The 48,993-nt window shown below is 69.1% G+C and carries 54 protein-coding genes (1 of these 54 cut by a window edge); 32 read left to right on the top strand and 22 right to left on the bottom strand.

All coding sequences use genetic code 11. The features are described from left to right. Positions 1–92: 92 nt before the first annotated feature. Entirely contained in the window at positions 93–1,898 is a 1,806-nt protein-coding gene (locus tag GVY64_RS05350; protein ID WP_159839360.1) for an acetyl/propionyl/methylcrotonyl-CoA carboxylase subunit alpha, read from the bottom strand. Positions 1,899–2,095: 197 nt separating this feature from the next. Further along, a complete protein-coding gene (locus tag GVY64_RS05345; protein ID WP_159839390.1) occupies positions 2,096–3,013 on the bottom strand; it encodes a sulfurtransferase in 918 nt (305 codons plus the stop codon). A gap of 168 nt (positions 3,014–3,181) precedes the next feature. Here GVY64_RS05345 and GVY64_RS05340 point away from each other — a divergent pair, with 168 nt between their 5' ends. Then, positions 3,182–3,958, top strand: coding sequence for a helix-turn-helix transcriptional regulator (locus GVY64_RS05340; RefSeq protein ID WP_159839358.1), 777 nt, complete (start codon positions 3,182–3,184; stop codon positions 3,956–3,958). On the opposite strand, the gene GVY64_RS05335 is transcribed toward GVY64_RS05340, so the two are convergent. From GVY64_RS05335 to GVY64_RS05325, 3 genes are all read right to left on the bottom strand, one after another. Then, on the bottom strand, positions 3,887–4,519 hold the full coding sequence (locus GVY64_RS05335) for a nucleoside triphosphate pyrophosphatase (RefSeq protein ID WP_159839356.1): 633 nt from the start codon (positions 4,517–4,519) through the stop codon (positions 3,887–3,889). The two genes, GVY64_RS05340 and GVY64_RS05335, sit on opposite strands and share 72 nt — an antisense overlap. Then, positions 4,516–4,842, bottom strand: coding sequence for an acyl-CoA carboxylase subunit epsilon (locus GVY64_RS05330; RefSeq protein ID WP_442939525.1), 327 nt, complete (start codon positions 4,840–4,842; stop codon positions 4,516–4,518). Before GVY64_RS05330 ends, GVY64_RS05335 begins: the two co-directional genes overlap by 4 nt. 201 nt (positions 4,843–5,043) lie before the next feature. Next, the gene (locus GVY64_RS05325) at positions 5,044–6,684 is read right to left on the bottom strand and encodes an acyl-CoA carboxylase subunit beta (RefSeq protein ID WP_159839352.1); all 1,641 of its coding nucleotides are present in this window, start codon (positions 6,682–6,684) and stop codon (positions 5,044–5,046) included. A gap of 205 nt (positions 6,685–6,889) precedes the next feature. Here GVY64_RS05325 and GVY64_RS05320 point away from each other — a divergent pair, with 205 nt between their 5' ends. Beyond that, positions 6,890–7,081, top strand: coding sequence for a hypothetical protein (locus GVY64_RS05320; RefSeq protein ID WP_159839350.1), 192 nt, complete (start codon positions 6,890–6,892; stop codon positions 7,079–7,081). A 27-nt stretch (positions 7,082–7,108) separates the two neighbouring features. Continuing rightward, complete coding sequence (locus GVY64_RS05315) at positions 7,109–7,909, top strand: biotin--[acetyl-CoA-carboxylase] ligase (protein WP_236566636.1); 801 nt, start codon at positions 7,109–7,111, stop codon at positions 7,907–7,909. Between the two features lie 28 nt (positions 7,910–7,937). On the opposite strand, the gene GVY64_RS05310 is transcribed toward GVY64_RS05315, so the two are convergent. Next, on the bottom strand, positions 7,938–8,891 hold the full coding sequence (locus tag GVY64_RS05310) for an acyl-ACP desaturase (protein WP_159839386.1): 954 nt from the start codon (positions 8,889–8,891) through the stop codon (positions 7,938–7,940). A gap of 158 nt (positions 8,892–9,049) precedes the next feature. Here GVY64_RS05310 and GVY64_RS05305 point away from each other — a divergent pair, with 158 nt between their 5' ends. Genes GVY64_RS05305 through GVY64_RS05295 form a run of 3 tightly spaced genes read left to right on the top strand, consistent with a single transcriptional unit; the run spans position 9,050 to position 11,596 of the window. Continuing rightward, positions 9,050–9,595 (top strand): PH domain-containing protein, encoded by a 546-nt coding sequence (locus GVY64_RS05305; RefSeq protein WP_159839348.1) that lies wholly within the window; start codon positions 9,050–9,052, stop codon positions 9,593–9,595. Positions 9,596–9,612: 17 nt separating this feature from the next. Continuing rightward, on the top strand, positions 9,613–10,290 hold the full coding sequence (locus GVY64_RS05300) for a response regulator transcription factor (protein WP_039796233.1): 678 nt from the start codon (positions 9,613–9,615) through the stop codon (positions 10,288–10,290). A gap of 1 nt (position 10,291) precedes the next feature. Continuing rightward, positions 10,292–11,596 (top strand): sensor histidine kinase, encoded by a 1,305-nt coding sequence (locus GVY64_RS05295; protein ID WP_159839346.1) that lies wholly within the window; start codon positions 10,292–10,294, stop codon positions 11,594–11,596. Position 11,597: 1 nt separating this feature from the next. On the opposite strand, the gene GVY64_RS05290 is transcribed toward GVY64_RS05295, so the two are convergent. Further along, complete coding sequence (locus GVY64_RS05290; protein ID WP_159839344.1) at positions 11,598–12,137, bottom strand: GtrA family protein; 540 nt, start codon at positions 12,135–12,137, stop codon at positions 11,598–11,600. Between the two features lie 39 nt (positions 12,138–12,176). Between GVY64_RS05290 and GVY64_RS05285 the strand changes: the two genes are divergently transcribed. Together GVY64_RS05285 and purE are read left to right on the top strand one after the other, a co-directional pair. Beyond that, positions 12,177–13,397, top strand: coding sequence for a 5-(carboxyamino)imidazole ribonucleotide synthase (locus GVY64_RS05285; protein WP_442939524.1), 1,221 nt, complete (start codon positions 12,177–12,179; stop codon positions 13,395–13,397). Then, positions 13,390–13,905, top strand: a complete 516-nt coding sequence (gene purE / locus GVY64_RS05280) for a 5-(carboxyamino)imidazole ribonucleotide mutase (protein WP_159839342.1) — start codon at positions 13,390–13,392, stop codon at positions 13,903–13,905. Before GVY64_RS05285 ends, purE begins: the two co-directional genes overlap by 8 nt. Positions 13,906–13,916: 11 nt before the next feature. Here the strand turns inward: purE and GVY64_RS05275 are convergent, their stop codons facing one another. Then, complete coding sequence (locus GVY64_RS05275) at positions 13,917–14,483, bottom strand: PIN domain-containing protein (protein WP_159839340.1); 567 nt, start codon at positions 14,481–14,483, stop codon at positions 13,917–13,919. A gap of 2 nt (positions 14,484–14,485) precedes the next feature. After that, complete coding sequence (locus GVY64_RS05270; RefSeq protein WP_236566635.1) at positions 14,486–14,953, bottom strand: excisionase family DNA-binding protein; 468 nt, start codon at positions 14,951–14,953, stop codon at positions 14,486–14,488. A 164-nt stretch (positions 14,954–15,117) separates the two neighbouring features. On the opposite strand from GVY64_RS05270, the gene GVY64_RS05265 reads away from it, so the two are divergent. The 5 genes from GVY64_RS05265 to GVY64_RS05245 all read left to right on the top strand — a co-directional run bounded on the left by GVY64_RS05265 (position 15,118) and on the right by GVY64_RS05245 (position 21,020). Next, a complete protein-coding gene (locus GVY64_RS05265) occupies positions 15,118–16,317 on the top strand; it encodes an NAD(P)/FAD-dependent oxidoreductase (RefSeq protein ID WP_159839338.1) in 1,200 nt (399 codons plus the stop codon). 142 nt (positions 16,318–16,459) lie between these two features. Then, a complete protein-coding gene (locus GVY64_RS05260; RefSeq protein WP_159839336.1) occupies positions 16,460–17,419 on the top strand; it encodes an RNA polymerase sigma-70 factor in 960 nt (319 codons plus the stop codon). 28 nt (positions 17,420–17,447) lie between these two features. Next, a complete protein-coding gene (locus GVY64_RS05255) occupies positions 17,448–18,488 on the top strand; it encodes a hypothetical protein (protein WP_159839334.1) in 1,041 nt (346 codons plus the stop codon). A 588-nt stretch (positions 18,489–19,076) separates the two neighbouring features. Beyond that, positions 19,077–19,697 (top strand): TetR family transcriptional regulator, encoded by a 621-nt coding sequence (locus tag GVY64_RS05250; protein ID WP_442939522.1) that lies wholly within the window; start codon positions 19,077–19,079, stop codon positions 19,695–19,697. A gap of 165 nt (positions 19,698–19,862) precedes the next feature. After that, positions 19,863–21,020, top strand: coding sequence for an acyl-CoA dehydrogenase (locus GVY64_RS05245; protein WP_159839330.1), 1,158 nt, complete (start codon positions 19,863–19,865; stop codon positions 21,018–21,020). Positions 21,021–21,659: 639 nt separating this feature from the next. On the opposite strand, the gene GVY64_RS05240 is transcribed toward GVY64_RS05245, so the two are convergent. After that, positions 21,660–22,070, bottom strand: a complete 411-nt coding sequence (locus GVY64_RS05240) for a DNA-directed RNA polymerase subunit beta (protein WP_236566634.1) — start codon at positions 22,068–22,070, stop codon at positions 21,660–21,662. A 229-nt stretch (positions 22,071–22,299) separates the two neighbouring features. On the opposite strand from GVY64_RS05240, the gene GVY64_RS05235 reads away from it, so the two are divergent. From GVY64_RS05235 to GVY64_RS05220, 4 genes are read left to right on the top strand one after another with little or no spacing between them, the layout of a single operon-like run. Then, entirely contained in the window at positions 22,300–23,298 is a 999-nt protein-coding gene (locus GVY64_RS05235) for a helix-turn-helix domain-containing protein (RefSeq protein ID WP_236566633.1), read from the top strand. Then, entirely contained in the window at positions 23,295–23,501 is a 207-nt protein-coding gene (locus GVY64_RS05230; protein WP_159839326.1) for a DUF397 domain-containing protein, read from the top strand. Before GVY64_RS05235 ends, GVY64_RS05230 begins: the two co-directional genes overlap by 4 nt. Positions 23,502–23,519: 18 nt before the next feature. Beyond that, on the top strand, positions 23,520–23,726 hold the full coding sequence (locus GVY64_RS05225) for a DUF397 domain-containing protein (protein WP_159839324.1): 207 nt from the start codon (positions 23,520–23,522) through the stop codon (positions 23,724–23,726). 14 nt (positions 23,727–23,740) lie between these two features. Further along, entirely contained in the window at positions 23,741–23,947 is a 207-nt protein-coding gene (locus GVY64_RS05220; protein WP_159839322.1) for a DUF397 domain-containing protein, read from the top strand. 129 nt (positions 23,948–24,076) lie between these two features. On the opposite strand, the gene GVY64_RS05215 is transcribed toward GVY64_RS05220, so the two are convergent. Further along, complete coding sequence (locus tag GVY64_RS05215; protein WP_159839320.1) at positions 24,077–24,361, bottom strand: GNAT family N-acetyltransferase; 285 nt, start codon at positions 24,359–24,361, stop codon at positions 24,077–24,079. A 40-nt stretch (positions 24,362–24,401) separates the two neighbouring features. Further along, positions 24,402–25,763 (bottom strand): FAD-binding oxidoreductase, encoded by a 1,362-nt coding sequence (locus tag GVY64_RS05210; RefSeq protein WP_159839318.1) that lies wholly within the window; start codon positions 25,761–25,763, stop codon positions 24,402–24,404. Positions 25,764–25,973: 210 nt separating this feature from the next. On the opposite strand from GVY64_RS05210, the gene GVY64_RS05205 reads away from it, so the two are divergent. Next, positions 25,974–26,303 (top strand): hypothetical protein, encoded by a 330-nt coding sequence (locus GVY64_RS05205; RefSeq protein ID WP_159839316.1) that lies wholly within the window; start codon positions 25,974–25,976, stop codon positions 26,301–26,303. Positions 26,304–26,363: 60 nt separating this feature from the next. Continuing rightward, a complete protein-coding gene (locus GVY64_RS05200; RefSeq protein ID WP_159839314.1) occupies positions 26,364–26,891 on the top strand; it encodes a GtrA family protein in 528 nt (175 codons plus the stop codon). 46 nt (positions 26,892–26,937) lie between these two features. Here GVY64_RS05200 and GVY64_RS05195 read toward each other — a convergent pair whose 3' ends face one another. Genes GVY64_RS05195 through GVY64_RS05185 form a run of 3 tightly spaced genes read right to left on the bottom strand, consistent with a single transcriptional unit; the run spans position 26,938 to position 28,889 of the window. Next, a complete protein-coding gene (locus GVY64_RS05195; RefSeq protein WP_159839312.1) occupies positions 26,938–27,588 on the bottom strand; it encodes a Type 1 glutamine amidotransferase-like domain-containing protein in 651 nt (216 codons plus the stop codon). Positions 27,589–27,594: 6 nt separating this feature from the next. Then, positions 27,595–28,431 carry a maleylpyruvate isomerase family mycothiol-dependent enzyme gene (locus GVY64_RS05190; RefSeq protein WP_159839310.1) on the bottom strand — a complete coding sequence of 279 codons (837 nt, stop codon included), beginning with the start codon at positions 28,429–28,431 and terminating at the stop codon, positions 27,595–27,597. Continuing rightward, positions 28,428–28,889, bottom strand: a complete 462-nt coding sequence (locus GVY64_RS05185; protein ID WP_201297911.1) for an HIT family protein — start codon at positions 28,887–28,889, stop codon at positions 28,428–28,430. Before GVY64_RS05185 ends, GVY64_RS05190 begins: the two co-directional genes overlap by 4 nt. 395 nt (positions 28,890–29,284) lie before the next feature. Here GVY64_RS05185 and GVY64_RS05180 point away from each other — a divergent pair, with 395 nt between their 5' ends. From GVY64_RS05180 to GVY64_RS05155, 6 genes are all read left to right on the top strand, one after another. Then, positions 29,285–30,484 carry a Re/Si-specific NAD(P)(+) transhydrogenase subunit alpha gene (locus tag GVY64_RS05180; RefSeq protein ID WP_236566632.1) on the top strand — a complete coding sequence of 400 codons (1,200 nt, stop codon included), beginning with the start codon at positions 29,285–29,287 and terminating at the stop codon, positions 30,482–30,484. Beyond that, positions 30,484–30,810 carry an NAD(P) transhydrogenase subunit alpha gene (locus GVY64_RS05175; protein WP_159839306.1) on the top strand — a complete coding sequence of 109 codons (327 nt, stop codon included), beginning with the start codon at positions 30,484–30,486 and terminating at the stop codon, positions 30,808–30,810. The genes GVY64_RS05180 and GVY64_RS05175 overlap by 1 nt, the downstream gene beginning before the upstream one ends. 4 nt (positions 30,811–30,814) lie before the next feature. Continuing rightward, on the top strand, positions 30,815–32,233 hold the full coding sequence (locus GVY64_RS05170) for an NAD(P)(+) transhydrogenase (Re/Si-specific) subunit beta (RefSeq protein WP_159839304.1): 1,419 nt from the start codon (positions 30,815–30,817) through the stop codon (positions 32,231–32,233). A 127-nt stretch (positions 32,234–32,360) separates the two neighbouring features. Continuing rightward, positions 32,361–33,482 carry a DUF5925 domain-containing protein gene (locus GVY64_RS05165; RefSeq protein ID WP_159839302.1) on the top strand — a complete coding sequence of 374 codons (1,122 nt, stop codon included), beginning with the start codon at positions 32,361–32,363 and terminating at the stop codon, positions 33,480–33,482. 178 nt (positions 33,483–33,660) lie between these two features. After that, positions 33,661–34,410 (top strand): LppU/SCO3897 family protein, encoded by a 750-nt coding sequence (locus tag GVY64_RS37155; RefSeq protein ID WP_201297910.1) that lies wholly within the window; start codon positions 33,661–33,663, stop codon positions 34,408–34,410. Between the two features lie 21 nt (positions 34,411–34,431). Next, positions 34,432–34,752: a nitroreductase family deazaflavin-dependent oxidoreductase gene (locus tag GVY64_RS05155; RefSeq protein WP_159839378.1), complete on the top strand. Its 321-nt coding sequence runs from the start codon at positions 34,432–34,434 to the stop codon at positions 34,750–34,752. A gap of 49 nt (positions 34,753–34,801) precedes the next feature. On the opposite strand, the gene GVY64_RS05150 is transcribed toward GVY64_RS05155, so the two are convergent. Then, positions 34,802–36,148: an MFS transporter gene (locus GVY64_RS05150; RefSeq protein ID WP_236566631.1), complete on the bottom strand. Its 1,347-nt coding sequence runs from the start codon at positions 36,146–36,148 to the stop codon at positions 34,802–34,804. 261 nt (positions 36,149–36,409) lie between these two features. Here GVY64_RS05150 and GVY64_RS05145 point away from each other — a divergent pair, with 261 nt between their 5' ends. Both GVY64_RS05145 and GVY64_RS05140 read left to right on the top strand, forming a co-directional pair. After that, positions 36,410–37,363: an AraC family transcriptional regulator gene (locus tag GVY64_RS05145; protein ID WP_159839298.1), complete on the top strand. Its 954-nt coding sequence runs from the start codon at positions 36,410–36,412 to the stop codon at positions 37,361–37,363. Then, positions 37,360–37,782, top strand: a complete 423-nt coding sequence (locus GVY64_RS05140; protein ID WP_236566630.1) for an acyl-CoA thioesterase — start codon at positions 37,360–37,362, stop codon at positions 37,780–37,782. Before GVY64_RS05145 ends, GVY64_RS05140 begins: the two co-directional genes overlap by 4 nt. Before the next feature lie 18 nt (positions 37,783–37,800). Here GVY64_RS05140 and GVY64_RS05135 read toward each other — a convergent pair whose 3' ends face one another. Genes GVY64_RS05135 through pdhA form a run of 3 tightly spaced genes read right to left on the bottom strand, consistent with a single transcriptional unit; the run spans position 37,801 to position 41,420 of the window. Then, on the bottom strand, positions 37,801–39,297 hold the full coding sequence (locus GVY64_RS05135; protein WP_159839296.1) for a dihydrolipoamide acetyltransferase family protein: 1,497 nt from the start codon (positions 39,295–39,297) through the stop codon (positions 37,801–37,803). 30 nt (positions 39,298–39,327) lie between these two features. Further along, positions 39,328–40,311, bottom strand: coding sequence for an alpha-ketoacid dehydrogenase subunit beta (locus GVY64_RS05130; protein ID WP_159839294.1), 984 nt, complete (start codon positions 40,309–40,311; stop codon positions 39,328–39,330). After that, positions 40,308–41,420: a pyruvate dehydrogenase (acetyl-transferring) E1 component subunit alpha gene (gene pdhA, locus GVY64_RS05125; RefSeq protein ID WP_159839292.1), complete on the bottom strand. Its 1,113-nt coding sequence runs from the start codon at positions 41,418–41,420 to the stop codon at positions 40,308–40,310. The genes GVY64_RS05130 and pdhA overlap by 4 nt, the downstream gene beginning before the upstream one ends. A 147-nt stretch (positions 41,421–41,567) precedes the next feature. Here pdhA and GVY64_RS05120 point away from each other — a divergent pair, with 147 nt between their 5' ends. The 3 genes from GVY64_RS05120 (at position 41,568) to GVY64_RS05105 (ending at position 43,679) form a co-directional block, all read left to right on the top strand. Next, entirely contained in the window at positions 41,568–42,059 is a 492-nt protein-coding gene (locus tag GVY64_RS05120) for an Lrp/AsnC family transcriptional regulator (protein ID WP_159839290.1), read from the top strand. A 103-nt stretch (positions 42,060–42,162) separates the two neighbouring features. Further along, a complete protein-coding gene (locus tag GVY64_RS05115) occupies positions 42,163–42,969 on the top strand; it encodes an SDR family oxidoreductase (RefSeq protein ID WP_159839288.1) in 807 nt (268 codons plus the stop codon). Between the two features lie 152 nt (positions 42,970–43,121). Continuing rightward, positions 43,122–43,679, top strand: a complete 558-nt coding sequence (locus tag GVY64_RS05105) for a hypothetical protein (protein ID WP_201297909.1) — start codon at positions 43,122–43,124, stop codon at positions 43,677–43,679. Between the two features lie 83 nt (positions 43,680–43,762). On the opposite strand, the gene GVY64_RS05100 is transcribed toward GVY64_RS05105, so the two are convergent. Together GVY64_RS05100 and GVY64_RS05095 are read right to left on the bottom strand one after the other, a co-directional pair. Continuing rightward, a complete protein-coding gene (locus GVY64_RS05100) occupies positions 43,763–44,233 on the bottom strand; it encodes a hypothetical protein (protein WP_159839286.1) in 471 nt (156 codons plus the stop codon). Positions 44,234–44,639: 406 nt separating this feature from the next. Next, a complete protein-coding gene (locus tag GVY64_RS05095; RefSeq protein WP_159839284.1) occupies positions 44,640–45,911 on the bottom strand; it encodes a benzoate/H(+) symporter BenE family transporter in 1,272 nt (423 codons plus the stop codon). Between the two features lie 187 nt (positions 45,912–46,098). On the opposite strand from GVY64_RS05095, the gene GVY64_RS05090 reads away from it, so the two are divergent. Beyond that, positions 46,099–46,905 (top strand): sulfurtransferase, encoded by an 807-nt coding sequence (locus tag GVY64_RS05090; protein WP_159839372.1) that lies wholly within the window; start codon positions 46,099–46,101, stop codon positions 46,903–46,905. Between the two features lie 15 nt (positions 46,906–46,920). Here GVY64_RS05090 and GVY64_RS05085 read toward each other — a convergent pair whose 3' ends face one another. Next, positions 46,921–47,283, bottom strand: coding sequence for a hypothetical protein (locus GVY64_RS05085; protein ID WP_159839282.1), 363 nt, complete (start codon positions 47,281–47,283; stop codon positions 46,921–46,923). 148 nt (positions 47,284–47,431) lie between these two features. Between GVY64_RS05085 and GVY64_RS05080 the strand changes: the two genes are divergently transcribed. Continuing rightward, positions 47,432–48,993, top strand: the 5' portion of a protein-coding gene (locus GVY64_RS05080) for a DEAD/DEAH box helicase (RefSeq protein WP_159839280.1). The gene runs 1,255 nt beyond the window's last position; 1,562 of the gene's 2,817 nt are visible here — the first part of the coding sequence; it begins with the start codon at positions 47,432–47,434; its stop codon lies beyond the right edge, outside the window.

The following is a 48,993-nucleotide window of genomic DNA, read 5'->3' as shown; positions in this document are numbered from 1 at the left end:
GGTCTCCTGGGTATTGCGGGGGTGGCCCCCGTGGTTACCAAAGCTGGCGGGGCGCCCCCCCCCGGCCCCCCCCCCGCTCCTGTATCCGGCTACTACTTGATCTCCGCCAGCACCGTGCCCTGCGTGATGGCCGCGCCTGCCTCGACGGACAGGCCGGTGACCACACCCGCCTTGTGCGCGTTGACCGGGTTCTCCATCTTCATGGCCTCGAGGACCACGATCAGATCGCCCGCCTCGACCGACTGGCCCTCTTCCACGGCGACCTTGACGACGGTGCCCTGCATCGGCGCGGTGACCGCGTCACCGGAGGCCGCGCCGCCGCCCGCGCCGCCCCGCTTGCGCGGCTTGGGCTTCTTGCGGATCACACCGGCGCCGTTGCCCGCCGCACCGGCCGCTCCCGCGCCGACGGTGAAGTTGCCCGGCAACGACACCTCGACCCGGCGGCCGCCGACCTCGACGACGACCTTCTGCCGCGGCTGCTCCTCGTCCTCCTCGGCCGGGGCGCCCGCGCCGGTGAACGGCTCGACGGTGTTGACCCACTCGGTCTCGATCCACTTGGTGTAGACGTCGAACTTCTCGCCGTCACCGATGAACGCCGGGTCCTCGACGATCGCCCGGTGGAACGGGATGACCGTGGCCAGGCCGTCGACCTCGAACTCGGCCAGCGCGCGCCGCGCCCGCTCCAGCGCCTGCGTGCGGTTCTCACCGGTGACGATCAGCTTGGCCAGCATCGAGTCGAACTGTCCGCCGATCACGCTGCCCTCCACCACGCCGGAGTCCACGCGCACACCGGGGCCCGACGGCTCCCGGTACACGGTGACCGGGCCGGGGGCGGGCAGGAAGCCGCGACCGGCGTCCTCGCCGTTGATGCGGAACTCGAAGGCGTGGCCGCGCGGGGTGGGGTCCTCGGTGATCTCCAGCTTCTCGCCGTTGGCGATGCGGAACTGCTGGCGCACCAGGTCGATGCCCGCGGTCTCCTCGGTGACCGGGTGTTCGACCTGCAGACGGGTGTTCACCTCGAGGAAGGAGACGGTCTCGCCCTGCACCAGGTACTCGACGGTGCCCGCGCCGTAGTAACCGGCTTCCTTGCAGATGGCCTTGGCCGAGGCGTGGATCTTCGCGCGCACTTCGTCGGACAGGAACGGCGCCGGGGCCTCCTCGACGAGCTTCTGGAAGCGCCGCTGCAGCGAGCAGTCACGGGTGCCCGCGACGATGACATTGCCGTGCTTGTCGGCGATGACCTGCGCCTCGACGTGGCGGGCCTTGTCCAGGTACTGCTCGACGAAGCACTCGCCGCGACCGAAGGCGGCGGTCGCCTCGCGGACGGCCGAGTCGTACAGCTCGGGGATCTCCTCGATGGAGTGCGCGACCTTCATGCCGCGGCCACCACCGCCGAAGGCGGCCTTGATGGCGACCGGAACGCCGTACTTCTTCGCGAACTCGACAACTTCGGTCGCGTCCTTGACCGGGTCCTTGGTGCCCGCGGCCATCGGCGCGTTCGCGCGCTCGGCGATGTGCCGGGCGGTGACCTTGTCACCCAGGTCGCGGATGGACTGCGGGGAGGGGCCGATCCAGATCAGCCCGGCGTCGATGACGGCCTGGGCGAAGTCGGCGTTCTCGGACAGGAAGCCGTAGCCGGGGTGGATGGCGTCGGCGCCGGACTTGGCCGCGGCGTCGAGGATCTTGTCGAACACCAGGTACGACTCTGCCGAGGTCTGCCCGCCCAGGGCGAAGGCCTCGTCGGCGAGCTTGACGAACGGAGCGTCGGCATCCGGCTCGGCGTAGACCGCGACGCTGCCGATACCGGCATCCTTGGCCGCCCGGATCACGCGCACGGCGATTTCGCCTCGGTTAGCTACGAGTACCTTTGTGATCCGCGCGCTGGCATGGCTGGGCACTGAGCCTCCTGTGTGCATTCTTCTGGTCGCTTCGCCGGGATGGGGTCGCTGCGCAGGCTCCGCTCCCATAGTCGACAAAATTACGTCTCGGGCGAGTGTAGGCAGTCTGCCAATAGACGCCGCACTCGGCTAGCCCTACTGATCAGTAGGTCCCGGATCACAACGTACGCGGTCTGTGTTTGGGACCGCGCCCTGCCCTACCTGCTCCTGGCGCGCCGCGAACCGCCTCGAGCGGGTACTTCACCGGGCTCGTCACCCCTGGCGATCGGCATCCGCACCGAGTTGCCCCACTCCGTCCAGGAGCCGTCGTAGTTGCGTACGCCGTCGCGTCCGAGCAGGTAGGTCAGGACGAACCAGGTGTGGCCGGATCGCGCGCCGACTCGACTGTAGACGATCACCTCGTCCTGGCCGGCCAACGCGCGGTAGACGTCGTCGAGTTCGGCGCGGGATCGGAAGCGCCCGTCCGGCGCGAGCGCCTCCGACCACGGGATGTTCGACGCGCTGGGAATGTGGCCGCCGCGCAGTGCGGCGTTCTCGGGATCGGCCGGTTCGCCCACGCGCGCGCCGGAGTACTCCTCGGCCGAGCGCACGTCGATCACCGGTTTGCCCAGGTGGGCGAGCACGTCTTCACGGAAGGCGCGGAAGGTGGCGTCGTTCCTGCGCACGGTGGGGTAGGCGCTGGGCACGGGGTAGTCGGGCTCGAATGTCGTGTCGCGTCCCTCGGAGATCCACGCCGCGCGCCCCCCGTCGAGCAGGCGCACGTCCTCGTGTCCGAACAGCGTGAACACCCACGCGGTGTGCGCCGCCTGCGTATTGCCGCGGTCCCCGTAGATCACAACCGTGTCGTCACGTTCTATCCCTTTGGCGCGCATCAGTTCGGTGAAGCGGGTTCCGTCGATATAGTCGCGCGTGACCGGATCGTTCAGATCGCTTCGCCAATCCAGCTTGGTGGCGCCCGGAACGTGCCCGATGTCGTAGAGCAGCGTGTCCTCGTTGGCCTCGATGATCTTGAGTCCGCGTGCGCCTATGTTTGCCGACAGCCACTCCGTGGTTACTAGTCGGTGAGGATATGCGTTGGAACCGAGTGAGGGATGAGGGTCCGGAGCGACGGGCACGGTGTTGGGTCCTTCACGCATGGGTGGACGGTGGTGGCAGCGGTTCGAGGCCTCACAGCGATCGTAGGTGTGAGGCGGCAGTGACTCTCGTTTCAGATCACAAATCGGATGAGGGCCGAATAAAGGGCACCTACATCCGATAAAGTCTCCCGGGAGGAGGGGTGAGCTATGTCCGATTCTTGGCCGCGGCGGCGACTGCTCGCGATCCTACGTGGCGCCAGCGAGCCTCTCGACGCCCAGGAACTGGCCAGAATCACCGGACAGCACGTCACCACGGTCCGGTTCCACCTCGATGTGCTCACCAGAGAGTCCCTCGTCCGGCAGTTCCAGCAGCCGCCCCGCGGGCGCGGGCGTCCGCGCATCGGATACAGCGCGGTGCAGCGATCGGTCGGCTACCAGGATCTGGCGCAGGTGCTCGCCGACCAGCTCGGCCCGGACTCGCGGCGCAGGTCGGAGGCCGCGGTCGCGGCCGGCCGCGCCTGGGGCGGCCGGCTCGACGTCGGCGACCACCGGGTGGAGTCGCTGGAGGACGCCAAGGACCTCACGATGACGTTGATGTCGGAACTGGGTTTCGCCCCGGAGCGCGACCCGTCGCCGGAGACCGAGGGCACGGCGCTGATCCGGCTGACGGCGTGCCCGTTGCGTGAACTCGCGCGGACGCACTCCGAAGTGGTCTGCGGCGTGCACCTCGGTCTGCTCGAGGAGCTGCTCGACCGGGGCGGCGCGCAGGGCTCGATCGACGTGCGGATGCATCCGTTCGTCGAGCCGGAGCTGTGCGTGGCCCGGCTGGAACTCATCGCGGCCAAGCGCGCCGAGGCCCAGCAGGCGGCGACGGTGCCCCCCGGTGGCGACGCCGAGGCGTTGACCGCCCCGTCAGGCCGTGTGGCCCCACAGTTGCGTAACGCCGATCCCAACATCGCCAAGCAGTCGGCGCAGCAGTGGTAGCCCGATCCCGATGACGCTGGACGGGTCGCCATCGATGCGATCGACGAACCAGCCGCCGAGCCCGTCGAGGGTGAACGCGCCCGCCACCTGGAGCGGCTCACCGGTCGCGATGTAGGCGTCCAGCTCGTCCGGCTCCGGTTTGGCGAAATGCACGGTGGTGCTGCTGCAGTCGACCGCCTCGGCGGAGATATGGCCATCCCGCATCCGCACCACGCAGTGACCGGTGACCAGGTCCGCGCTGCGTCCGGCCATGGCGCCCCATCGAGCGCGAGCCACCTCGGGTGTGTGCGGTTTGCCCTGCAGTTCGCCGTCCACGAGCAGCATCGAGTCGCAGGCCACCACAACGCAATCGGCGGCGAATTCCGGGATCGCGGCCGCCACGGCGGCGGCTTTGGCGCGTGCCAGCTCCACCACGACCACCTGGGGTGGCGTGCCCTCGGGGAGGGCGGCGGCGACCGCGTCCTCGTCCACGGCGGAGACCCGGACGATCGGGTCGATGCCCGCCGAGCGGAGAACCTCCCGGCGGGCCGGGGACGCGGAAGCCAGGATCAGCCGCGTCACCCGCGCAGGTGGGACAGCTGCGGGAAGGAGTAGGGGGAGAACGGCGAAGTGCCGCGGTGCATCAGCGTGGGATGGCCCCACAGGTCGGGGGGACCCGCGGGCCCGGCAGGCGCGGCGCTGTTCGCGGCCGCGGACAGCACGCACACCAGCGCGGCGAGTTCCTCATCGGTCGGCGAGCCCTTCACGACACGGAAGAACGGCTCCGGGGTGGCCTCGGTGGATTGCGCTGTCGCGGTCGAACCGGCGGACGCACCGGCCTCGTCAGCGATCGGGTCGACTGTGAGATCCAGCTCGACGGCGCTCAACACATCTTCTTCTGCCACGGTCGTCACAGTGCCAGGTCCTCTCTTCGCCCTTATCAGCGGAACTGATCAGGCTGTTCCCGTTTTCCGACAAGTTATTGATGAAGCAATCGTCCTCGGACACACTCATTGCTTCTCTGCAACAAGCCGGTACCCGCCAGAGTAAGTGTTACCGAGACCGATGCCACCCTTTGCGCGCGGCCTATCGAGGGTATCGCTCGATCACAGCGGGATGTTGCCGTGTTTCTTCGGCGGCAGGGTCACCATCTTGCGTTCGAGCAGCCGCAGCGCGGACACGATCTGGCCGCGGGTGTGCGACGGCGGAATGACCGCGTCCACATAGCCGCGCTCGGCGGCGACGTACGGGTTCACGAGCGTGTCCTCGTACTCGTTCTGGAGCTCGAGCCGCAGCGCATCGACGTCTCCGCCGTCCTTGGCGGCCTGCTGCAGTTGCTTGCGGTAGACGAATCCGACGGCGCCCGACGCGCCCATGACGGCGATCTGCGCGGTGGGCCACGCGAGGTTCACGTCGGCGCCCATGTGCTTGGAACCCATGACGTCATAGGCGCCGCCGTAGGCCTTGCGGGTGATGATGGTGATTTTGCCCACAGTGGCCTCGCCGTAGGCGTAGAGCAACTTGGCGCCGCGCCGGATGATGCCGTTGTATTCCTGGCCGGTGCCGGGCAGGAAGCCGGGCACGTCGACGAGGGTGATGATCGGGATGTTGAACGCGTCGCAGGTGCGTACGAAGCGCGCGGCCTTCTCCGAGGCGTCGATGTCCAGGCAGCCCGCGTACTGGGTGGGCTGGTTGGCCACGATGCCCACGCTGCGGCCGTCGATCCGGCCGAAGCCGACGATGATGTTCATCGCGCGCTCGGCCTGCACCTCGAGGAACTCGTCGTCGTCGAGCAGGCGACGGATCACCTCGTGCATGTCGTAGGGCTGGTTCGGCGAGTCCGGGATGATCGAATCCAGCTCGAGGTCCTCGTCGGTGAGCGAGTCCTCGATGGCGCCGTCGATCGGGTCGGTGGCCGGGAATCGCGGGGCCTCGGCGCGGTTGTTGCTCGGCAGGTAGGACAGCAGGTCCTTGACATAGTCCAAGGCGTCCTGCTCGCCAGAGGCGACGTAGTGCGCCACGCCGGACTTGGTCATGTGCGTGTGCGCGCCGCCCAAGTCCTCCATGGTGACGTCCTCGCCGGTGACCGTCTTGATGACATCCGGGCCGGTGACGAACATCTGGCTGGTGCCGTCGACCATCACGACGAAGTCGGTGAGCGCCGGGGAGTACACGTGACCGCCCGCGGCCGGGCCCATGATCAGCGAGATCTGCGGGATCACACCCGAGGCCTGGATGTTGCGGTGGAAGATCTCGCCGTAGAGACCGAGCGAGACCACGCCTTCCTGGATGCGGGCGCCCGCGCCCTCGTTGATGCCGATCAGCGGGCGGCCGGTCTTCAGGGCGAGGTCCATCACCTTGACGATCTTCTCGCCGTAGACCTCGCCGAGGCTGCCGCCGAACACCGTGACGTCCTGGCTGAAGATGCAGACGTCGCGGCCGTCGATGGTGCCGTAACCGGTCACCACGCCGTCACCGAGCGGCCGGTTGTTCTCCAGTCCGAAGTTGACGCTGCGGTGGCGGGCCAGTGCGTCGAGCTCGACGAAAGAGCCTTCGTCCAGCAGGGCGAGGATGCGCTCGCGGGCGGTCATCTTGCCCTTCGCGTGCACCTTGTCGACCGCGGCCTCACCCATCGGGTGCTTGGCCTCTTCCAGCCGATTCCGCAGGTCAGCCAGCTTCCCGGCGGTGGTGTGGATATCGGGGGAGCCCGCCGGACCTGATGCGGGCTGCTGCTGGACACTCGTCATGGCTTCGGAGTGTAACCAGTACCAGTGCTTCCTTCTAACCCAGACGGGGGCTACCGGTGAGTAAAAACCGCAGCTAGATCAATTTTCCCGGGCAAACTTCCTGGTCGGTAGCAGGGTCGGGAAGGCGAAAATGAGTATCGCCCGCCGACGGGGTCCGGATAGCCTGAGGGCGAATGATTTCCGGGCTCAGGGGGAGGAGCGCGTCATGTGGGAATGGGGTAGAACATTCGCCGAATACGCCGCCGCCGCGGCGTGGACGCGAACCGCCGAAACGGCGCCGAAGTACGGCGAACCGGAGTGCTGGGCCGAGACCGCCGAAGGCGAGCCGGAGGACGCCGACCGCATGGGCGCGGCGGCGCGCGACCCGATCCTCTCCGGCTACGACCTGGTCGGGTAGCGCCCGCACGGCGAGTAGCCTGCCGGTGTGCAGAGGCCACCGTTGGATGCAGAGCAGTTGCGGCGCAGTGCCGTCGACTCGCCCGAGCTGTCGTTCTTCTCACGGATCGATGTGGTCGAGTCGACCGGGTCCACGAACGCGGATCTGATCGCGCGAGCGGCGGATCCGGACGTCGACCGCGTGGTTCTGCTGGCGGAGACACAGGTGCAGGGCCGGGGCAGGCACGCGCGGCCCTGGGTCAGCCCGCCCCGGGCGCAACTGGCGATGTCGCTGCTGGTGCGGTTGCCGGGGATCGGGCCCGCCTCGCTGGCCTGGCTGGCTCTGCTGACCGGCGTCGCCGTGGTGGACGCGCTGCGGGCCACGGCGGGCGTGGCCGCGGAACTCAAATGGCCCAACGACGTGCTGATCGAGGGCCGCAAGGTGGCCGGCATCCTGGCCGAGGTCGCATCGAGCGGTGGCGCGCCCGCCGTAGTGATCGGGCTCGGGCTGAATGTGAGTCTCACCGAGGACGAACTGCCGGTGCCGCACGCCACGTCGCTGACCATCGCGGACGCGCGGGAGACCGATCGCACGGTGCTCGTGCGATCTCTGCTCGTCGAGTTCGTCCGTCGCTTCACCGCGTGGCGCGACGCGGACTGGGCGACCGACGAACTCGCCGCCGCCTACCGCGAGCGGTGCGCCACGATCGGCACCGAGGTCCGCGCCGAGCTACCCGGTGGCCGGACGCTGACCGGCGTCGCCGCGGGCGTCGACGACTACGGCCGCCTGCTCATCGGCGACCAGGCGGTTTCCGCGGGCGATGTCACGCATCTGCGCGCCCGGTACTGAGCCGGCGTGCTCGGCCGAGTCCGAGGTCTCAGACGGGCTCGGCCACGCCTCGCGCGGCCTCACGGGCCAGGGCCCGGTCGCGCTGCTCCTCGAACTTGATCACGTTCTTGCCGAGCTTCTCCACGAATTCGGCCAGTTCGTCGCGCGCCTGCTCGCCGCGCGGCCCGAAATCCGAGCGTTCGAAGACGTTCCACTGCTTGAGCACCGGATCGACGACCTCCTCCAGATGCTGGCGCAGGTCGTAGATGCCGTGCTTGGCCATCAGCACGCCGTAGCGGCGGAAGTTGGGCATCCCGGCGCCTGGCATCAGGAAATTCGTGATGATTCTGGTGATCGCGGGCATGGCCTGATCGGGCACCAGGTCCAGCGCGGCCCCGCACACCGAGCGATAGAAGATCATGTGCAGGTTCTCGTCGGCGGCGATGCGCTGGAGCAGGCGGTCGGCGACGGCGTCGTCGCACGCCTTGCCCGTATTGCGGTGCGAGACACGGGTGGCCAGCTCCTGGAAGGTGACATAGGCGACGCTCGCCAGGAACCCGCCCCACCCCTGCGGCGACTGGACGCCGGTGCTCATGTGGATCATCCGCGCCTCTTCCAAGGCGACCGGATCGACGGCCCGGGTGACGACCAGGTAGTCCCGCATGGCGATGCCGTGGCGGTTCTCCTCCGCGGTCCAGCGGTCGACCCAGGTGCCCCACGCGCCGTCCTCGGAGAAGTTCAGCGCGATCTCTCGATGGTAGGAGGGCAGGTTGTCCTCGGTGAGCAGGTTGGTGATCATGGCGACCCGGGCGACTTCGCTGAGGCGCGATTGCTCCGGCTCCCAGTCCACGCCGCCCAGGGCGGCGAAGTTGCGGCCTTGGCTCCACGGCACGTAATCGTGCGGATTCCAGTCTTTGGCCATGGCGAGGTGCCGGTGCACATTCTGCTCGGCGACGGGTTCGAGTTCGGTCAGGATCTGCAGCGGGGTCAGGTCTTTGGTCACGCGTTCCTCCACGGTCGGATCGGCGGTGATGGTGAGCCGGGCGTTGCGCGATACAGAGAGCCACTGCGCGGAATCGTCACACGCAGGCTGCCGATTGTGCAGCATGACGCGCTGCGGTGTCGGTCGTTCCGGGATCTTCACGCGGTAATGTTCCTGACATGGGTTATCCCGAGGATGTGCTGGCACCCGACGAACGGTTGCTGCTGCATCGCCACCCGCATTGGAAAATGCTCTTCTGGCCGATCGTGACACTCATCGTTGCCACGGCGCTCGCCGGTTTCACCGGGGGACTCGTTTCGCAGAAGGCCACCGGCACCACCGGTTCGGCGCTGCTCATCACAGTGCTCGTGGTGTATGCGGCGATTTTGCTATGGCGTTGTGTCGCACCGATTGTCAGCTGGAAATCGACCCATTTCATCGTCACCGACCGGCGGGTGCTGGTGCGGCAAGGCGTGCTCACCCACACCGGCATCGATATCCCGATGAGCCGGATCTCCAGTGTGCAGTTCCGGCACGGGCTGTTCGACCGGCTGCTCGGCACCGGCACGTTGATCATCGAGTCGTCCTCCTCGGAGCCGCTGGAGTACGACGACATCCCGTCGGTCCAGCAGGTGCACGCGCTGCTGTACCACCAGGTGTTCGAGGTCGAACGCCATCGCGACGGCTGGGACGAGCGCCGGGACGACCGTCCCAGCTACCGGTGAGCCCGTAACCTGGGCGTATGACCGCTGTACTGCTGGCCGAGGACGACGACGCCATCGCCGCCCCGCTGTCGCGCGCGCTCGGCCGCGAGGGCTACTCGGTCACCGTCGAGAGTTTCGGCCCCGCCGTGCTGCAGCGAGCCCTGGAAGGCGGCCACGACCTGCTCATTCTCGACCTCGGCCTGCCCGGCATGGACGGGCTGGAGGTGTGCCGCCAGGTGCGCGCCCGCGGGGCTGACCTGGCCGTGCTGATGCTGACCGCGCGCACCGACGAGGTGGATTTCGTGGTGGGGCTGGACGCGGGCGCCGACGACTACGTCGGCAAGCCGTTCCGGCTCGCCGAGCTGCTCGCCCGGGTGCGAGCGCTGTTGCGGCGCAGCGGGATCGGCGACGACACGGTGGAGGTGGGCGGCATCCGCCTGGAACCCGCCGCCCGGCGCGTGCTGGTCAACGGCGTCGAAATCGGTTTGGCCAACAAGGAATACGAGCTGCTCAAGGTGCTGATCGACCGAGCTGGTCAAGTGGTGCCGCGCGAGACCATCCTGCGCGAGGTCTGGGGCGACGCGGAGCTGCGCGGTTCCAAGACGCTGGACATGCACATGTCCTGGTTGCGCCGCAAGATCGGTGACGAGGGCCCCATGGCCGAACGGCGCATCGTCACCGTCCGCGGCGTCGGATTCCGGCTGAACACCGACTGACGTGCGCCGCCGGATCCTGCGTTCCATGCTCACCGTGCTGACCCTCACCACGGTGGTGCTCGGCGTGCCGCTCATCTATACGGCGTGGTTGTGGGTGGAGGACATCACGCGCAACGACCTGCAGAATCGGCTGGATCGGATCGCCACGGAGATCATCGCGCAGGAACGCGACGGCACGGTGTCCGGCGAGCTGGACATCCGCTCGGTCGCGCCGTTGGTGCCCGAGAACGGCAGGCTCACCATCGTTTACCCGTCGCAACAGGACAACGCCTCCCGGCGCGACGTCGGTGTGGCCGAGGTGCCCGACCCGCTGGTCGAGTCGCTGTCGATGGGCAAGTCCGCGTCGCTGCGCTTGGAGGTGCCCTCGGCGCCGATGCACGCCATGCAGCGCCAAGCCGTCGCGGTGGTCGCGCTGGCGGTGCTCGCCTCGCTCGGCGCGGCGGTGTCGGTCGCGGTGGTCACCGCCCGGCGGGTGGCCGATCCGCTGCGGGATGTCGCGGCGCGTGCGGCGCGGCTGGCGATGGGGGACTTCCGGGCCGATCCGCGCAGGCACGGCATCGCGGAGCTGGATCGCGTCTCCGACGTGCTCGACTCGGCGACCGTGGAGATCGCCGGACGACTCCAGCGCGAACACGCCCTGGTGGCGGACGTGTCGCATCAACTGCGCAGCAGGCTGACCGCCGTGCGGTTGCGGCTGGACGAGCTGTCCGCGCATCCCGACCCGGAGGTGGTGCACGAGGCAGAGGAGGCCATGGCCCAGGTCGACCGGCTCACCGACGCGATCGACGACCTGGTCCGGGCCTCCCGCGACGAGGACGCGGCCGATCGCGATCCGCTGCCCGTGATGGACGAGTTGCGCGGCGTGGTCGCCGAATGGACCCACCCGTTCACCGAGGCGGGCCGGACGCTGACGCTCACCGGCGACGAGTCGCTGCGCGCCCCGATCACGGGCTCGCGGCTGCGCGAGGCGGTGGCGGTGCTGGTGGACAACGCGCTGATGCACGGCGGCGGCACCTGCACGGTGTCGGTGCGTTCGGTGCGGCCGGGCGCCGATCGCGAGCCGCTGGTCTGTGTCGAGGTCGCCGACGAGGGGCACGGGGTGCGCGACGAGCTGGCCCCGCACATCTTCGACCGGGGCTTCTCCGCGGGCGGTTCCACCGGCGTCGGGCTCGCGCTGGCGCGGGCGCTGGTCGAAGCGGACGGAGGGCGACTGGAATTGCAGCGGCGCAGGCCGGCGCTGTTCGCGGTGTTCCTCGGGTCCTCGAAGGCCCGCCCGGCCAACACCGTGGCGCCAGAGCCGCGGTGACTCAGCCGCGGCCGAGTTCCTCTTCCACGAGATCCACGAATTCCGCTTCGAGTTCGCTCATTTCATCTGGGAAGACCCAGCGGCGCATCGCCCAGAAACGGAAGGCCATCTGCAGCAGATTGCCGATGATGAAGGCGCTGATGAAGTCGGCGATGTTCTCGACGGTGAAGCTCACATTGGGCTGACGCAGGTCGAAGACATAGCTGGAAATCCACAGCGGCGTGAACGCCAGCACGACGCCGACCCCGCTGACGCCGAAGAACAACAGCGCTTCGTGATGCCGTTCCCGTCCGCCGCGATTCTTGAACGACCATTCCCGGTTCAGGATGTAGGACGCGATCACGGCGATGACGCCGGAGATGATCTTGGCCGTCACCGGTTTCTCCGCGAGCACCGTCCACTTCAGCATGTAGAAGATGCCGCTGTCGATCACGAACGTGGTCGCGCCGACGATCGCGAACTTGATCAATTCCCGATGCCGGTACGCGACATCTTGCAGCGGCTTGGGGAGGACGCTGACCACGTCGTCGACGAATGACACAAGACCGGAGTGTACCGGTACCGATCATTCGCGCCGGACATGACAATATTGTCCGACGTGAGCGCACGTTCCTTCGATCCATCGGCCATGCCCACCGTCACCATGATCGGTGGCGGTCAATTGGCGCGCATGACCCATCAAGCGGCGATCGCGCTGGGCCAGCGGCTGCGCGTGCTCGCCGAGAACCCCGACGACCCGGCCGCGCAGGTCAGTCCCGAGGTGGTGCTCGGCAGCCACACCGACCTGACCGCGCTGCGCAAGGCGGCGGTCGGCTCGCACGCGCTGACCTTCGACCACGAGCACGTGCCGACCGAGCACCTGGAGGCACTGGTCGCCGAGGGCGTCAACGTGCAGCCGCCGCCGCAGGCGCTGGTCTACGCGCAGGACAAGCTGGCGATGCGCACCAAACTGAGCGCACTCGGGCTGCCCGTGCCCGCGTTCACCGCGGTGCACGCGGCCGACGACGCCGTGCGGTTCGGCGACGAGCACGGCTGGCGGATCGTGCTGAAGGCGGTGCGCGGCGGTTACGACGGGCGTGGCGTGTGGATGCCCGAGTCCGCCGACGCGGCGGCGACGATCGTCGCCGACCAGCTCGGGCGCGGCGTCCAGCTGCTGGCGGAAGCGAAGATCGACCTGCGGCGCGAACTGTCGGCGATGGTGGCCCGTTCGCCGTTCGGGCAGGCGGCGACTTGGCCGGTGGTGGAGACGGTGCAACGCAAGGGCCAATGCGCGGTGGTCGTCGCGCCCGCGCCCGGCCTGCCGGAGGACACGGCCGCCGCGGCGGAGACCATGGCGTTGCGGCTCGCCGAGGAACTCGGTGTGGTGGGCGTCATGGCGGTGGAGCTGTTCGAGACCACCGGCGGCGAGCTGCTGGTGAACGAGCTGGCCATGCGCCCGCACAACTCCGGGCACTGGGGAATGGACGGCGCACGCACCGGGCAGTTCGAACAGCATCTGCGCGCCGTGCTCGACTACCCGCTCGGTGACACCGCGCCGCTGGCCCCGGTGACCGTGATGGCGAACATCCTCGGCGCGCCGCAGGCCCCGGCGATGTCGATGGACGAGCGGCTGCACCACCTGTTCGCCCGGATCCCGGAGGCGAAGGTGCACCTGTACGGCAAGGGGGAACGACCCGACCGCAAGATCGGGCACGTCAACATCCTCGGCGACGACGTGGCCGAGGTCCGGGAGAAGGCCGAGCGGGCGGCGCACTGGATGTCGCACGCGATTTGGACCGACGGATGGGATCCGCATGAGTGAAGAACTGGCCATCGCCCCGGCTGTCGGCCTGATCATGGGCAGCGACTCCGACTGGCCGACGATGGAGGCGGCCGCCGAGGCTCTGGCAGAGTTCGGGATCCGCTTCGAGGTGGGCGTCGTCTCGGCGCACCGCACCCCGCAGCGCATGCTCGACTACGCGCGGTCGGCGGCGGATCGCGGATTGAAGGTCATCATCGCCGGCGCGGGCGGCGCCGCCCACCTGCCCGGTATGGTCGCCTCCGCGACGCCGCTGCCGGTGATCGGCGTGCCGGTGCCGCTGAAGTACCTCGACGGCATGGACTCGCTGCTGTCCATCGTCCAGATGCCCGCGGGCGTGCCGGTCGCCACCGTCTCCATCGGGGGCGCCCGCAACGCGGGCCTGCTCGCCGCCCGCATCCTCGCCGCCCACGACCCGGCCCTGCGCACCCGCATGGAACAGTTCCAGGCCGGTCTCGAGCAGATGGTCCTGGAAAAGGACGACGCCCTGCGCACCAAGCTCTTGGGCTGAGCGGTAGACGGTCAGCGGTCGCGTCTGCCTGCACGCAAGCTTGCGACCGCTTCCACTAATCCGGCGTTCTCCAAGGCGTCCAGCACGTCTTCAGTGGTCTCCGGTGGATTGGTCCGTGAATCAGCGATCTGCTGAATGCACGCCCAGACCACACGGTCGTCCAGATCGATCTGGTCGAGCAGGAAATCGTCGGGGCTCTTCGCCTCGAGGTGCCAGGGTTCCAGTGCATCGTCCGGGAAGTCCGCCAGGTTGGACGTCACGATGACTTGCGCCTTCGCCGCGATGGCTGCCGCGAGGATATGCCGATCATCCGGGTCCGGCAGCTTCACCGCTTCGATCAGAGACTCGTATCCGTAGACTCGGCAATCCGGCACGGCATCGTTCATCAACGTGCGCAGTCGAGCCAGCCGGTCCACCGGAATGTCCGGCCGTTTCGCCGACAGGTTGTTCAGCGCCTCGTCCAGGATGCGATCAGTCCACTTCGCCTGCACGGCACCCGCCCGCGCGAGGCGGATGAGTAGATCCCGCAGCGTATTGCCATACAGCACATTGGCGTCGTACACGACAACGAAGGCCATGGTCAGATGCCGAGGTCTTGGCCGAGTTGCGCCAATTCGTCCATCGCGGCTCGGCTCTTGACCTCGGATCGCCGCTGGTATTGCTTCAAATCGTCGTATCGGATCCGGCGATGACGCCCTACCCGGCGAAAGGGAATCTCGCCTGTTTCCAGCAGCGTTACGACGTAAGGGCGCGACACGTTCAGCATGTCCGCCGCCTGCTGCGTGGTGAGTTCGGCATGGGAAGGCACCACGGTGACACCGCGTCCCTCCGCGGCCTGCGCCAGGATGAATGCCAACATGCTGACGGCCTCTCGGGGCAACACCAAGGCGTCATCACCTGGATGCTCAGGGGCGACCTGAATGGTGTGCTCGCCGGGGTGCCGCATCAGATAGTCCTTGATCCGACGCATCGCGCGAGCTGCGACGTCTGCATCGATCGCTCCTGGTTCGGCGCGCTTTGCGTCTCGAATGTTCGCCACACCGATCACCTCCTTATCGCAGTATACGAAGCAAACGAAATATTCGAAACAGGCCCGTACGCACCGTTCGGCATTCTTTGATGCGACTCAGAAAGTGATCTGCATCACAGAGTGTCAGGAAGTTCGGAGACGCGGTGTCTTGTGCTCGAGCCTCTCGGAGCGAAGGAGACACCATGAGCGACAAGATCGATGTGGTTGTGATCGGCGGCGGATATGCCGGAGTGATGGCGGCCAATCGCCTGACACAGCGCGCGGACGTGCGGGTGACGGTGATCAATCCGCGCTCCGCGTTCGTTCCGCGGCTGCGGCTGCATCAGCTGGTGGGTGGGACGCACGACGCGGTGGTCGACTATCAGGAAGTTCTGGCCGAGGGAGTGCGGCTGGTCGTCGACAGCGTGACGCGGATCGACGCGGCGGAGCGCCGCGTGACGCTGGCCGACGGCGGCGCGGTCGGCTACGACTATCTGATCTACGCGGTGGGCAGCGGCAGCGCAGCCTCTCGGGTGCCGGGTGCGGATGAGTTCGCATACCCGGTAGCCACTTTGGAGGCGGCGCGGCGGCTGCGGTCGGTGCTCGACGACACGCCTCTGTCGGCTGCGGTGACGGTCGTCGGAGGTGGGCCCACCGGTATCGAGACTGCTGCGGAGCTGGCGGAACAGGGTCGCACCGTCACGTTGGTCTGCGGCGCGGTCGTCGGTCCGTACCTGCACCCCCGGGCCCGGCGTACCGCCCGCAAATACCTCGCCAAGCTGGGGGTCACCCTGGTGGAAGGCCCTGACGCGGCGGTCACGGCGGTGACACCGGAGGCCGTCGAGCTCGGTGACGGCCGCACGTTGGCGAGTCGGGTCACCATCTGGACGGCGGGCTTCGGTGTGCCCGATCTGGCCGTCCGCAGCGGGCTGCGCACCGACACCGCCGGCCGCCTGCTCACCGATGAGACGCTCACCAGCGTCGACGACGATCGCATCGTCGCGGCGGGCGATTCGGCGGCGCCCTCGGACCTGCCATTCCGGATGAGCGCCTACGCCGCGGGCTGCCTCGGGGCCCATGCCGCCGACACGGTGCTGAACCGGATCGCGGGTGCGCAGCCCGCGCCGGTCGACCTGTCGTTCCCCGCGATGTGCCTCAGCTTCGGCCGGGATGCCGGGATCTTCCAGCTCGGCCGCAAGGACGACACTGCGATGCCGCTGTACTTCAGCGGGCTCGCCGGCACGAAGCTCAAGGAGTTCGCCTGCGCCTCCAGCGTCAAGCATCTGGTGAACGAAGCGCACAAGCCCGGGTCGCACCACTGGCCGAAGGACGGCAAGCACCGGCCGCAGCTGTTGCAGGCGCAGCGCGGCGGCGCGCCGGTCGTCGCCGAACCGGCGACTTAGTTATCCCAGCGATCGCATCGACTGCGCAGGATGTGGCAGCGTCGTTCCGCCGTTGCCACACCGTCCGGGCGGGAGCGCATCCGGTGTGCGCTGGGTTTGTGCCTCCCCGAATCGGATCGAACGTCTACAGAAGAGGAACCTCATGGAACCAACCAGTGGCGCCGATGGACAACGGCCGGCCGACCGCGAGGCCGAGCGTCGCGACAGCGGCGACCATGCCACGGCCGGTGCGACCGAGACGTTCCTCGCCCATCGCAACCTTCTCTTCACAGTCGCTTACGAGATGCTCGGATCGGCGGCCGACGCCGACGACGTCTTGCAGGAAACCTGGTTGCGCTGGGTGGGAGTGGACGCGGCGCACGTCACCGAGCCGCGCGCCTACCTGGTCCGGATCGCCACCCGGCAAGCGCTCAACCGGCTGCGCTCGGTGAAGCGCCGCAGGGAGGCATACGTGGGCTCGTGGCTGCCGGAACCGCTGCTCACCACCCCGGACGTGGCCGCCGACGTCGAACTCGCCGAGAGCGTATCGATGGCGCTGATGCTCGTGCTCGAGACGTTGACCCCGACCGAACGGGCAGTGTTCGTGCTGCGCGAAGCCTTCGGATTCGGCTACGACGAGATCGCGGCCGCGGTCGACAAGACACCCGCTGCCGTCCATCAGATCGCGCACCGCGCCCGCCGCCACGTCGATGCCCGCCGCCCCCGCCGCTCGGTCACCGCGCGCCAGGCCGAGGCGGCTGCCGAGGCGTTCCGGCGCGCGCTCGAGACGCGGGATGTGCAGGGTCTGCTCGACGTGCTCGCCCCCGACGTCGTCGCCATCAGCGACGGCGGCGGCATCAAGCAGGCCACGCCACGGCCGGTCCTCGGCGCCGACAAGGTGGCCCGCTTCATCGTCGGCGGCCTCACCAAGAACGACGTCGCGCTCTCCGTCGAGTCGACCACGGTCAACGGCAGCCCCGCGCTGGCGCTGCACATGGACGGGGAACTCGACGGCGTCCTCGCGATGCGCGTCGAGGACACCCGCATCACCGGCATCTACTACGTGCGCAACCCGCAGAAACTGACCCACGTCGACTCCGAAACCCCGCTGACCTTGCGCTGAGTCGGCCCCCACTGCTCTAGGAGAGAACATGACCACGCGGGCGCCGCTCGCCGATCCGTTTCCGTCGCGCTGGCCGACGGTGGCCGGAGCAGTCGTGCTGCTCACGGCGCTCGTCAGCGTGCTGCTCATCGCCTTCGCCTGGCCTTCGGTGCGATCGTCGGTCCACGATGTGCCGATCGCGGTCGCGGGGCCGACCCCCGCGGTCGCGCAACTGCGCACCGCACTCGATCAACGCCTGCCCGGCGGTTTCGAGATCAGCGAGGTGGCCGACACCGCGGCGGCGGAGCAACTCATCCGCGACCGGAAGGTGTACGGAGCCATCGATCTCAGCTCCGGCGCCCCGCAGGTCGTCGTCGCCTCCGCCGCAGGCCCCGCGATCGCCCAGACCCTGCAGGGCGTCGCGACCGGCCTGGCGCAGGCGGGGCAGCCCGGCACGGCGGTTCGCGACCTCGTCGCTCTGCCCGCCGACGATCCGCGTGGCGCAGGCTTGTCCGCGGGCGCCTTGCCCCTGGTCATGGGTGGTCTGCTGGCCGCGGTGCTGCTGACCCGGCTGGTTCGCGGCACATTCCGCCGGGTCATCGGGGCGCTGGCCTTCGCGCTCACCGGCGGCCTGGCCGTGACCGCGATCCTGCAGTTCTGGCTCGGCTCGCTGAGCGGTTCCTACCTCGCCAACACCGGCGCCGTCGGCTTGTCCATCGCGGCCACCGCGCTGACCGTCCTCGGGCTGGAGGCACTGCTCGGCTACGCCGGGATCGGGATCGGCGCCGTGGTGATGATGCTCGTCGGCAACCCGCTCTCGGGCACGGCGACCGCACCCGAGATGCTGCCGGGCTGGTCCGGCGCGCTCGGCCAGGCGCTGCCGCCCGGCGCCGGTGGCCGGTTGCTGCGCTCCACCGCCTTCTTCGACGGACACGGGGCTACGCACGCCATCGCGGTCCTGCTGGCCTGGCTCACGCTCGGCATCGCATTGTGCTTGGTCAGCGGGCTGCGTACGCGTCGTATCGCCACCGGCGCGGCGGGGTTGCGCACATCACCGGCGGATGGCACCCCCGCAGCGCTCAGCAGCTGACGGGTGCCGAAGCCGAGGGCCGTCCGACCTATGCGGGTTGACGGCCCTGAGTGCGTCTACCGGACCCATCTCGGCATCGGTCGACCGGTCCGGCCTCGCCCGACTTCATCGGTGGGCGGCCCGGCGATCGCGCCGACCAGGCACGTCGGTGGGGACCGGCGGCTGCGCCGAGTCGCGAGCGCGACCTGCGGTGCGGGAAAGCGCGGCCGGGCGCGGACCGACAGGCGCGGATCGGTGCAGCAGACCTCGCCCTGCCCATGGCACCGGTCAGCGTCGCGCCGACGAGCTCGAGGAGATCAGTGGCGCCCGTGGGCAGCGTGCCCGGTCCGCGCAGCGCGGAGCAGAGGTCACCTGCTTCCAACAGATGTCCGGGTGCCCCGTCCGGCCGCCGCGACCGGCGTGTCTTCGGTGTGCGGCTAGCCACGGAGGAAGAGGAACGCCGACCTGCTGATACAGCGGCCGACTGCGAACGTTCCGGTGTGGGGGACTTGCTCTCCCGGCCGCTGACTACGGTGTGAGGTCGTGACTACAGGGGATATTGCTCGAACGCGGGGAGGCGACGACACCGCGCACTTTCGACTGACGGTGGTGGATCAGGCGCTGCGGTTGTTCGCCGAGAAGGGGTACGAGGCGACGACGGTGGACGAGATCGCGGAAGCGGCGGGCATCTCCCGCCGGACGTTCTTCCGGCAGTTCCGATCGAAAGAGGACGTGATCTTCGCCGACCACGAGTCGCAGCTGGCGCAGGCGGCGGAGTTCCTGGCCGCGTCGGCCGACGACCCGTGGGAGGCGGTGTGCGCGGCGGTGGTGCAGGTCTTCGAACGATTCACGCAATGGCGGGAGATCGCGGCGCGGCGGTATCAGGTGGTGCGGCGGGTGCCCGCACTGCGGGAGCGCGAGATCGTCACGGTGTTCCGCTACGAGCGGTTGTTCACCGACTACCTGCGCGAGCGGCTGCCCGACGCCCCCGATCTGGCACGGGTGCAGTTCGCCGCCGCCGTGACCGCGACGCACAACTACCTGCTGCGCCGGATGGTGCGCGGCGAGTCGGACGCGGGCGCTGCCGACCTGCGGGTGGAGCTGGCCGCGATCCCGCGCGGCAGGGGCCGTGCCGTGAATCCCGAAGAGCTGGTCGTCGCGGTGTTCCCGCGCGACGCCCCGCCCAGGCAGATCGCGGACCTGCTGGTTCGCAAGCTCGGTACCCTGTGAGCTGAACCGGAGTGCGACCGATCTGACACTGAGTGCCACATCATCTCCCCACGTGACTGGCGTCCATGTGGGTATACTCGACGGTGAGATGGCACTGAGTGCCGATGCACTGCTTTCGTTCGAGGGAAAGCGGCGCCGACCACCGACGACCAGGAGTGAAGCCCGATGGCGGGAAACCCCGATTTCGACCTGTTCAAGCTCGAGGACTTCCACGATGAGCTGCGCGAAGCGATCCGCGCTCTCGCGGAGAAGGAGATCGCTCCGCACGCCAAGGACGTCGACGGCAACTCCCGCTTCCCGGAGGAGGCGCTGACCGCGCTCAACGCCTCAGGCTTCAACGCCGTGCACGTGCCCGAGGCCTACAGCGGCCAGGGCGCGGACTCGGTGGCCACCTGCATCGTGATCGAAGAGGTCGCGCGCGTCTGCGGGTCGTCCTCGCTGATCCCCGCCGTCAACAAGCTCGGCACCATGGGCCTGATCCTGAACGGCTCCGAGGAGCTGAAGCAGAAGGTGCTGCCGGACATCGTCAACGGTGAGATGGCCTCCTACGCGCTGTCCGAGCGCGAGGCCGGCTCCGACGCGGCCGGCATGCGCACCCGGGCCAAGCGGGAGGGCGACGACTGGATCATCAACGGCTCCAAGTGCTGGATCACCAACGGCGGCAAGTCCTCCTGGTACACCGTGATGGCGGTGACCGACGCGGAGAAGGGCGCCAACGGCATCTCGGCGTTCATGGTGCACAAGGACGACGAGGGCTTCGTGGTCGGCCCGCTGGAGCACAAGCTCGGCATCAAGGGCTCGCCCACCGCCGAGCTGTACTTCGAGAACTGCCGGGTGCCGGGTGACCGCATGATCGGCGCGCCGGGCACCGGCTTCAAGACCGCGCTGCAGACCCTCGACCACACCCGCCCCACCATCGGCGCGCAGGCCGTCGGCCTGGCCCAGGGCGCGCTGGACGCGGCCATCGCCTACACCAAGGACCGCAAGCAGTTCGGCAAGTCGATCGCCGACTTCCAGAACACCCAGTTCATGCTCGCCGACATGGCGATGAAGATCGAGGCCGCTCGCCTCATGGTGTACACCTCGGCCGCCCGCGCCGAGCGCGGCGAGCAGAACCTCGGCTTCATCTCCGCCGCCGCCAAGTGCTTCGCCTCCGACGTCGCCATGGAGGTCACGACCAACGCCGTCCAGTTGTTCGGCGGCGCCGGCTACACCACCGACTTCCCGGTGGAGCGCATGATGCGCGACGCGAAGATCACCCAGATCTACGAGGGCACCAACCAGATCCAGCGCCTGGTGATGTCGCGCGCGCTGCTGAAGTGATGTTTCGGTAGATGTCCGGGCGTTCGGGCGGTCCCAGAACGCATCTCAGGCCCTCTTCGGGCCGTCGAGGTGTAGGGGCCGCCCGAACGTCTGTCTTTCGCCCGCTCGAAGCTGGGCTCGGTCGAGATCGTCTGGGAGAAGTCCGGGACCAGCAGAGAACTGATGGGCGTCGAATCTTTCGAAGCGATCGCTTCCGTGCTGATCAGAGCCGCCGAGCAGGACGAGTCGAATCCGATGGGCAAAAGGATCACAGTGCGTTTCGCCGGACGGGCGAAGGGGGCGGACCGAAGTCGGCTCACTGGATTCGCGGACACCACGCAAACCCCGATCCGGTGACAGCCCGCGGAGCGCAGACTGACCCAGGCCACTCCTGCCGTTTACCTGCACCGGGCCGGGACCGCCGCGCTCACCTGGCCATAACTCCTCTATGGCTCCAGGTAGAGCCGTTCGCACGGCAGTCTCGGGTAGCCGTCGGTGTCGTCTGTGGATACTTCGACTGCGTCGTGCCAGTGGTGGGCGCGCCATTCCTGGACGAACAGGCATGCGGCTGTCAGACAGGCGACGAAGTCGAGGCGGGCTCCGTGCCAGAACACCGACAGGTGGACATCCGGCTCGGAGGGGATGGGGGATGGCGGGCGGTCAGGCATAGGTGGCCAACCGCCTGCGGCGTGCGGTCTTTTCGGCTACGCAGTTACGGATCGCTGCGACGACCACACGGCCGGAAGGGCGAAATGCCGTATCGGGCCGTGTTACCCAAGCGCGGAACTGGTTTCCTCGGTCGGCGGGGCTGGGCAAGGCGATCGTCCCGCCGTAGCGGATGACGGACACGTTCAAGCGGAACATCTCGGCGAACAGGGGTACGTCGTCCGGCAGATCCGGCCGGATGATGAACGTCCACCGTTTCGATCGCGGATGCGACAGAATCGGCCCCAACTCGTGGCCGTGGTTACGCATCCACATCTTCACGTGCTGTCCCAGGACGGCGGGCATGGTTATCGCCCAGACCATCCCGGTTCGCACGACGATGCGGCCGATCTGGGGCGGGTCCACGGTCGCGGGTAGACCGCATATCTGCCGGTAGTAGTGGCAGCGAGACAACGGGGTGTCCCCAAACGCTATGTGGCGCATCGAGACCTCTGCTTCATCGAAGGGGTTCAGGGCGCGCCCGTTCCGGCGGATCTCGATTGGGAGCCGGGGAGGGAGAACGAACGGCGTTGCGCGAGGCGCGTTTCCGTGTTCCCGGTCGGACGCGCAATCAGGGAACCACTGGGCGAACCCGGTGAACTACGTGAAGATGAAATCTCATCAGCTCCACCAGCACGTTTTTCATTCTGCACTGAGAATTGGCTCGGAGATGAGAAGCCCGGGCCGCCCAAGTAGACAGGAACGCGGCATGGCCGAAAGTGGTGGCTCGACCCTTCCTCGCCGTCAGCTCGGTAGGCACCTGCGGAACGGACGCGAAGCGGCGGGATTGACGTTGGCCGATGTCGGCGAACGGATGCAGTGGAGCGTCAGCACCGTTCAGCGGATGGAGGTCGGCAAGACCGAGCGAATCCGCACCGTCGACGTCGAGGCGCTGTGCAAGATCTACGACTTCACCGAGGAGTACACGAACGCGCTGGTCGGGCTCGCGAAGCAGGCCAGCCTGAAGTCGTGGTGGCATGAGTTCGGCGACCTTATCCCCGAGAATTTCGATGTCTTCGTGGACCTGGAAGCCACCGCGCGGTCGCTGACCTGGTACGAACCGGAACTGACCCCAGGGATCTTCCAGACCCCCGCGTACGCGAGTGGACTGATTCGCGCTGGCTACCCTGACGAGACACCGCTGGAACATGAGCGCCGGGTGCACCTTCGGCGCAAGCGGCAAGCGCTGATTACACGTAAAACGAAGCCCGTCGCCGTGAACGCCATTCTCCGAGAGTCCGTGCTACGCGGGTTGGTCGGCGATGATCGCGTCATGTCCGCCCAGCTCCGTCATCTGGTAGACCTCATGGGCTTGCCCAACGTGACGATCCGGGTGCTTCCGTTCTCGGCCGGATTTCCGATGGGTGTGGCCGTTGGGCCCTTCGTGATCTTGAAGTCCGGGGGTGACGGTAAGCGACAACCGAAGGAGCCTACAGTTGTCTACGTTGAGAGCTTCACAGGCGATTTGTACCTGGAGAAGCTGAGCGCTGTGAACCGGTATGTCGATGCCTACCGACGGTTCGAACGCGCGGCGCTGGACCCGGATCAGAGCAAGAATCTGCTCCGGCAAATAGCAAGGGAGTATGCACCGTGAATATCGACCTATCAGAGGCGAAGTGGTTCAAGAGCAGCCACAGCGGGGCTGACAAAGCGTGTGTCGAAGTCGCCTTTCTGTCGAGAGGTCATGTCGGCGTGCGAGATTCCAAGAACCCGGCCGGTCCAGCGCTGATGTTCTCGCCCGGCGAGTGGGACGCCTTCAGCGCTGGCATAGCCCACGGCGCATTCGAGCGCCCTTGAGACAAGGGAGTTTGCACCGTGAATACCGTCCTCAGCGAGGCGAAGTGGTTCAAGAGCAGCCGTAGTCAGGCCGGTAAGGAATGCGTGGAGGTCGCGTTCCTGACCGGAGGCGGAGTCGGCGTGCGGGATTCCAAGAACCCGACCGGCCCAGCCCTGAAGTTCACCCCCGGCGACTGGGACGCCTTCACCGCCGACATAGCCCATGGCACATTCGAGCGCCCTTGAAGGGGGTTTGCGCCGTGAATACCATCATCAGCGAGGCGAAGTGGTTCAAAAGTACCCGTAGCGGTGGCGACAAAGCATGCGTCGAGGTCGCCTTTCTCGAGGGAGGCGGTGTCGGCGTCCGGGACTCCAAGAACCCGACTGGCCCAGCGCTGGTCTTCACGCCCGGCGAGTGGGATGCCTTCACCGCCGGCATAGCTGACGTCGAGCTCGCGCGCTTCTGAATCGGCCACGAGCCCGGCGTATCCATCAGCGCCAGGGTGAACCATGGGTTGGTTCACGAGTGGCGCATGGTTGCGGTAAATCGCGAGTAGACCTCTCGCGGGTGTGCCACTCGCGACGGGATCTTGCGCCTACTTGACCAAGTCGGCGTATTCGCGGTGTTGGGAGATGTACTGCTCCACATACCAGCAGGTGGGGATGACGGAGAAACCCGCTGTGCGGGAGTCGTTGAGGGCGAATTCGACGACTTGGGCGGCTACCCCGCGGCCCCGGAACTCGGGGAAGGTCAGCGTGTGGTGGAAGTCGCGCACCTTGAGGTCTTCGCGTTCGGCGTAGTCGGCGTACCCGGCGAGGGTGTCGTCGATGTAGATCTCGTAGCGGGTGTCGGCGACGTTGTGTTCGAGCCTTGTCGTCATGGTCGGGTAGAACTCCTTGTCGGTACGGAATGTTCCGCGGTCAGAGGATCGCGCCGGGGTTGAGGATGCCGTCCGGGTCGAGCGCGTCCTTGATGCGGCGGGTCAGGGCCATCACATCGGGGCCGAGCTGGTCGGGCAGCCAGTCCTTCTTCAAACGGCCGACGCCGTGCTCGCCGGTGATGGTGCCGCCGAGGGCTATGGCGAGGTCCATGATCTCGCCGAAGGCGCGGTGCGCTCGCGCGGTGTGGTCCGCGTCGGCGGGGTCGTGCACGATCAGCGGGTGGGTGTTGCCGTCGCCCGCGTGCGCGATCACCGACACCGTCACCGCGTTGCGCTGGGCGATCTCGGCCACGCCGGTCACCAGGTCGCCGAGCCGGGGCAGCGGCACACCGACGTCCTCGAGCAACAGCGGCCCGAGTTTCTCCACGGCCGGAATCGCCAAACGCCGTGCGGCCGCGAACGCCTCGCCCTCGGCAGGGTCCTCGGTGTGGAAAACCTCGGTGGCCCCTGCCTTCTCGCAGGCCGCCACCATGACCTCGGCCTCGCGCCGGGCGTACTCGCCGGGCGCGTCGGAGCGCGCGACCAGCAGGGCGGCCGCCTGCCGGTCCAATCCCATCCGCAGCTCGTCTTCGACGGCGTTGATCGACACCGAGTCCATGAACTCGAGCATCGACGGGCGCAGTTCGCCGGTGATCGTCAGGATCGCCTCCGTGGCCGCGGTGAGCGTCGGGAAGCTCGCGACGACCGTGCTCTGCGGCGGTTGCGCGGGCAGCAGCCGCAAGGTCAGCTCCGTGATCACCCCCAGCGTGCCCTCGCTGCCGACGAACAGCTTGGTCAGCGACAGCCCGGCCGAGTCCTTCAAACGCGGACCGCCGAGCCGGACCACCGCGCCGTCGGCGAGCACGACCTGCATTCCGAGCACGTAATCGGTGGTGACGCCGTACTTCACACAGCACAGGCCCCCCGCGTTGGTGGCGGCGTTGCCACCGATCGAGCAGATCTCGAACGACGACGGGTCCGGCGGGTACCACAGACCGTGCTGCGCGACCGCGCGCTTGACCTCGGCATTGAGCAGGCCCGGCTGCACCACCGCGGTCCGGGTCACCGGGTCCACGGTGATCGCGCGCATCCGTTCGGTGGTGAGCACGATGGCTCCGTCGACGGCTGTGGCGCCACCGGACAGCCCCGATCCGGCGCCACGCGGGATCACCGGAACGCGATGCGCGGCGGCCCACCGCAGCGTCGCGGCCACGTCGTCGGTGCCGGTGGCCCGCACCACGGCCAGCGGGGTTCCGGCGTCCGGGTCACGCGCCCAGTCCTGCCGATAGCCCCCCAGCAGGTCGGGATCGGAGAGCACTGTGCCGTCGGGGAGAGCGGCGATCAACTCATGCAGGTCCACCACCTCACGCTAGCTTCCCGTGCCCGCTATTTGCTGATCGGCCGACCCGTGGCCGGATGCCCCGGAATGTGATGTCACCCGCCACAGTGGTATTACCGCCTTCGGGAGACCAGAATGCCGACAGGGGCTTGACTGTCGGGGCATCGAGTTCTCCCGGAGCCGTCATGTCGCGGCGCCGGCAGTCATGCGGTTCGCCGCGTACCACGTGGAGGGATGGAACGGATGCAGGGCGAACAACCGAGTCGCCGGGAACTGGTCGCCGCGATGCTCTCCAGCGAGTTCGTCGAGGACGGCATCGACGCGGACGTGCTGCGCCGGGTGCACACGGGCGAGCACGAGGAGTGGTTGACCGCGCTGGACCGCTCCGGTGTCTTCGGCAAGGAAGCCCTCGCGGAGCTGGCCGACCTGTGGCGCCGCGAGCCCCGCGAGTTGCTGGAGGCACTGCTGGCCGACGCGGACGACGTCGCGCGGCGACGGTGCCTGGCGGCCTGGGCCGGGTTGGACCACGACGCGGACGGTCCCGGCCAGGCCCAGATCGGCTGAGCCACCGGCCGGTCGCCGCCCGCTCATCTGCCGGACATCTGCCGCTGGCACCCTGGTCGCGTGCACGAGTTGTCCGAGACCGCCGACACCATCGCCGATCGGTTCACCCACTGGTGCGCGGCGGTCGTCGCCCGGCTGCCGTTCGGTCTGGACCGTCTCGTCCCGCCGACCTTCCTCGGCTTCGCGCTGATCAACAGCGGCACTTTCGCTGTCGACTTGGCGCTGCTCACCCTCTTGCACGGGTGGTTCGATCTGCCGGTGTGGTCGGCGGTGACCCTGGCCTACGTGTGCGCGTTCGGCCTGAGCTTCGTGCTCAATCGCACGTTCAATTTCCATTCCCACGCGCCGGTGGGCAGGCAGGCCGCGGTGTACGTCGTGGTGGTCGTGATCAACTACCTCGCGTTCATCCTCGGTGTCGGCAGCGGACTCGCCGCGCTGGGGCTGCAATACCACCTGTCCCGGATGCTGGCGGGCGCATGCGAGGCGGTCTACATGTACAGCGCGATGCGCTGGGTGGTCTTCCGCCGATCGGTGGAGCCGCAGGCGGCGCTCGCGCCCGACGTTGCGGTGCGGCCCCAGCCGAAGTAGCGCTGACCAGCCCGACCCGTGAGTACCGCGCGCTCGCGGATGTGTGTCAGGACGCCGGAGCGATCAGCGTTTCGACGCGCTCGCCGTCGAGGACGATCGCGTCGTCGTCGGTCAGCGACCAGTGCGCGACACCTTCGGCGCGGTACCGGGCCGCGAGCCGAGTGCAGTCACCGTCGGGGTCGGTGGCCGAATCGACGTGCGGCACGATCCGGCGGTCCACCAATCCCAATCCGTCCCAGCGCGGTGCGACGCCACACGCGGGCGCGACCTCGTCCGGGTCGTCCACCGATTCCAGCCCGTGCAGGTCAGGGGTCAGCAGGCAGGCCCCGGCGCTGTAACCGGCGTAGACGAGCGCGTCGGCGGCGAGCAGCCGGGGAAGGACGCGATCCGCGCCGCTGCGCGCGAACTGGGCGCGCAAGACGAACGTGTTGCCACCGCGCACCCACACCAGCGGGAATTCGGCCAGCTTCCGTTCCAGCTCCGCTTCCCGGCCGACGTACTCGCGCAGGTCGAGGACCTCGGGCCGGTAACCGAGCTTGCGCAGCGGCGACATGTCACTGCTCACCGCGCCCGCCCACGCCTGCGGCCAGGCGTCGCAGGCGTTCGGGATCAGCGCGACCCGGCCGGGCGGGCCCGCCAGCGCGGCGAGCCGGTCGTAGTGCGCGCCGAAGCGATAGCTGGACAGGAACAGGCGCACCGCGGATCAGATGGTGAAGGCGAGGTGGCGGACGATGCGCTGCCCGAGTTCGCCGTCGCCCCGCATGACGATCTCGTCCAGGTGCTGGTCAGCGGTCGTGCGTCCGCCGCCAAGCCGCACGAAGAGCCCGGAGTCCAAGCCGATTTCGACCGTGGCCGGTCCGTCGAAGGCATCCACGTAGCGCCCTCGGCCCGCCACCTGGATGCGCAAGGTCCTGGCCAGCGGCCCGGTCAGCGCGAAGGCGATCCGCGCACCGTCCGGCGCCTCGCCCTTCTTCACCACCACGCGCGGGATGCTGCCCGCGAACTCCTCGAACGCGAGCTGACCGCGCGGCCCGCCCTCGTCCACCGGCGTGCCGAGCGCGTCGGCGATGTCGAGTTCGTGCATCCAGCAGTCGAACAACCGCACCCGCATGAATCTGCCGTAGGACACCTGCCCGATCGGCGAGATCGTTTCCTTCTCCCATTCGGCGTCGCCCATCGCGGCGAGCGCGGCGCGCCTGCGGTCGACGACGCCGCGGTAGAACTCGAGCAGCCGCGCGCCGGACAGGGGACGCAGCCGGTCCACCCAGATCTCGTTGAGCACCGCGGTCTCGTTGCGCACGTAGGGCAGCGTGCTGACGTCGGTCTTCGGCTTGGTCGGGTCGTGCGCGGGCGGCCGGTCACCCAGCAGCCAGGACTCGGTGCCGACGACATGGGCGACGACGTCGAATACGGTCCAGCCGGGCAGCGACGACGGAGTCCGCCAGCGCTTCTCGTCCAAAGGCGCGATCAGGGCGTCGATCGCGTCCCATTGCTGCGCCAGCAGCTCGATCAGCGCGGTCCGATCCAACGTCTCGGTCATCCGTCGATTTCCTTTTCCGGGCCTTCGCCCTCGTTCTCCAATGCCGCGATGCCCTCTCGGATGGCCGCGGCGGTGGCGACCGGATCATGCGGGCGCCGCAGCAGAAATCCCTTGGCGAACCGTAGCTTGTCGCCGTGGCTGCGCGGGATCACGTGCAGGTGGACGTGCGGCACGGTCTGGAACGCGGCGGTTCCGTCGTTGAGGATCAGGTTGGCGCCGTCGGCGGCGAGGCTGCTGCGCCGGATGGCCAGTGCGAGCCGATGCCCGATCCGGAAGATCTGCGCGCCGAGTTCGGCGTCCAGATCCTCCAACTCGGCGGCGTGTCGTTTCGGGATGACCAGCGTGTGCCCACGGGCGATCGGCCGGACGTCGAGGAACGCGCACAGCGTGTCGTCCTCGTACACCTTCGCCGCCGGTGCTTCGCCTGCCACGATGCGGCAGAAGACGCAGTCGTTCACACGCTGGACCATACGGCGTACGAGCCGAGCCGAACACCCCGGACCGCCGATCGGCATGACGCACGTCACTGCGCCGTTGTGCGCCGCCCGCCCGGCCTGGCGCCTGACCTCGAGGTTGGTAACGAACTTCTCTGTACGGTCTTGCCGTGTTCACCTGCGGCGACCACGATCACACCGAGAAGAGAAAAAGGTGGACCGCCGCTCGGTGGCCGGTGGACCGCTCGGTGACGTCCGGCGCACCGGCGGGATTCGCCCGGCGTGTGTGACGGGCATCTCAGCTAGGCTCACGGCGGGCCAGGTACAGTGGCGAGGATTTGGGCGAACTTACTCGACAGTAACATCGTCCGGTCGTCTACCCGTTGCCTGAAGCTCAGTAAGAGAAGGAAGTCTGACAAGTGGAGACAACGCAGAGCGTAGGCGATCCATCGCCGCGCGGCGCGCGTGTCGGTGTCGTTCGCGAATCCAACGCGGGCGAACGACGTGTCGCATTGGTGCCCAAGATCATCCCGAGCCTGGTGAAGCAAGGCGTGGAGGTGGTCGTCGAGTCCGGAGCCGGGAACGGCGCGCTGATTCCCGACGAAGCCTATGTCGAGGCGGGCGCGTCGATCGGTGATCCGTGGTCGGCGGACGTGGTGGTGAAGGTGGCCCCGCCCAGCGACGCCGAGGTGGCCAAGCTGTCGTCGGGGCAGACGCTGATCGGGTTCCTCGCCCCGCGCAACGCCGACAATCAGATCGGCGCGCTGAAGGCGGCGGGGGTGCAGGCCTTCGCGGTGGAGGCGATTCCGCGGATCTCGCGTGCGCAGGTGATGGACGCGTTGTCCTCGCAGGCGAACGTCGCGGGGTACAAGGCGGTGTTGCTGGCGGCGTCGGAGTCGACGCGGTTCTTCCCGATGCTGACCACCGCCGCGGGCACGGTGAAGCCGGCGACGGTGCTGGTGCTCGGCGTAGGTGTCGCGGGCTTGCAGGCGCTGGCCACGGCGAAGCGCCTCGGCGGGCGGACCACCGGTTACGACGTGCGGCCCGAGGTGGCCGATCAGGTGCGGTCGGTGGGCGCGCAGTGGCTGGATCTGGGCATCGATGCCGCCGGTGAGGGCGGGTATGCCCGTGAGCTCACCGACGAAGAGAAGGCGAAGCAGCAGCAGGCGCTGGAAGACGCGATCAAGGGCTTCGACGTGGTGATCACCACCGCGCTGGTGCCGGGGCGTCCCGCGCCCAGGTTGGTCACGGCAGCGGCGGTGGAGGGCATGAAGCCCGGCAGCGTGATCGTGGACCTGGCCGGTGAGACGGGCGGCAACTGCGAGCTGACCGAGCCGGGGCAGACCGTGGTCAAGCACGAGGTGACCATCGCCTCGCCGCTGAATCTGCCCGCCACCATGCCCGAGCACGCGTCCGAGCTGTATTCGAAGAACATCGCGGCACTGCTGGAGCTGATGCTGGTCGACGGCAAGCTCGCCCCGGATTTCGGCGACCAGGTGCTGGCGGATTCCTGCGTGACCCGTGCTGCGGCCGAGGCGCCCGAGGCGGCGCGGGCCGAGAAGTCGGTGGAGGACCCGGTGGAGGCGAAGGACGCGACCGAGGCGAAGGTGGAGAGCTGATGTATACCGAACTGCTGGCGAATATCGCGATCCTGGTGCTGTCCGGGTTCGTCGGCTTCGCCGTGATCTCCAAGGTCCCGAATACGCTGCACACGCCGCTGATGTCGGGCACCAACGCCATCCACGGCATCGTGGTGCTGGGTGCGCTGGTCACGCTGGGCAAGATGGAAGACCCGTCGATCGGCATCCAGATCATCCTGTTCGTCGCGCTGGTGTTCGGAACCCTGAACGTGGTCGGTGGTTTCGTGGTCACCGACCGCATGCTGGGCATGTTCAAGGGCAAGAAGCCGGTCGCGGCCGACGCTGCCGAGAAGGCGGGGAAGTAGAGCAATGGACAACCTCGTCAACATCCTCTATATCGTCGCGTTCGCGCTGTTCATCTACGGCCTGATGGGTTTGACCGGGCCGAAGACCGCGGTGCGCGGCAACTGGATCGCCGCGATCGGCATGGGCATCGCGGTGGTCGCGACGCTGATCTCCATCCGGGAGACCACCAACTGGATCCTGATCGTCGCCGGTCTCGTGATCGGTGTGGTGCTGGGCGTGCCGCCCGCGCGGTATACGAAGATGACCGCGATGCCGCAGCTGGTGGCCGCGTTCAACGGCGTCGGCGGCGGCACGGTCGCGCTGATCGCGTGGGCGGAATTCCTGGACACCACCGGCTTCTCGGCGTTCAAGCACGGGGAAGAGCCCACTGTGCACATCATCGCCGGGTCGTTGTTCGCCGCGATCATCGGTTCGGTGTCGTTCTGGGGCTCGCTGATCGCGTTCGGCAAGCTGCAGGAGATCCTGCCCGGCCGCCCGATCGGCGTCGGGAAGCTCCAGCAACCGTTGAACCTGTTGCTGCTGGTGGTGGCCGTCGCCGCGGCAGTGGTGATCGGTGTGCGCGCCGCCGACGGTGGCGCGGCGTGGTGGTGGATGGTGCTGTTGCTCCTGGCCGCCGGTGTGCTCGGGTTGATGGTCGTGCTGCCGATCGGCGGCGCGGACATGCCGGTGGTCATCTCGCTGTTGAACGCGCTGACCGGTCTGTCGGCCGCGGCCGCGGGTCTGGCGTTGAACAACACCGCGATGATCGTCGCGGGCATGATCGTCGGCGCGTCCGGCACCATCCTGACCAACCTGATGGCCAAGGCGATGAACCGGTCCATCCCGGCCATCGTCGCGGGCGGCTTCGGCGGCGGCGGGACCGCGCCCGGTGCCGCGGGTGGTGAGCAGAAGCAGGCCAAGGCCACCTCCGCCGCGGACGCCGCGATCCAGATGGCCTACGCCAACCAGGTGATCGTGGTGCCCGGTTACGGCATGGCGGTCGCGCAGGCGCAGCACGCGGTCAAGGAGATGGCCTCGCTGCTGGAGGCCAAGGGGGTGGAGGTCAAATACGCCATCCACCCGGTCGCCGGTCGCATGCCCGGTCACATGAACGTCCTCTTGGCCGAGGCCGAGGTCTCCTACGACGCGCTCAAGGAAATGGACGATATCAACGGCGAATTCGGCCGCACCGACGTCGCCCTGGTGATCGGCGCCAACGACGTCACCAACCCCGCCGCCCGGGAGGACTCCTCGAGTCCGATCTACGGCATGCCGGTGCTCAACGTCGACCAGGCCAAGTCGGTGATCGTGCTCAAGCGCTCGATGAACTCCGGCTTCGCCGGCATCGACAACCCGCTGTTCTACGCCGACCACACCTCCATGCTGTTCGGCGACGCCAAGAAATCGGTCGGAGCAGTCACCGAGGAACTGAAGGCGTTGTAGGCCAGAGGTTTCCCCGACGCGCCCCTCCGCCCACCCGGGCGGAGGGGCGCTTTCGTAATTCGATGGACATCGTGGCCCGCCGCCCCGGATCATTCTCGGAGTGTCCGCACGTCATGAGCCTCTTCGGTTGATCGGTCCCGGGGAGCCCTCGGCCGATCCCGCCGAGCGGCTGCCGTGGACCGTCGTCGTCGATTCCACGTACTCCATCCGCGACGCGATCGATGCCCTCGCGCTCGGTCCGTTCCTGCGCGGCGACCAGCCCTGCGCGCGCACCGCGCATCTGGAGCGGGTGCGGCCGGACGCGCCGCTGCGCCCAGGACGCGGCCGCGTGGTGCGCACGATGCGCGACAACGACAGCGGGGCGACGCTGGTGGTCGGCCCCGGCTGGTCGCTGCGTTCGGTGCGCTGGTCGGGCGGTTCGGCGATGGTCGAGGTCACCGCCGTTACCGACACGCTCGCCGACGAGTTGCTCGCCGAAGCGGTCCGGGACGCGGCGGCTCCGCCGGAAGTGGGCGAGACCGTGGAGATGGGCTTCTGGCACATGCACACGCACGGCCCGCAGCGCCGCGCGCGCTCGATCTCGGCGCCCGAGTGGTCGTCGATCCGCGGCAACTACGCGGGGCAGGTCGCCGCCGCGATGGACCGGCTGATATCGCTCACCGCCGATGACGTCCGCGGCCGGCTGGTGCTGCTGCACGGGCCGCCCGGCACGGGGAAGACCACCGCGCTGCGCGCGCTGGCCCGGGCCTGGGGAGCCTGGTGCCAGTTCGATTGCGTGCTCGATCCCGAGGTGATGTTCGGCAAGCCCGGCTATCTGATGGACGTGGCCGCGGGTGTCGACAACGCCGACCAGGGCGCGCCGCGCTGGCGGATGCTGGTGCTGGAGGACTGCGACGAGCTGATCCGCGGGGAAGCGAAGGAGGCGGCGGGGCAGGGACTCTCGCGGCTGCTGAACCTGACCGACGGCATGCTCGGGCAGGGCCGGGACGTGCTCGTCGCCATCACCACCAACGAGGACCTGTCGCGTCTGCACCCCGCGGTGACGCGGCCGGGCCGGTGCCTGGCGCGGATCGAGATCGGGCGGCTGTCCTCCGGGGAGGCGGCGGCTTGGCTGGAGCGGGAGCAGCCGGATGCGGCCACCGCGTTTCCGGACGGCGCGAGTTTGGCCGAGCTCGTCGCGGTGCGCGACGGCGAGGCACGGATCGACGCCGTCGCCATGGACGCGGTGAACCCGGGACTGTACCTGTGAGCCGGCCGGAAGGACTCCGGTGAGCCGAAGCCGGTGCGCCGGTAGGCCGATCCGGCGAGTGGGTGCGGCGAACCGGCTGGTATCCCGCACGGCGGTACTCGCACCGATCGGCTAGATTCCATGGGTTCGCCCGTCGCCCTGTGCGCACGGAATCAAGCGAGACCCGGGGAGGGGATCCATGACCACACCACCGAACCAACCGTATCCAGGCCAGCCCGGCTATCCGCAGCAGCCGCCTGCCGGTGCGCCGCAGGGTTATCCGGGGCAGCCGGGCTATCCCGGTCAGCCGCAGGGCTATCCCCAACCCGGGTACCCCGGCCAGCCGCAGCCGGGCTATCCGCCGCAAGGTGGTTTTCCACAACAGCCGGGCTACCCCGGTGGCGGGTTCCCGCCGCCCGGGTCCCCGCCTCAGCAGAATCGCGGCGGGAGCGGTATCGGCAAGATCCTCGGCATACTCGGCGTGGTCCTGGTGATCGGGCTGCTGGTCGTCGGCGCCCGCACCGTGTTCCGCTCGGACGGCGAGAAGATCGACATCGGTCAGTGCGCGAAGTTGTCGGGCACCACGATCAAGGCCGAGTTCGCGACCAAGGAATGCTCCGACCCGGAAGCCAATTACGTGGTGGCGCAACGGCTCGACGGCGCGAACGCGGACTGCCCCACCAAGGATTACGCCAGCTACTACCAGACCGGCGGTGACGAGTACACGCTGTGCCTGCGGCTGAACGTCAAGGAGGGCGACTGCATCGACGGCGGTTTCCTCGGCGCCAGCACCAAGGTGGCCTGCGGCTCGACGGCGGACTTCAAGATCGGCCGGATCGTGCGCGGCACCGCGGACAAGTCCGCGTGTGGAGCGAAGGCGACCGAGAACGACACGATCGTCTACCCGAAGCCCGAGCCGATCACCCTGTGCCTGGTGTCGCCCAAGTAGCGATCGGCTCGGCTCGGCTTCCTGTTCGGGGGACGGCTCCTGCTGCTCGAGCACACCGGCCGTCGCTCGGACCGGTCGCGCTATGCGGTGCTGGAGGCGGTGTCCCGGCCGAGCCGTGACCGCGTGGTGATCGCGTCCGGATTCGGCGCGCAGGCGCGGTGGTTCCGGAATCTCGTCGCCGATCCGCACTGCCACGTGAGTATCTCGACGCACTTCGAGGTTCCAGCGCCGGCCCGCGTGCTGAGTCCGGAGGAGACCGCCGTCGTCCTCGACGACTACCGGCGCATCCATCCGGGGGCATACCGCAAGCTCGGCCGGATAGTCGAGGAAGCCACCGCATGAGTATCGATGCGGTGCCGATGGTCGAACTGACGTCGGATCTCTGATCCGGTCAGTCCGCCCGTGGCGGGGCGACGACGTTCGCGTACCGGCAGCAGAGCAGTATCGCGATCATCGGCACGACCATCGCCTTGGTCAGCGACATCACGGCGGTGAGCCAGCCGATGATCGTGGGACCGGCGAGCAGGCCGAGATAGCCGATGCTGAACACCCGCGACATGTCGGTCGCGGCCCGCGCGGAGCCGAGATTCCCGGCCGCGGTGAAGATCTGCGGGATGCCGCCGGCGAGGCCGAGCCCGGCCATCGTCCAGCCGAGCAGCGTCAGCGGAATCCACGGCGAGACGACGATCACGCCCAGACCGACGGCCGCGACGAGTGAGCCGTAGCGCACCACCGCGACCCGGCCGAAGGCGTGGCTGACCCGGTCGGTGCCGAAACGCCCGATCGTCATCGTGGTGGAGAAGGCGCCGAACGCCAGCGCCGCCGTCGCCGCGTCGGCGCCCAGATGCTCGCGCATCTGCAAGGCGCTCCAGTCGGCGGCCACCCCTTCCGCCAGGAGCAGCGCGAACGCGACAGCGGCCAGTGCGAACACCTTCCTGCCACGATCGCGGGCGCTCAGGTGAGGGTCCGGCCGCTCACCGGCGGGCAGGTGCGGAGGCAGCACGGCTTCGGAGCCGTGCGGCATGACGTCGTGCCGGGACGCGCTCGCGGGGGCGGTCGTACCGTGGTCCGGCGGCGCGTCCGTACCGTGGTCCGGCGGCGCGTCGTCGAGGTCGGTGGCGTGCACGGACGCGAGGTCGTGCGGCGCGGCCGCGCCGGACCCGCTTTCCCGCAACAATCGCGGTACCAGTGCGAGGGTCAGCGCGACACACCCTACCGCGGCGAGAACCAGGGTCATCCGGATGTCCCAACCCGCCCGCAGTGCGGCGGCTCCGAGCAGTGAACCGAGTAGGCCGCCGCCGGAGAACAGGGCGTGGAAAGCGGCCATGATCGGCCGCCGGTAGGCCCGTTCCACCAGCACCGCTTGGGTGTTCATCGACACGTCCAGCGCGCCGTTGCCGAAACCGAAGCAGGCCAGGGCCGGCGCCAAGCCGAGCGGGCCGGTGGCGAGGCCGGGGCCGACCACCGCCACGGACGCGATGCACGCGGCCGTGCCGACCAGCGCCCTGCTGCCGAACCGATCGGCGAGCGGACCGGCCAGCCGCATTCCGGCGATGCCCGCACCGGCCATCAGCAGGATGAACATGCCCAGTGTGGATTTCGAGACGCCCGTGCGGTCGGTGATGACCGGGATATGGACCACCCACATGGCGAGCAGGAAGCCGTTCAACGCGAAGACCGTGAACACCGCGGCGCGCGCGACGCGGACCGGGCGATCGACCGTCGGGCTCAACACCATGTCGACGGTACCGGGAGAACATCCGCCGCGGCCGGCCTCGCCCGCGGAACCGGCCCAGGGCATCGTCGACCTGGTCGTGCGGCCGTGCGGGACGCTCGACACTGCGCGTCACGTCCGCGAGCGAGTCTCTTTCACTATGTCGAACGTCACAGATGGTCGGAACATTTCCAGGTCTCCGTGGTGGCTGCGGCCCACAAGGAGGTCGAGACGGCACGTGGCTCAACGGCGCGTGATCATGCGTGATCGTCTACCGTGGACAACGTGGATGCGCTCGCCAGTCTGCTCGAAGGCCCTCGCGCGCGCGGCGCGTTCCTGATGTGTTCGCTGCTGAATCCGCCGTGGTCGCTGCGCATCCAGGACGAGGCCCCGCTGACCGTGCTGTCGATGATCCGCGGCGGCGCGTGGATCGTCACCGACGAGAGCGCGCCGCGCCGGCTGGGCGCGGGCGACGTCGCCGTCTTCCGCGGACCCGCGCCGTACACGGTGGCCGACGACCCGGCGACCGAACCGCAGATCATCATCCATCCCGGTCAGGTGACGAAGACGCCGGACGGCGAGATCCTCTGCGAGACATTGAGTCTGGGTGTCCGGCAGTGGGGGACCGATCCGGACGGCGCGACGCTCATGGTGACCGGGACCTACGAGTCCGCGGGCGCGGCCGGCCTGCGCCTGCTGCGCGCGCTCCCGCCGGTGCTGGTGTTGCGGCGCGGCGAGTTCGACAGCCGGGTGCTCGACATCCTGGTCGACGAGGTGACCAGGGACCAGCCCGCGCAGAGCGCGGTGCTGGACCGCCTGCTGGATCTGGTGCTGATCGCGGCGCTGCGCGCCTGGTTCGCTCGCAACGACGCGCCCGGCTGGTACCGCGCGTACGGCGACCCGCTGGTCGGCAAGGCTTTGCGCCTGTTGCAGCACAATCCGGCGCACGGGTGGACGGTCGCGGGCCTGGCCGAGGCGGTGGGAATGTCGCGGGCCGCGTTGGCGCGCCGGTTCACCGATCTGGTGGGCGAGCCGCCGATGGCCTTCCTCACCGAATGGCGGCTGGCGCTGGCCGCCGATCTGCTGCAGGAGTCCGACGCCACGATCGAGGCCATCGCGCGGCAAGTCGGCTACGGCAGCGCGTTCGCGTTGAGCACCGCGTTCAAGCGGCACTTCGGCGTCTCCCCGCGCGACCACCGGCTGGGCGTCGTCGCCGCTGAGCTATCGTCGGCCGGGTGACGCAGCAGTATCCGGTGCTCTGGCCGGTGCCGACCCGGTGGGCCGACAACGACCACTACGGGCACGTGAACAACGTGACCTACTACTCGTACTTCGACACCGCGGTCAACGCGTGGTTGATGCACGCCACCGGAACCGACATCCGCGACCTGCCCGCGCTCGGCGTGGTGGCGCAGACCTCCTGCCGGTATCTCGGCTCGATCAGCTTCCCGGACCAGTTGCAGGTCGGGCTGCGCATCTCCCGGCTCGGGCGCTCCAGCATCACCTACGATCTGGCCATCTTCCGCGAGGGCGACGGCGCGCTGGAACTGTCGGCCACCGGGGTCTTCGTGCACGTCTACGTGGACGCCGAGACTCGCGAGCCGGTCGAGATCCCGGAAGTCATCCGCACGGCCGCGGCGGCGCTCGTCACGGACTGACGGCCGCGGGCACCGGCGTCACGCGCGGCTGAGCAGAGTGAGCGGGTCTTCCAGGAATCCTCCGACGGCGGCCAGGAAGCGGGCCGCGAGCTCGCCGTCGATCATGCGGTGATCGAAGCTCACGCCGAGGGTGGTCACCCACCGGATCGCGATCTCGTCGCGCACCACCCACGGTCGCCTGCCGATCGAGCCGAGGCACAGGATCGCGGCCTCGCCCGGATTGACCAGCGGAACACCGGCGTCCACGCCGAAGACGCCGACGTTGGTGATGGTGAACGTGCCGCCGCGCAGGTCGGCGGGTGTCGCGTCGCCCGCGCGGGCGGTGTCGGCGAGCCAGCCGATTTCCCGGGTGAGGTCGCGCAGGTTGAGCGTCTGCGCGTCTTTGATGTTCGGGACCAGCAGCCCGCGCTCGGTGGCCACCGCGATGCCGAGATTGACGTAGTGCTTGGTGACGATCTCCTGAGCGGTTTCGTCCCAGTAGACGTTCATGCCGGGGAAGTCGGCGAGCGCGATCAGCGTCGCCTTGGCGACCAGGGCCAGCGGGGTCAGGGGCAGGCCCGCGAAGGATTTCGTGCCGCGCAGATGATCGAGTAGTTCCATCGAGGCGGTGCAGTCCGCGGTCACGAACGTGCTGGCCTGCGGGATGGTCCGCGCGCTGGTCAGCATCGCCGCGGCGGTGCGTTTGCGGATGCCCCCGATCGGGGCGCGTTCCTCGCGCGCGGACGGCCGGACCGCTTCGGCCGGAACGGTGGCCGGTTCGGCCGGACGCGGCTGCGAGACGGGCACCGCGCCGCGCACGTCCTCGACGGTGACCGCGCCGCCGGGCCCCGAACCCGCGATGAACCACAGGTCGAGGCCGAGTTCGCGAGCCAGTTTCCGCGCGGCGGGCGTCGCTGCCGCGCGCGCCGCGCCGAGCCCGGTCTCCGGTTGGTGCTCGGTCGGACCGCCCGCGGCGCCAGACCGCGAAACCTTGGGTTCTGCGGCTTGATCGCCCACGGTGTCGGATCGCGAGACCTTGGGTTCTGCGGCTTGATCGGCCGTGGTGTCGGATCGCGAGACCTGGGGTTCCGCCGCCCGATCGCCCAGGGTGTCGGACCGCGAAGCGCCGGGCACTTTCCCCTCTCCGCCGTCCGGCCGCGAAACGCCCGACCCGACAGGAGGACGCCGCCGGGACGTCGCCTCCGCCTCGGGGCCGTAGCCGACCAAGACCGAAGTACGGCCCGTCTCGCTCGTGTCGTCGGCTCCGGCCGCCTGGACGCGGATGAGTGGCGCCCCGACCGCGACGGTGTCGCCCGGCCGCGCCAGCAGTTCGATCACCCGGCCCGCGAACGGCGACGGCAACGAGACGACCGCTTTGGCCGTCTCCACGTCGGCGATGGGCTGGTTCAACTCGACCGTGTCGCCGACCGCCACCGCCCACGACACCAGTTCGGCGTCGGTCAAGCCCTCCCCGAGGTCGGGTAGCCGGAACTCCAGCACGGACGCCGGAAGATCCTGGCGGGCATGGTTTTCCACGCGGCACCTCTCACTACGGCGAAGCCCGCCTCACGCGGCGAGGGAACGGTCGACCGCGTCGAGAATGCGGTCTGGGTCGGGCAGGTGGTGCTTCTCGAGCTTAGCCGGGGGGTAGGGGATGTCGAACCCGCCGACGCGCAGCACCGGCGCTTCCAGGTGATAGAAGCAGCGCTCGGTGATCCGCGCGGCGATCTCGGCCCCGAGTCCGGCGAACACCGGCGCCTCGTGTGTGACGATCAGCCGCCCCGTCTTCGCGACCGACTCCTCGACGGTGTCGAAGTCGATCGGCGAGAGGCTGCGCAGGTCGATCACCTCGAGCGTGTGTCCTTCCCGCGCGGCGATCCGCGCGGCCGACAGCGCGGTCGCCACGGTTCCGCCGTAGGCGACGACGGTCGCGTCCGAACCCGTCGTGCACACGCGTGCGCGATCCAGGGGCAGGCCGCCGTCGCGGTCGAGCGCGGCGAAGTCGACGTCGGCCTTGTCCCAGTACCTGCGCTTGGGCTCGAAGAAGATCACCGGGTCGTTCAGCGCGATCGCCGCGCGGATCATCGAATAGGCGTCCGCGGGGTTGCTCGGTGTGACCACGCGCAGCCCGGCGGTGTGCGCGAAATAGACCTCGGGCGATTCGGAGTGGTGCTCGACCGAGCCGATGCCGCCGCCGAACGGTATGCGGATAGTCAGCGGCGCGTGCACTTTTCCCTGCGTCCGGTAATTGATCTTGGCCACGTGCGAGACGATCTGGTCGAACGCGGGATAGACGAACCCGTCGAACTGGATCTCGCACACCGGCCGGTAGCCGCGCAGCGCCATGCCGAAAGCCGTTCCCACGATGCCCGATTCGGCCAGCGGCGTGTCGATGACGCGGTTGTCGCCGAAGTCCTTCTGCAACGTGTCGGTCACCCGGAACACCCCGCCGAGACGGCCGATGTCCTCGCCCATCAACAGGACCTTCGGATCATCCTCCAGCGCGCGGCGCAAGCCGGTGTTGAGCGCGGCGGCGAAGGTGGTGATCATCGCGGGACTCCTTCTCCTCGTGCGGAGGAGCCGCCGGGATCGCCGGCCAGATACTCCGCGTACGCCCGCCGCTGTTCGGTGATCAGCGGATGCGGTGTGGTGTAGACGTGGTCGAACAGCTCGCTCGGCGCGGGATCTGGCAGGCCGACCGTCGCGGCGCGCACTGCCCGGGCCACCGCGTCCGACCGGTCGGCGACCCGGCGTGCGAACGCGTCGTCCCAGTGGCCCTCGCGCTCGAGCAGCCTGCGGATTCGATCGATCGGATCGCGTCGCGCCCATTGCTCGGTCTCGGCGGCCGAGCGGTAACGGGTGGGATCGTCCGCCGTGGTGTGCGGACCCATCCGGTAGGTGAGCGCCTCGATCAACGAGGGGCCGCCGCCGGAGCGCGCCCGCGCGATCGCCTGCCTGGTCACGGCGAGCACGGCGAGCACATCGTTGCCGTCGACCTGCCTGCCCGGCATGCCGTAGCCGTACGCGCGGCGGGCGATCGGCGTCGCGCTCTGTACCCGCACCGGCGCGCTGATCGCCCACTGGTTGTTCTGGCAGAAGAAGACGACGGGCGCGCTCCAGGACGCGGCGAAACCGAGCGCTTCGGCCAGATCACCCTGGCTGCTGGCGCCGTCGCCGAAATAGGCGATCGTGGCGATCTCGGCGCCGTCCAAGTGGGCGGCGAAGGCGTATCCGGTCGCGTGCAGACCTTGGGAGCCCACGACGATGTTGGGATTGGTCATGTTCACCGCGTGCGGATCCCAGCAGTGATGGGCGACGCCGCGCCACAGCCGGGTCAGATCGGTGGGCGGCACGCCGCGGCAGTAGGCGACCGCCGTCTCGCGGTAGCTGCAGAACACGTAGTCGTCGGGATGCAGCGCGTGCGCGGAGCCGACCTGGGCGGCCTCCTGCCCGAGCAGGGGCGCCCACAGGCCGAGCTGGCCTTGCCGTTGCAGCGCGGTGGCCTCGACGTCGATCCGTCGGGTGACCACCATGTCCTCGTACAGCGCCCGCACCTGCTCCGGCCCGACGTCGGCGACCAGCGCGGCGTGCTCGCGATCGAGGACGCGGCGACCGTCCGGCTGGACCAACTGCACCGCGAATTCGGTCTTGCCCGGCATGGGCGATCACCTCCTCACCAGGTCGTCGACGCACAGAATGTGGTCTACCTCACAGCATCCACCCGAATGCGGACTGCGCAAGTGGCCGACCGGCGGATGGGCAGAATGCTCAATTCGGCACCCCGGCGTGATGTCATACTGCGTGGTATGACCAGAGAAAACGTCGGCGTGAGCCTGGACGCCACCGACGCCAGGCTGTTGCTGGAACTGGTCGCCAACCCCAGGGCGACGGGTGTGGAGCTGGCCACGCGGCTCGGCCTGTCCCGCAACACCGTGCAGGCCCGCTTGTCCCGCTGGGAGGCGGGCGGCGTGCTGGGCAGCTTCGAGCGGCGCGTCGAGCCGCGCGCGCTCGGCTATCCGCTGGCGGCATTCGTCGCGGTCGTCGTCGATCAGCACCGGCTGGACTCGGTGGTGGACGAACTGGCCGAGGTGCCCGAGGTCACCGAGGTGTGCGGCATGACCGGACTCACCGATCTCACGGTGCGGGTGGTAGCCCAGGACGCCGACGACCTGTATCGCATCGCCGGGCAAATTCTCAAGATCCCCGGCGTCGAGCGGACCAACATGGCGCTGGTGATGCGCGAGCTGGTCGGTCCGCGCACCGCCCCGCTGCTGGACCGGCTGGCGAATTCCGGCTGACCACCGGCGCGGCATTCCGGCCGCCGCTCTTCGCCACCGCAGCCCGAGGCGGTGTCGCCGGATGCTCGACAGCGGGCCGGTGCGGCCCCGCTAGGGTGCGGGGATGGAGATTTCGGGCAAAGTTGCCATTGTCACGGGGGCGGGCGCGGGGATCGGGGCGGCGCTGGCCGCCCGGCTCGTCGCCGCCGGTGCGCGTGTAGTGCTCGCCGACCTCGACGAGGCGAGCGCGGCGCGAGTCGCGGAGTCTCTCGGGCCCGGGGCGGTCGCGATCGGCGGAGATGTGGCCGACGAAACGGTGATCCGCACGTCGATCGATCGCGCCGAGGCGGAGTTCGGGCCGGTCGACCTGTATTTCGCGAACGCGGGGATCGGCGGCGGCGCGGGTCTGGACAGTACCGACCAGCAGTGGTCGGCCGCGCTGGAGGTCAACGTGCTGGCCCACGTCCGCGCCGCGCGGCTGCTCGTTCCCGGATGGCTGGCGCGGGGCGGCGGTTACTTCGTCGCCACGGCGTCGGCGGCGGGCCTGCTCACCCAGCTCGGATCGGCGCCCTACGCGGTGTCCAAGCACGCGGCCGTCGGGTTCGCCGAGTGGCTGGCGGTCACTTACGGCGACCAGGGAGTCCGGGTGAGCTGCGTGTGCCCGATGGGCGTGGACACGCAGTTGCTGGAGGGCGGCCTCGTTCCGCCCGAGCACGCCGCCGAGGCGGAACTCGCGGTGAAGGCGGTCAAGAGCGCGGGCGCGGTGCTGTCCCCGGAGGAGGTCGCCGAGATCGTGCTCGCCGGGGTGGCCGAGGAACGCTTCTTGATCCTTCCGCATCCGGAAGTGCTGAAGATGTACCGCCACAAGGGCTCCGACTACGATCGCTGGCTCGACGGAATGCGCCGCTTCCAAGCCGCGCTCCGGGAGTAGGCTGCTCCCGGCCCCGGCCCCGGCCCCGGCCCCGGCCCCGGCCCCGGCCCCGGCCCCGGCCCCGGCCCCGGCCCCGGCCCCGGCCCCGGCCCCGGCCCCGGCCCCGGCGATAGCGATAGCGATGTCCGCGGCCGGATACGAGGCGCAGACCCGTGAGGAAGGCAAGCGAAAGGATGTCGTTGTCAGACCTGGGTTTCTATGCCCACTTCGTGACGTGTGGCGAAGTGTTGGAGGCCGGCATAGGCACTAATCCTGCCGAGTGGGAAGCGAAGCTGGGGTCGGACTATATCGACGACAGGGTGCAGACCCGCATGCGCCGGGACTACGGCCTTGTGGAGCTTTCGTTCGAGGAGGACAAGGGCGAATGGTCCTGCTTCGGCATCAGCGTGCAGACGCACCGCCTGATCTCGGGTGAGGTATCCACCGTGCCAGTGTTGCTCCGAACCGAGTACGGCGAGTTCGCACCTCGGGTTGGGTTCGACGAGTTGGCTGCCCTCATCACCGGCCTGGGCTATCGCATCGAACCGGACCACGACGCGACGACCACCGACATTCACCGATACAGGGTCCCCGAGTCCGGCGCGAGGGTCTTCGTCGTCGCCGACGCTGATCCTTACGGATGTGCCGATGTGGATGCGGAGGATCCTGCCGGGCACAGAGTGGGCGATGTGTGGTCGATCAACTTGTCCCCTGTTTGGTGGTCGGTCTGACGTCTGAGCGAGGACACTGCGCCATCACTCCAACGGCGGTGTCGAAATGCGGGACCGTAGACATCACACTCGATCAGGGATGTTCAAACGTTTTCGTATCGCAGCATCACGAGCGCGTCCTCCGCCCACTCCGAGATACTTTGAGGCGGGGGTAGTTCCACGCCCGCAACGCCGCTCGTGGCGCCGAACTCCTGGGCCAGCGCTGCCATCAGCGCTGAAGCCTGGAACAGTGTCGCGGGGTCGTTGTCCGGGTCGTCCAGGGACAGGCCGAGGACGAGGTCGTTTTCCTCGGTGAGGGTGATGATGGCCTGGTAGTAATCGTTGGCTTGCAGGTAGAGGGAGAATGCTCTTTCGGCGCAGGGATCGCGGCGTAGTTCCGCCAGAGCGTCCAGGTCGCCGGGAGCCGGTTCGCCTGCGATGTATGTTCGGACGAAGGCGTCGAAACGAGGCTCTTGCGGGTTCTCGGTGTCGACGTAGCGGTGGATGAAGCGGGAGAGCACGGCGGTGCGGTCACTGGGGTGGACCCGGACGTAGACGTCAAGACTGGGAGGCATCTCTCAGCACACGCATTCGAACGTCAGCTCACTATGCACCGGAGTCGTGGTCCCTCGACGAGTGCCTGCCGCTGCGCCTGGACACACGCACCTCGGCCAGCGCCGCTGCTCGCAGCGGGCCGATCGAATCGAACCTGAACCCCGCATCGGGGCGTCCAGACCAGGCTCGCGGGCGGCTGCTGGCCATGGGATGGGCATAGCAAACGGTATCAACCTGAGCGCCGACTCCGAAGTCGCCTCGGCCCCGGCGCAGGCAGTGGTCCGGACTTCGCGCTCGTCTCGCAGTGTCTCGGAGCGGCGCGGGCTGGGGCGGCCCTGGTCCGGCTGCTGTCGTCGGTCGGCTATGGCGGCTGTGTCCGGCTCGGTGGGCGGCTGTGTTCGGCCTGGCGTTGTGATCGTAGTTCGCCTACTGCTCAGCCTCTGCTCGGTCCGGCGCGGGCTGTGGTCGGCTCTGGTCCCGCTGCTCCCGTTCCGGCTGACGCAATACTCTGCGCACGACGAGCCCGGCGAGCAATGCCCAGAAGGCCGCGCCGATGCCGGCGAAGCCGACGCCGGAGGCGGCGATGAGGAAGGTGACGACGCCCGCCTCGCGGTGTTCCGAACGCAGCGCCGCGCCGAGCGCGGCGGCCAAGGTCGCCAGCAGGGCCAGGCCGGCCACGGTTTCCAGCGTGCCCGCCGGAGCGGTCGCGATCAGCGTGACCAGCGCGGCCGAGCCCAGCGCGAGCACGAGGTATATCCCGCCCGCGGTGAACGCGGCGATCCAGCGCCGCTTCGGGTCCGGGTGCGCGGCGGGCGCGGCCGACAGCGCGGCGCTGATGGCCGCGAGATTGATCGCGTGCCCGCCCGCGGGCGCGCCGACGACGGTGCCGAGCCCGGTGACGGTCATCGCCGCGCGCCATGGCACCCGGTAGTCGAACGAGGCCAGCACCGCGGTGCCCGGAATGTTCTGCGACGCCATGGTGACGATGTAGAGCGGGATCGCCACGCCGATCAGCGCCTGCCAGCTCCAGTGCGGCACCGTCAGTTCCAGCCGCGGCGCCATCGCGCCGATGTCGAGGTGCCGGTGCTGCACCGCGATGCTGATCGCGGCCCCGATCGCCGCCGTCGCGAAGGCCGCGATCACGGCCCAGCGCTGCGCATACCGTTGCAGCACCAGCCAGACCACGATCACCGGCGCCGCCACCGCCGGACTCGTCTGCACCGCGCGGACCGGCGCCAGGCACAACGGCAGCAGCACCCCCGCGAGCATGGCCTGCGCTATATCCACCGGGATCGCCGCGACCAGCGCGCCCAGCCGCTGCCACAGTCCGGTGACGACGATCAGCGCGCCCGTCACCACGAACGCCCCGATCGCGGCGGGCCAGCCGCCCGCCACCGCGCCCGTCCCGGCCAGCAACGCCGCGCCCGGTGTTGACCAGGCGAGGGTGATCGGCATCCGGTAGCGGTAACTCAGCGCCAGCATGCCGATCGCCTGTGTGACGCACAGCGCGAGCAGGCCCGACGCGGCTTGCGCGGAACTCGCCCCCACCGCGGTCAACCCGCTCAGCACCACGGCGAAGGAGCTTGTGAACCCGACCAGCGCCGTCACCGCGCCCGCGCCGATCGGCGGCACGAGCCCGGCCCGCGACCGTTCGGGTTCCCCGGTCGCGGTGGTTTCGGCAGTGGAAGCGTTCGACATCGGTCGGATATTGCCGCTGGTCACGAGTGCGTGTCGCCTGCCAGTGCGCCGAAACTGGCCTGACTTGGCCGCCGCGGGCGGCGCGCGGCACGAGAGTTCGGCGACATCGGCACATCCGGGTGCGTAGGGTGGGGGAGTCGGTGCGCGAGGACGCGATTCGGGACGAGGAGCTGAGTTGAGCGCGGTACTGATCACTCCGGAGGAACTGCGGGAAGCGTTGTCGGACAAGCGGCTTCGCCTGCTGGATGTGCGCTGGGCGCTGGGCGATCCGGACGGGCCGCAGCACTACCTCGCCGGTCACATTCCCGGCGCGGTGTTCGTCGACCTGGAAACGGAACTGGCCGCACCGCCTTCCCCCGCGCGCGGCAGGCATCCACTGCCGGACCCCGCGCAGCTGGAGAAGTGCGCGCGCAGCTGGGGGTTGTGCGAGGGCGATCCGGTCGTCGTCTACGACGCCACCGGCGGCATGGCCGCCGCCCGCGCCTGGTGGCTGCTGCGCTGGGCGGGTGTCGCGGACGTGCGCATTCTCGACGGCGGGCTGCCCGCCTGGATCGGTGCGAGCGGGCAGGTCGCTACCGGCGCCGAGCCCGACCCCGAACCCGGCGACGTCGAACTGCGCCCCGGTCAGCTGCCCGTGATCGACGCGGACGCGGCCGCGCGCTGGAAGGGCGTGCTGTTGGATGCCAGGGCGAGCGAGCGCTTCCGCGGTGACGTGGAGCCGATCGATCCCCGCGCCGGGCACATCCCCGGTGCGCTCAGCGCTCCGACCGCCGACAATCTCGACGCCGAGGGCCGCTTCCGCGCGGTGGAGGAACTGCGCGACCGCTTCGCCGGCTTCGGATCCGGGCCGGTGGCCGTGTACTGCGGCTCCGGCGTGACGGCGGCGCACCAGGTCGCGGCGCTCGCTGTCGCGGGCGTGGAGGCGGCCTTGTATCCCGGGTCGTGGTCACAGTGGTCGAACGATCCGAAACGGCCGGTCGCGACGGGTAGCTGACCCGCTACCGCGGACCTACAGCCAGGCGCGGGCCAGGAGATCGTCGTCGGCGACCTCGCTGGCCCGGGGCGGGAACCGGGTGGCGGCGATCGACTCGATATGCGTTCCGTCGTGCCCGATCACCCACGAGCCGCCGCGCTCCTCGCATTCGGCGATCTTGGCGAAGGTGGTGAGCAGGAACGTGATCGCCTCGCGCGGGTCGGTGGTGCGGGCCAGCCGCTGGGATTCACCGGGTCTCGACAGGTCAAGCCACACACCGCACTGCCCGTCGAGCCGCATGCCGACGATCTTGTCGGCATGCACGAAGGTGAATTTCCGCCGTTCCCACGCGGTCGTCGGGGTGAAGCTCTGCTCGAGAACCTGGAGCAGGATCGTCATGCTGCTTCCTCCGCTTCCTTGACACCAAGCTGCGGTTGTTTGCGATGACCTGCGGATATTCCAGTATGTGCCCGTTGCGTGAAGAAATCCACAACGGTCGGGGCACTGGGCGCGCCGCCGTGTCGGACCCGCCTGCTTGGATGGGTTGATGCTGCACGGACTGTGGTCGCCGGGATCCGGGTTGCTGCTCTGGCACGACTCGCCGGTCGCCGCGCCGTCCACCGGGCTGCCGGATCCGCTGGGCAGCGTGCTGCGGGCGTCGAGGTTCCGGCACCGCGCCGAGGTGCTGGTCGTCGCGAACGGCGTCGTCGCGACCGAGCGGGTGCGCGCGCACGCGATGGCCCCGGTGGCGGCGGCGGAGGCGCTGCGGCAGCGACTGCCCGCCGGGCTGGTGGCGGGGGATCTGCGGTTTCTCGCCCACGTCGCGCGCGGCATCGAACGCTGGGTGCGCGCCGGGCGTGTCGTGCCGGACCTGCGCCGGGAGGACGGCCAGTGGTGGGTGCGCTGGCGGCTGGTCGGCGGGGAGCGGCAGCGGGCCTGGCTGGCCGAACTCGCGGTCGCCATGCCGCAGGCCCTGCGGGTGGCCGGGCGTCCGGCCGCGGTACTGGACGACATGGTCACCGAGCTCACCGATCCGATCGCGCGGTCGCTGGCCGATCCGCCGGACTCGCCACATCCGCTGGTGGCCGCCCTGGTCGGCGACACTCCGCTGGACAACGGCAGCTATCAGGTCGCCGAGGTGCTGGAGCGCTGGCGGGCGAGCCTGACCGGTGACGAGCCGGAATTGGTGCTGCGGCTGCTGGAACCGGACGGCGCACTCGGGCTCGCCGACGAGTCCGTCGCGCTGTGGCGACTGGAGGTCTGCCTGCGCCTGACCGGGGAGGCGCCCAGAACAGTTCCCCTGCATGAGGATCCGAATCTCGTGCGGATCGCGGTGGACAAGCTCGGCGCGGCCCAGCGGGCGTATCCGAGGTTGCGTGATCTGCCGAGCGATCCGCGCAGCATGGACCTGCTGCTGCCCACCGAGGTGGTGCTGGATCTGGTCGCGCACGGCGCGCACGCCCTGCACGCCGCCGGGGTCCAGTTGCTGCTGCCGCGAGCCTGGAGCGTCGCCGAACCGAGCATGCGCCTGCGCGTGGACAGCGCGACGCCCGCCGCGGAGAGCACGGTCGGTCTGCGTGGCCTGGTCGCCTACCGCTGGGAGCTGGCGCTCGGCGACATGGTGTTGACCACGGCCGAGATGGAACGCCTGGTGCGCGGCAAGTCCGATCTGGTGCAGTTGCGCGGGCAGTGGGTGCAGGCCGATCACAAGGCGCTGGCCGCCGCGGCCCGGTATGTCGCCGCGCACGCCGACGACACCCCGGTCACCTTCGCGGACATGCTGGGCGAGATCGCCGTCTCGCGGGTGCCGCAGGTGCCGATCACCGAGGTCACCGCCGGCGGGTGGGCCGGTGACCTGCTCGATCGCGCGCGAGAGCCGGAAGCGGTCGCCGCGCCCGTCGGGCTGAAGGCCGAGTTGCGTCCTTACCAGCAGCGCGGCCTGGCCTGGCTGGCCACCATGAGCCGGATGGGGTGCGGCGCGATTCTGGCCGACGACATGGGGCTCGGCAAGACCGTCCAGGTGCTCGCCTTGCTGGTGCACGAACGGGAGACGCCGGAGGCGGCCGAGCCGCCGGGCCCGACCTTGCTGGTGTGCCCCATGTCGGTGGT

This window comes from Nocardia sp. CY41, from assembly GCF_009829325.1.
Classification (GTDB): Bacteria; Actinomycetota; Actinomycetes; order Mycobacteriales; family Mycobacteriaceae; genus Nocardia.
Note: the sequence above shows the minus strand (reverse complement) of the source record. Positions and strands in the feature narration are given on the sequence as shown.

Coding starts and splice junctions, on each gene's coding strand:
- GVY64_RS05340 (WP_159839358.1), top strand. CDS start 3,182: ATGTCCGATTCTTGGCCGCGGCGGCGACTGCTCGCGATCCTACGTGGC.
- GVY64_RS05325 (WP_159839352.1), bottom strand. CDS start 6,684: ATGACGAGTGTCCAGCAGCAGCCCGCATCAGGTCCGGCGGGCTCCCCC.
- GVY64_RS05320 (WP_159839350.1), top strand. CDS start 6,890: ATGTGGGAATGGGGTAGAACATTCGCCGAATACGCCGCCGCCGCGGCG.
- GVY64_RS05305 (WP_159839348.1), top strand. CDS start 9,050: ATGGGTTATCCCGAGGATGTGCTGGCACCCGACGAACGGTTGCTGCTG.
- GVY64_RS05300 (WP_039796233.1), top strand. CDS start 9,613: ATGACCGCTGTACTGCTGGCCGAGGACGACGACGCCATCGCCGCCCCG.
- GVY64_RS05285 (WP_442939524.1), top strand. CDS start 12,177: ATGACAATATTGTCCGACGTGAGCGCACGTTCCTTCGATCCATCGGCC.
- purE (WP_159839342.1), top strand. CDS start 13,390: ATGAGTGAAGAACTGGCCATCGCCCCGGCTGTCGGCCTGATCATGGGC.
- GVY64_RS05275 (WP_159839340.1), bottom strand. CDS start 14,483: ATGGCCTTCGTTGTCGTGTACGACGCCAATGTGCTGTATGGCAATACG.
- GVY64_RS05265 (WP_159839338.1), top strand. CDS start 15,118: ATGAGCGACAAGATCGATGTGGTTGTGATCGGCGGCGGATATGCCGGA.
- GVY64_RS05260 (WP_159839336.1), top strand. CDS start 16,460: ATGGAACCAACCAGTGGCGCCGATGGACAACGGCCGGCCGACCGCGAG.
- GVY64_RS05255 (WP_159839334.1), top strand. CDS start 17,448: ATGACCACGCGGGCGCCGCTCGCCGATCCGTTTCCGTCGCGCTGGCCG.
- GVY64_RS05245 (WP_159839330.1), top strand. CDS start 19,863: ATGGCGGGAAACCCCGATTTCGACCTGTTCAAGCTCGAGGACTTCCAC.
- GVY64_RS05215 (WP_159839320.1), bottom strand. CDS start 24,361: ATGACGACAAGGCTCGAACACAACGTCGCCGACACCCGCTACGAGATC.
- GVY64_RS05205 (WP_159839316.1), top strand. CDS start 25,974: ATGGAACGGATGCAGGGCGAACAACCGAGTCGCCGGGAACTGGTCGCC.
- GVY64_RS05190 (WP_159839310.1), bottom strand. CDS start 28,431: ATGACCGAGACGTTGGATCGGACCGCGCTGATCGAGCTGCTGGCGCAG.
- GVY64_RS05175 (WP_159839306.1), top strand. CDS start 30,484: ATGTATACCGAACTGCTGGCGAATATCGCGATCCTGGTGCTGTCCGGG.
- GVY64_RS05170 (WP_159839304.1), top strand. CDS start 30,815: ATGGACAACCTCGTCAACATCCTCTATATCGTCGCGTTCGCGCTGTTC.
- GVY64_RS37155 (WP_201297910.1), top strand. CDS start 33,661: ATGACCACACCACCGAACCAACCGTATCCAGGCCAGCCCGGCTATCCG.
- GVY64_RS05150 (WP_236566631.1), bottom strand. CDS start 36,148: ATGGTGTTGAGCCCGACGGTCGATCGCCCGGTCCGCGTCGCGCGCGCC.
- GVY64_RS05130 (WP_159839294.1), bottom strand. CDS start 40,311: ATGATCACCACCTTCGCCGCCGCGCTCAACACCGGCTTGCGCCGCGCG.
- pdhA (WP_159839292.1), bottom strand. CDS start 41,420: ATGCCGGGCAAGACCGAATTCGCGGTGCAGTTGGTCCAGCCGGACGGT.
- GVY64_RS05120 (WP_159839290.1), top strand. CDS start 41,568: ATGACCAGAGAAAACGTCGGCGTGAGCCTGGACGCCACCGACGCCAGG.
- GVY64_RS05115 (WP_159839288.1), top strand. CDS start 42,163: ATGGAGATTTCGGGCAAAGTTGCCATTGTCACGGGGGCGGGCGCGGGG.
- GVY64_RS05100 (WP_159839286.1), bottom strand. CDS start 44,233: ATGCCTCCCAGTCTTGACGTCTACGTCCGGGTCCACCCCAGTGACCGC.
- GVY64_RS05095 (WP_159839284.1), bottom strand. CDS start 45,911: ATGTCGAACGCTTCCACTGCCGAAACCACCGCGACCGGGGAACCCGAA.
- GVY64_RS05085 (WP_159839282.1), bottom strand. CDS start 47,283: ATGACGATCCTGCTCCAGGTTCTCGAGCAGAGCTTCACCCCGACGACC.